This window comes from Rhodopseudomonas sp. WA056 (assembly GCF_010906995.1).
In the GTDB taxonomy this organism is placed as follows: domain Bacteria; phylum Pseudomonadota; class Alphaproteobacteria; order Rhizobiales; family Xanthobacteraceae; genus Rhodopseudomonas; species Rhodopseudomonas palustris_G.
The window spans coordinates 1-53,007 of sequence record NZ_QPFS01000017.1 but is presented as its reverse complement, the minus strand read 5'-3'; the positions used below and the strand labels follow the sequence as shown (position 1 = coordinate 53,007).

48 protein-coding genes are annotated in these 53,007 nt (G+C 65.3%); 25 read left to right on the top strand and 23 right to left on the bottom strand.

All coding sequences use genetic code 11. From position 1 onward, the window contains the following. Together DU475_RS05915 and DU475_RS05910 are read right to left on the bottom strand one after the other, a co-directional pair. A partial coding sequence (locus DU475_RS05915) for an efflux RND transporter permease subunit (protein WP_164631215.1) occupies nucleotides 1-2,735 on the bottom strand: 2,735 nt, incomplete at its 3' end. Between the two features lie 128 nt (nucleotides 2,736-2,863). Next, a complete protein-coding gene (locus tag DU475_RS05910) occupies nucleotides 2,864-4,060 on the bottom strand; it encodes an efflux RND transporter periplasmic adaptor subunit (protein ID WP_164631213.1) in 1,197 nt (398 codons plus the stop codon). 202 nt (nucleotides 4,061-4,262) lie between these two features. Between DU475_RS05910 and DU475_RS05905 the strand changes: the two genes are divergently transcribed. After that, a complete protein-coding gene (locus DU475_RS05905) occupies nucleotides 4,263-4,850 on the top strand; it encodes a TetR/AcrR family transcriptional regulator (RefSeq protein ID WP_164631211.1) in 588 nt (195 codons plus the stop codon). Between the two features lie 118 nt (nucleotides 4,851-4,968). After that, nucleotides 4,969-6,138: a GGDEF domain-containing protein gene (locus DU475_RS05900; RefSeq protein ID WP_164631209.1), complete on the top strand. Its 1,170-nt coding sequence runs from the start codon at nucleotides 4,969-4,971 to the stop codon at nucleotides 6,136-6,138. Between the two features lie 211 nt (nucleotides 6,139-6,349). On the opposite strand, the gene DU475_RS05895 is transcribed toward DU475_RS05900, so the two are convergent. Next, complete coding sequence (locus DU475_RS05895) at nucleotides 6,350-6,766, bottom strand: hypothetical protein (protein WP_142882866.1); 417 nt, start codon at nucleotides 6,764-6,766, stop codon at nucleotides 6,350-6,352. Between the two features lie 223 nt (nucleotides 6,767-6,989). Between DU475_RS05895 and DU475_RS05890 the strand changes: the two genes are divergently transcribed. After that, a complete protein-coding gene (locus tag DU475_RS05890) occupies nucleotides 6,990-7,226 on the top strand; it encodes a hypothetical protein (protein ID WP_164631201.1) in 237 nt (78 codons plus the stop codon). Nucleotides 7,227-7,271: 45 nt separating this feature from the next. Continuing rightward, complete coding sequence (locus DU475_RS05885) at nucleotides 7,272-7,922, top strand: CPBP family intramembrane glutamic endopeptidase (protein ID WP_047309481.1); 651 nt, start codon at nucleotides 7,272-7,274, stop codon at nucleotides 7,920-7,922. A gap of 9 nt (nucleotides 7,923-7,931) precedes the next feature. On the opposite strand, the gene DU475_RS05880 is transcribed toward DU475_RS05885, so the two are convergent. Together DU475_RS05880 and DU475_RS05875 are read right to left on the bottom strand one after the other, a co-directional pair. Next, nucleotides 7,932-9,794: a potassium transporter Kup gene (locus DU475_RS05880; RefSeq protein WP_013502119.1), complete on the bottom strand. Its 1,863-nt coding sequence runs from the start codon at nucleotides 9,792-9,794 to the stop codon at nucleotides 7,932-7,934. Nucleotides 9,795-10,045: 251 nt separating this feature from the next. Further along, on the bottom strand, nucleotides 10,046-10,882 hold the full coding sequence (locus DU475_RS05875; RefSeq protein ID WP_013502118.1) for a tetratricopeptide repeat protein: 837 nt from the start codon (nucleotides 10,880-10,882) through the stop codon (nucleotides 10,046-10,048). Between the two features lie 307 nt (nucleotides 10,883-11,189). Here DU475_RS05875 and DU475_RS05870 point away from each other — a divergent pair, with 307 nt between their 5' ends. After that, on the top strand, nucleotides 11,190-11,363 hold the full coding sequence (locus tag DU475_RS05870) for a DUF1328 domain-containing protein (RefSeq protein ID WP_013502117.1): 174 nt from the start codon (nucleotides 11,190-11,192) through the stop codon (nucleotides 11,361-11,363). Nucleotides 11,364-11,551: 188 nt separating this feature from the next. Next, on the top strand, nucleotides 11,552-11,866 hold the full coding sequence (locus DU475_RS05865) for a hypothetical protein (RefSeq protein ID WP_013502116.1): 315 nt from the start codon (nucleotides 11,552-11,554) through the stop codon (nucleotides 11,864-11,866). An 80-nt stretch (nucleotides 11,867-11,946) separates the two neighbouring features. On the opposite strand, the gene DU475_RS05860 is transcribed toward DU475_RS05865, so the two are convergent. The 3 genes from DU475_RS05860 to DU475_RS05850 all read right to left on the bottom strand — a co-directional run bounded on the left by DU475_RS05860 (nucleotide 11,947) and on the right by DU475_RS05850 (nucleotide 14,643). Then, complete coding sequence (locus tag DU475_RS05860) at nucleotides 11,947-12,570, bottom strand: GNAT family N-acetyltransferase (protein WP_013502115.1); 624 nt, start codon at nucleotides 12,568-12,570, stop codon at nucleotides 11,947-11,949. Between the two features lie 254 nt (nucleotides 12,571-12,824). After that, a complete protein-coding gene (locus DU475_RS05855; RefSeq protein ID WP_047309480.1) occupies nucleotides 12,825-13,223 on the bottom strand; it encodes a PaaI family thioesterase in 399 nt (132 codons plus the stop codon). 139 nt (nucleotides 13,224-13,362) lie between these two features. Then, nucleotides 13,363-14,643 carry an ArgE/DapE family deacylase gene (locus DU475_RS05850; protein ID WP_013502113.1) on the bottom strand — a complete coding sequence of 427 codons (1,281 nt, stop codon included), beginning with the start codon at nucleotides 14,641-14,643 and terminating at the stop codon, nucleotides 13,363-13,365. 133 nt (nucleotides 14,644-14,776) lie between these two features. On the opposite strand from DU475_RS05850, the gene DU475_RS05845 reads away from it, so the two are divergent. Next, nucleotides 14,777-15,037, top strand: a complete 261-nt coding sequence (locus DU475_RS05845; RefSeq protein ID WP_013502112.1) for a DUF6719 family protein — start codon at nucleotides 14,777-14,779, stop codon at nucleotides 15,035-15,037. A gap of 27 nt (nucleotides 15,038-15,064) precedes the next feature. Here DU475_RS05845 and DU475_RS05840 read toward each other — a convergent pair whose 3' ends face one another. After that, the gene (locus DU475_RS05840) at nucleotides 15,065-15,388 is read right to left on the bottom strand and encodes a hypothetical protein (protein WP_234713393.1); all 324 of its coding nucleotides are present in this window, start codon (nucleotides 15,386-15,388) and stop codon (nucleotides 15,065-15,067) included. A gap of 851 nt (nucleotides 15,389-16,239) precedes the next feature. Here DU475_RS05840 and DU475_RS05835 point away from each other — a divergent pair. Beyond that, nucleotides 16,240-16,491 (top strand): hypothetical protein, encoded by a 252-nt coding sequence (locus DU475_RS05835; RefSeq protein WP_150105256.1) that lies wholly within the window; start codon nucleotides 16,240-16,242, stop codon nucleotides 16,489-16,491. Between the two features lie 109 nt (nucleotides 16,492-16,600). Here the strand turns inward: DU475_RS05835 and DU475_RS05830 are convergent, their stop codons facing one another. Continuing rightward, complete coding sequence (locus tag DU475_RS05830) at nucleotides 16,601-17,146, bottom strand: CreA family protein (protein WP_013502109.1); 546 nt, start codon at nucleotides 17,144-17,146, stop codon at nucleotides 16,601-16,603. 210 nt (nucleotides 17,147-17,356) lie between these two features. Between DU475_RS05830 and DU475_RS05825 the strand changes: the two genes are divergently transcribed. The 3 genes from DU475_RS05825 (at nucleotide 17,357) to DU475_RS05815 (ending at nucleotide 20,582) form a co-directional block, all read left to right on the top strand. Further along, entirely contained in the window at nucleotides 17,357-18,865 is a 1,509-nt protein-coding gene (locus DU475_RS05825; protein WP_164631199.1) for a L,D-transpeptidase, read from the top strand. 156 nt (nucleotides 18,866-19,021) lie between these two features. Continuing rightward, the gene (locus DU475_RS05820; protein ID WP_164631197.1) at nucleotides 19,022-19,981 is read left to right on the top strand and encodes a polysaccharide deacetylase family protein; all 960 of its coding nucleotides are present in this window, start codon (nucleotides 19,022-19,024) and stop codon (nucleotides 19,979-19,981) included. 37 nt (nucleotides 19,982-20,018) lie between these two features. Beyond that, complete coding sequence (locus DU475_RS05815; RefSeq protein ID WP_164631195.1) at nucleotides 20,019-20,582, top strand: dihydrofolate reductase family protein; 564 nt, start codon at nucleotides 20,019-20,021, stop codon at nucleotides 20,580-20,582. Nucleotides 20,583-20,588: 6 nt separating this feature from the next. On the opposite strand, the gene DU475_RS05810 is transcribed toward DU475_RS05815, so the two are convergent. From DU475_RS05810 to aspS, 3 genes are all read right to left on the bottom strand, one after another. Beyond that, complete coding sequence (locus tag DU475_RS05810; RefSeq protein WP_164631193.1) at nucleotides 20,589-21,029, bottom strand: DoxX family protein; 441 nt, start codon at nucleotides 21,027-21,029, stop codon at nucleotides 20,589-20,591. A gap of 112 nt (nucleotides 21,030-21,141) precedes the next feature. Then, complete coding sequence (locus DU475_RS05805; protein WP_013502104.1) at nucleotides 21,142-23,451, bottom strand: NADP-dependent malic enzyme; 2,310 nt, start codon at nucleotides 23,449-23,451, stop codon at nucleotides 21,142-21,144. A gap of 45 nt (nucleotides 23,452-23,496) precedes the next feature. Next, the gene (aspS, locus tag DU475_RS05800) at nucleotides 23,497-25,272 is read right to left on the bottom strand and encodes an aspartate--tRNA ligase (protein WP_164631192.1); all 1,776 of its coding nucleotides are present in this window, start codon (nucleotides 25,270-25,272) and stop codon (nucleotides 23,497-23,499) included. A gap of 258 nt (nucleotides 25,273-25,530) precedes the next feature. Here aspS and DU475_RS05795 point away from each other — a divergent pair, with 258 nt between their 5' ends. The 3 genes from DU475_RS05795 (at nucleotide 25,531) to DU475_RS05785 (ending at nucleotide 29,210) form a co-directional block, all read left to right on the top strand. Then, entirely contained in the window at nucleotides 25,531-27,009 is a 1,479-nt protein-coding gene (locus tag DU475_RS05795) for a protein adenylyltransferase SelO (protein ID WP_164631190.1), read from the top strand. A gap of 102 nt (nucleotides 27,010-27,111) precedes the next feature. Continuing rightward, the gene (gene rnd / locus DU475_RS05790; RefSeq protein ID WP_047309473.1) at nucleotides 27,112-28,275 is read left to right on the top strand and encodes a ribonuclease D; all 1,164 of its coding nucleotides are present in this window, start codon (nucleotides 27,112-27,114) and stop codon (nucleotides 28,273-28,275) included. Nucleotides 28,276-28,286: 11 nt separating this feature from the next. Next, nucleotides 28,287-29,210 carry a bestrophin family protein gene (locus tag DU475_RS05785; RefSeq protein WP_164631188.1) on the top strand — a complete coding sequence of 308 codons (924 nt, stop codon included), beginning with the start codon at nucleotides 28,287-28,289 and terminating at the stop codon, nucleotides 29,208-29,210. A gap of 239 nt (nucleotides 29,211-29,449) precedes the next feature. On the opposite strand, the gene ppx is transcribed toward DU475_RS05785, so the two are convergent. From ppx to DU475_RS05765, 4 genes are all read right to left on the bottom strand, one after another. After that, nucleotides 29,450-30,955: an exopolyphosphatase gene (gene ppx, locus DU475_RS05780; RefSeq protein WP_164631186.1), complete on the bottom strand. Its 1,506-nt coding sequence runs from the start codon at nucleotides 30,953-30,955 to the stop codon at nucleotides 29,450-29,452. A gap of 12 nt (nucleotides 30,956-30,967) precedes the next feature. Next, nucleotides 30,968-33,178, bottom strand: coding sequence for an RNA degradosome polyphosphate kinase (locus DU475_RS05775; RefSeq protein WP_164631184.1), 2,211 nt, complete (start codon nucleotides 33,176-33,178; stop codon nucleotides 30,968-30,970). Nucleotides 33,179-33,325: 147 nt separating this feature from the next. Next, nucleotides 33,326-34,003 (bottom strand): P-loop NTPase family protein, encoded by a 678-nt coding sequence (locus tag DU475_RS05770; protein ID WP_013502097.1) that lies wholly within the window; start codon nucleotides 34,001-34,003, stop codon nucleotides 33,326-33,328. 43 nt (nucleotides 34,004-34,046) lie between these two features. After that, nucleotides 34,047-34,592 (bottom strand): CDP-alcohol phosphatidyltransferase family protein, encoded by a 546-nt coding sequence (locus tag DU475_RS05765; RefSeq protein WP_013502096.1) that lies wholly within the window; start codon nucleotides 34,590-34,592, stop codon nucleotides 34,047-34,049. A 263-nt stretch (nucleotides 34,593-34,855) separates the two neighbouring features. On the opposite strand from DU475_RS05765, the gene purM reads away from it, so the two are divergent. Both purM and purN read left to right on the top strand, forming a co-directional pair. After that, nucleotides 34,856-35,929, top strand: coding sequence for a phosphoribosylformylglycinamidine cyclo-ligase (gene purM, locus DU475_RS05760; protein ID WP_013502095.1), 1,074 nt, complete (start codon nucleotides 34,856-34,858; stop codon nucleotides 35,927-35,929). An 8-nt stretch (nucleotides 35,930-35,937) separates the two neighbouring features. Further along, nucleotides 35,938-36,591: a phosphoribosylglycinamide formyltransferase gene (gene purN, locus DU475_RS05755; RefSeq protein WP_164631182.1), complete on the top strand. Its 654-nt coding sequence runs from the start codon at nucleotides 35,938-35,940 to the stop codon at nucleotides 36,589-36,591. Between the two features lie 63 nt (nucleotides 36,592-36,654). Here the strand turns inward: purN and DU475_RS05750 are convergent, their stop codons facing one another. Continuing rightward, on the bottom strand, nucleotides 36,655-36,858 hold the full coding sequence (locus DU475_RS05750; protein ID WP_013502093.1) for a cold-shock protein: 204 nt from the start codon (nucleotides 36,856-36,858) through the stop codon (nucleotides 36,655-36,657). 481 nt (nucleotides 36,859-37,339) lie between these two features. On the opposite strand from DU475_RS05750, the gene DU475_RS05745 reads away from it, so the two are divergent. Next, complete coding sequence (locus tag DU475_RS05745) at nucleotides 37,340-38,113, top strand: Crp/Fnr family transcriptional regulator (RefSeq protein WP_013502092.1); 774 nt, start codon at nucleotides 37,340-37,342, stop codon at nucleotides 38,111-38,113. An 81-nt stretch (nucleotides 38,114-38,194) separates the two neighbouring features. Here DU475_RS05745 and DU475_RS05740 read toward each other — a convergent pair whose 3' ends face one another. Both DU475_RS05740 and ndk read right to left on the bottom strand, forming a co-directional pair. Then, entirely contained in the window at nucleotides 38,195-39,016 is an 822-nt protein-coding gene (locus DU475_RS05740) for a TerC family protein (protein WP_013502091.1), read from the bottom strand. A gap of 74 nt (nucleotides 39,017-39,090) precedes the next feature. Beyond that, nucleotides 39,091-39,513 (bottom strand): nucleoside-diphosphate kinase, encoded by a 423-nt coding sequence (ndk, locus tag DU475_RS05735; RefSeq protein WP_013502090.1) that lies wholly within the window; start codon nucleotides 39,511-39,513, stop codon nucleotides 39,091-39,093. 142 nt (nucleotides 39,514-39,655) lie between these two features. Between ndk and DU475_RS05730 the strand changes: the two genes are divergently transcribed. Continuing rightward, nucleotides 39,656-41,533, top strand: coding sequence for an ABC-F family ATP-binding cassette domain-containing protein (locus DU475_RS05730; RefSeq protein ID WP_164631180.1), 1,878 nt, complete (start codon nucleotides 39,656-39,658; stop codon nucleotides 41,531-41,533). A gap of 223 nt (nucleotides 41,534-41,756) precedes the next feature. On the opposite strand, the gene DU475_RS05725 is transcribed toward DU475_RS05730, so the two are convergent. The 3 genes from DU475_RS05725 to DU475_RS05715 form a co-directional block, all read right to left on the bottom strand. After that, nucleotides 41,757-42,293, bottom strand: a complete 537-nt coding sequence (locus DU475_RS05725) for a hypothetical protein (protein ID WP_041807242.1) — start codon at nucleotides 42,291-42,293, stop codon at nucleotides 41,757-41,759. 113 nt (nucleotides 42,294-42,406) lie between these two features. Continuing rightward, the gene (locus DU475_RS05720; protein WP_164631178.1) at nucleotides 42,407-42,859 is read right to left on the bottom strand and encodes a DNA polymerase III subunit chi; all 453 of its coding nucleotides are present in this window, start codon (nucleotides 42,857-42,859) and stop codon (nucleotides 42,407-42,409) included. Between the two features lie 9 nt (nucleotides 42,860-42,868). Then, nucleotides 42,869-44,371 (bottom strand): leucyl aminopeptidase, encoded by a 1,503-nt coding sequence (locus tag DU475_RS05715; protein ID WP_164631176.1) that lies wholly within the window; start codon nucleotides 44,369-44,371, stop codon nucleotides 42,869-42,871. 400 nt (nucleotides 44,372-44,771) lie between these two features. Here DU475_RS05715 and lptF point away from each other — a divergent pair, with 400 nt between their 5' ends. From lptF to DU475_RS05680, 7 genes are all read left to right on the top strand, one after another. Next, entirely contained in the window at nucleotides 44,772-45,938 is a 1,167-nt protein-coding gene (gene lptF / locus DU475_RS05710) for an LPS export ABC transporter permease LptF (protein ID WP_164631174.1), read from the top strand. 13 nt (nucleotides 45,939-45,951) lie between these two features. Next, a complete protein-coding gene (gene lptG, locus DU475_RS05705) occupies nucleotides 45,952-47,037 on the top strand; it encodes an LPS export ABC transporter permease LptG (RefSeq protein WP_047307120.1) in 1,086 nt (361 codons plus the stop codon). Continuing rightward, entirely contained in the window at nucleotides 47,037-49,544 is a 2,508-nt protein-coding gene (locus tag DU475_RS05700; protein WP_164631172.1) for an LPS-assembly protein LptD, read from the top strand. Before lptG ends, DU475_RS05700 begins: the two co-directional genes overlap by 1 nt. A 74-nt stretch (nucleotides 49,545-49,618) precedes the next feature. After that, nucleotides 49,619-50,545 (top strand): SurA N-terminal domain-containing protein, encoded by a 927-nt coding sequence (locus tag DU475_RS05695; protein ID WP_013502082.1) that lies wholly within the window; start codon nucleotides 49,619-49,621, stop codon nucleotides 50,543-50,545. 61 nt (nucleotides 50,546-50,606) lie between these two features. Further along, nucleotides 50,607-51,620 carry a 4-hydroxythreonine-4-phosphate dehydrogenase PdxA gene (gene pdxA, locus DU475_RS05690; RefSeq protein WP_164631169.1) on the top strand — a complete coding sequence of 338 codons (1,014 nt, stop codon included), beginning with the start codon at nucleotides 50,607-50,609 and terminating at the stop codon, nucleotides 51,618-51,620. Then, complete coding sequence (gene rsmA, locus DU475_RS05685) at nucleotides 51,617-52,480, top strand: 16S rRNA (adenine(1518)-N(6)/adenine(1519)-N(6))-dimethyltransferase RsmA (protein WP_164631167.1); 864 nt, start codon at nucleotides 51,617-51,619, stop codon at nucleotides 52,478-52,480. Before pdxA ends, rsmA begins: the two co-directional genes overlap by 4 nt. A 16-nt stretch (nucleotides 52,481-52,496) precedes the next feature. Further along, a partial coding sequence (locus DU475_RS05680; RefSeq protein WP_164631164.1) for an alcohol dehydrogenase catalytic domain-containing protein occupies nucleotides 52,497-53,007 on the top strand: 511 nt, incomplete at its 3' end.

The window sequence follows — 53,007 nt, the reverse complement described above, 5'->3', positions numbered from 1 at the left end:
ATCATGATGATCGACAGCGGCAGCGTCAGGCTCTCGTACTGCGCGGCCAGCACCAGGAACACCAGCAATAGCGCCACCGGAAACACGATCAGCGACGAATTGCCGGCGATGATCTCCTGATAGGTCAGCTCGGTCCACTCGTAGGACACGCCCTTCGGCAGCGTCTCCTTGGCGACACGCTCGATCGCGGCCTGCGCCTGCCCGGTCGAATAGCCCGGCGCCGCACCGCCGCTGATATCGGCGGTGAGGAAGCCGTTGTAGCGCATCGCCCGCTCCGGCCCGGCGCTCTCCTTGACTCGCAGCAGCGTCGACAACGGGATCATCTCGCCGGAGTCCGAACGCACCTTGAGCTGGCCGATATCGTCCGCTCGCGCCCTGAACTTGGCGTCGGCCTGCACCCGCACCGAATAGGTGCGGCCGAACTTGTTGAAGTCGTTGACGTAGAGCGAGCCGAGATAGATCTGCATGGTTTCGAAGATCGACGTCACCGGCACGTTGAGCTGCCGGGCCTTGGTGCGATCGACGTCGGCATAGAGCTGCGGCACGTTGATCTGGTAGCTGGTGAACAGCCCGGCCAGTTCCTTCTGCGCGCTCGCCTTGGCGACGAACGACTTGGTGGCGTCGTTGAGCGCCTCGTAGCCGAGGCCGGCGCGATCCTCGATCTGCAGCTTGAAGCCGCCGATGGTGCCGAGACCGGCGACCGGCGGCGGCGGGAACATCGCGATGAAGGCGTCCTGGATGCCGGCGAATTTCTTGTTCAGCGACATCGCGATGGCGTTGCCGCTGAGCGATTTGTCCTTGCGCTCGTCGAACGACTTCAGGCCGATGAAGACGATGCCGGAGTTCGACGAGTTGGTGAAGCCGTTGATCGACAGGCCGGGAAACTGGATCGAGTTCTCGACCCCCGGCTCCTGCTGGGCGATCTCTCCCATCCGGCGGATCACCTCCTCGGTGCGGTCCAGCGTGGCACCGTCCGGGAGCTGCGCGAAGCCGACCAGATACTGCTTGTCCTGCCCGGGCACGAACCCGCCCGGCACCGCATGGAACAGATAGAAGGTGGCACCGACCAGCACCAGATACAGCCCCATACCGACCGCGCGGCGAGACACCACACGCTTGACGCCGCCGCCATAGGCCTCCGAACTGCGTGTGAAGAAGCGGTTGAAACGGACGAAGAACCAACCGAGGGTCTTGTCCATCACCTTCGTCAGCGCATCCTTCGGCGCGTCGTGGCCCTTGAGCAGCAGCGCGGCCAGCGCCGGCGACAATGTCAGCGAGTTGAAGGCGGAGATCACCGTCGAGATCGCCACCGTCAGGGCGAACTGCTTGTAGAACTGCCCGGTGAGGCCGGTGATGAACGCCAGCGGCACGAACACCGCGACCAGCACCAGCGCGATCGCGATGATCGGCCCGGTCACCTCACGCATCGCCTGATAGGCCGCCTCCTTCGGGCCGAGGCCGCGTTCGATGTTGCGCTCGACGTTCTCGACCACGACGATGGCGTCGTCGACCACGATGCCGATCGCCAGCACCAGGCCGAACAAGGTCAGCGCGTTGATCGAAAAACCAAAGACGTGCATCACCGCGAAGGTGCCGACCACCGACACCGGCACCGCGATCAGCGGGATGATCGACGCGCGCCAGGTCTGCAGGAACAGGATCACCACCAGCACCACCAGCGCGATCGCCTCGAGCAGCGTGTGGATCACCGCTTCGATCGAGGCCCGGACGAACTGGGTCGGGTCATAGACGATGTCATAAGAGACACCGTCCGGCATGTTCTGTTGCAGCTCCTTCATCGTCGCGCGGACGTTGTCGGAGATCTGGATCGCATTCGAGCCCGGCGACTGGAAGATCGGCACTGCCACTGCGGACTTGTTGTTAAGCAGCGAGCGCAACGCGTAGTCTGCTGCGCCGAGCTCGATCCGCGCGACATCGCGCAGCCGCACCACGTCGCCGTGGTCGCCGTTCTTGACGATGATGTCGCCGAATTCCTCTTCGGTCTGCAGCCGGCCCTGCGCGTTGACCGAGAGCTGCAGGTCGAGCCCGGGTTCGCCCGGCGAGCTGCCGACCTGCCCGGCCGCGGCCTGAACGTTCTGGGCGCGGATTTCGCGCACCACGTCGGCCGGCGACAGGCCGCGCTCGGCGACCTTCTGCGGATCGAGCCAAACCCGCATCGAATAATCGCCCGAGCCGAACAACTGCACCTGACCGACACCCGGAATCCGCGCCAGCCGATCCTTGACGTTGAGCACCGCGTAGTTGCGCAAGTAAGTCATGTCGTAGCGGTCGTTCGGCGACATCAGATGCACTACCATGGTGAGGTCGGGCGCGCTCTTGATCGTGGTGATGCCGAGCGCGCGGACTTCCGCCGGCAGCCGCGGTTCGGCCTGCGAGACGCGGTTCTGCACCAGTTGCTGCGCCTTGTCCGGGTCGGTGCCGAGGCGGAAGGTGACGTTGAGCGTCATCTTGCCGTCGGTGGTCGCCTGACTGCTCATGTACAGCATGTTCTCGACGCCGTTGATCTGCTCCTCGATCGGGGTCGACACGGTTTCGGCGATCACCTTGGGATTGGCGCCGGGATATTGCGCCGACACCACGATGGTCGGCGGCGCGACTTCGGGATATTCGGAGATCGGCAGCACCGGCATCGACAACAGGCCGGCGAGGAAAATCACTGCCGACAGCACGCCGGCGAAGATCGGGCGATCGATGAAAAACTTGGAGAAATTCATGGCTGTGATCCGCCGGTTCGCCCGCGCACGAGCGCAATAATCCCTGCACGGCGGACGGGACGTCTGCCGCGTGATGTCTGACGAGAAGAAGGAGGTTCGGCTCCGCCTTGGCGGCGAAGCCGCAACGGTCAGTTCTGAGCCACCGTCTTGTTCGCGGCGGCATCCATCGCCACCGTCTCAGGCTTGATGGTGACGCCGGGACGGACCCGCTGCAGGCCGTTGACGACGATGCGCTCGCCGGCCTTCAGGCCGGACGCCACCACGCGCAGGCCATCGACCGAGGCCCCGAGCGTCACTTCGCGATATTCGGCGTGGTTCTGGCCATCGACCACCATGACGAACTTCTTGTTCTGGTCGGTGCCGACTGCGCGCTCGCTGACCAACAGCGCTGGCTCGGGCTTCGGCTGCCCCATCGATAGCCGCGCGAACTGTCCGGGCATCAGCCGGCCATCGGCATTGTCGAACATGGCGCGAACCCGCACTGTGCCGGAGCGCGGATCGACCTGGTTGTCGATGAACTGCATCTTGCCCTTCACCGGTGCCCCGCCCGCAATCGTCGTCATCTCGACCGGGATGCGTTCGATGGCGCCCGGCGTTCTTTCATCAGCGAGCGTCTTCAATGCCCGGGTCACGACCTGCTCATCGGCATTGAAGCTGGCATAGATCGGGTTGACCGAGACCAGCGTGGTCAGCAGCGGCGAACTCGGGCCGGCGGCAATCAGGTTGCCGACGGTGATCTCCACCTTGCCGACCCGGCCGGACACCGGAGCGCGGATCTCGGTGTAGCTGAGGTTCAGCTCGGCGGTCTTCAGCGCCGCTTCGGCGGATCTGAGGTTTGCCTCCGCCTCGCGATAGGCGTTGAGGCGGTTGTCGACTTCGCGCTGGGTGATGCTGGAGCTGGAGAGCTGCTGGCTGCGCTCGACGTCGGCCTTGGTGAAGACGACCCGCGCGCGGGCCGCCGACAACTGCGCCTGTGCGCGGTCGACCTCGGCGGCGTACAGCGACGGATCGATCCGAACCAAGAGGTCGCCCTTGGACACCAGGGCGCCTTCCCTGAACTGGATCTCCTGCACGGCACCGGCGACCCGCGAGCGGATCTCGACCCGTTCGATCGCCTCGAGGCGGCCGGAGAACGCGTCGGACGGCGTCGTCGCCTTGGCCTCGACCAGCGCCACCGAAACCGGCACAGCAGCCGGCGCCGCCGCTGTGGTTTCCGCCTGGGCGGCCCCGGTGCGCTCCATCAGCGCAGCCCCGCCGGCCAGTACGACCGAAACCGCAATCATTCCCGCGCCAAGCGCGGCTTTTCGAGCGAGTGGAGTGGCCATCGCGAATCCCATTGGTCAGGCGGGCTTGCAGAAAGCCCTGCAGATTCAGTAACTCGTCCGTTGCAGCACACGAGATGATGCGACCGCATCAGCACACCACGCTGCAGCGCACATATTCGTACCGTCCGGTATAGATGGACTATCGACATCCACTGTCAAGAGACTTATCTACCGTTTGGTAGAAATCTCTGGAGATGCAGCCATGGCCCTGGGACGCCCCCGCGAATTCGACGTCGATGCGGCGCTGGACCTCGCTTTGCATGTGTTCTGGCGCAAGGGGTACGAAGGCACCTCAATGGCCGACCTCACCGAGGCGATGGGCATCACCAAGCCGAGCCTGTATGCGGCGTTCGGCAACAAGGAAGATCTGTTCCGGAAAGCGCTGGACCGCTACGTCGACGGCCCCGGCGGTTACTATCAGGCCGCGCTGCAGAGGCCGACCGCGCGCGAGGTCGTCGAGCACATCCTGTACGGTGCGGTCGATACGATGACCGACCCGAGCAACCCGGGCTGCCTCGCGGTGCAAGGCGCGCTGTGCTGTGGCGAGGCCGCCGAGACCATCAAGCAGGAATTGGCTGCGCGCCGCGCCAAGGGCGAGCAGGATCTGCAGGACCGTCTGGCCCGTGCGGTCGCCGACGGCGATCTGCCGTGCGGCGCCGATGCCGGCGACCTCGCTCGCTACGTCTCGGCGATCCTGCAAGGCATGGCGGTGCAGGCGGCAGGCGGCGCTTCCCCCGATCAGTTGCGCAAGCTGGCCGACATGGCCCTGAGGAACTGGCCGCCGGCGTAACGCCGCGACGATCGCGGGCCGCCGGCCGCAAACATTTCGTTAAGGATACGGCGACCCGATTACCGACATTGCGCGCAGTTGCCATCGCTTATTAGGAACTGTCCGCGATGTTGTGCGCATGCACTTCCCGCTGTTGTCCCGCTCCCTGCATCCCGACCCGCGGATCCGCCGCGAGCTGGTCGAACTGCTCTACACCTCGCTGCCGCAGGTGATGGCGATCGGCGTGACTTCGGTGACCGGCGCAGCGACCCTGACGCTGCTCGGCGGCGATCCCGGCTACGCGGTGATCTCGGTGTTGATCGTGATCACCGCCAGCGCGCGGGTGTTTTCGCTGATGCGCTACAAGGCGCGCGCCGCACAGTTCACCGACGCCGACGTGGTGCGCTGGGAGCGGCTGTACGGCGCCGGCGCCACCGCCTTCAGCCTGGCGCTCGGTGCGCTGTCGTTCCGTGCGCTGCAGCTCGGCGACGCCCCCGGCGCCTGGATCGCATTCGGCCTGTCGATGTCGTACTGCGTCGGCATGGTGTCGCGGGCAGCGATCCGGCCGTGGATCATCCTCACCGCAGCGGCCGCACTCCTCACGCCGACCATCATCGCCGGGCTGATGCGCCCGGAGCTCGCCTACAACATCGGCGCGGGCATGCTGGTGCTGTTCTGGCTGACGCTGCGCGAAGCCTCCAAGCATCTCAGCGCGGCGTTCACCGAGCGGCTCGAAGCCAAGCACCGGCTGGCGCGTCAGGCGACCCACGATTTCCTCACCGGTCTGCCGAACCGCGCCGGCTTCCTGCAGGCGCTCGCGAGCTCCCGCGGCAGCTTCACCGTGATCGCCATCGACCTCGACGGCTTCAAGCCGATCAACGACCGGCACGGCCATCACGCCGGCGACGATCTGTTGCGCCAGGTCGCGGAGCGGCTGACCGCCTGCGCCGGCGCCGACGGCATCGCTGCCCGGTTCGGCGGCGATGAGTTCATGCTGCTGAAGCCGATCGCCGACGCGGAGCCCGGCCGCAATGAAGCGCTGGCGCTGGCGCGGCGGGCGGTGTTCGATCTGTCGATGCCGTTCCGGTTGTCCGACCTGCCGGTGTGCATCGGCGCCAGCGCCGGCATCACCGTGAGCAGCGGGGCGCTCAGCCACGGCTCGACCGCGCAATTCCTGGAGCGGGTCGACCGCGCGCTCTACGCCGCCAAACGTGCCGGCGGTGGCTGTGCCTGGGCGGACGACACCGACGACGAACGGCCGTGCTGCAACGGCACCGGCAGTGCGCTGCCCAGCCCGGCGGCGGCCTGACACCGCGACCTGCGGCACCCCGGTGACTCAGCAGGCCATCGGCGATTCCGACCCATCGATCAGAGAGCTCGCTCGCGAGGCGTTGCCGCCGTACGCAGCGGTCGGCGCGCGCTACCCGAGCGGCGCGACGGCCGGGATCAAGGGCTGACGGTCGCCCGCTCCGCCGCGATCAGGTCACTGCGATCAGGTCACTGCGATCAGGTCACTGCGATCAGGTCTTGGGCGCCGCCGCTTTGGGTGCTGCGGCCGGCTTGGGCGCTGCCGTCGGCTTGTCCGCAAAGCCGTTGTAGCAGGCGAGCCGCTCGTCCTCTTCCTTGACCAAGCGACAATCCGCCGCGGTCTTGGCAGGCTTCGCCTTGGCGCCGGCCTTTGCCCCGGCCGGCTTCGGTGCCGGCGGATAGATCGCATCGAAGCAGTCCAGCCGCTCCTTGGTGGCGTCCTCGATCTCCAGACACGCCTTCATGCGGTCCGCGATCGGCGGCTTGGCCGCAGCCTTGTCGCCCTTCGGCTTGATCTGCACCAGCGGCCGGTCCCCGACCATCGGCGTCCCGCCGGAGGCCGGTGCGTTGCTCTGCGCCAGCGCCGCGCTCGATGCCAGCAGCGCGGCAAGTACCACGATCGTTCTCATCGAAATCCCCGTCCCTCGCCCCGAGCCGCGCGGCGACGGCCGGCGCGGCGATGATCCGTCAAACCGGACCGCTCCGATGCCGTCAAGCTGGCGGGCTGCCGCAGTCCGTGTCTGTCCACGACCCAGCACGGCGTTGGGAATGCGGCGGGTTTGGGGCAGCGCCCGCCGGCTCCACAACTGCCGCTACTGGTCATGCGGCGCCCGGCGCGCTACAGCCAAATCTATGAAATGGTTACTGATCGCTTTCGCCGCCGCGCTGCCGATCACGGCCGGAGCCGAACCGCGCAACGCCGCGGCGCCGCCGCAGCGCGCCGACCAATATGTCCCGCTACCGCGCAATCCGGGCTCAGGGCGTAGTCCCTGCGCCGAATTCGGCGCCGGCTTCGTTCAGCTCGAAGGCAGCTCGACCTGCGTCAGGCTCGGCGGCAGCATCAGCGTCGGCGCCGGCACCCGCCGCTGAGCCTCGGAGCCGCCCGCACTGGAACCCGACGGCCGATGCCGGATTATGGGTCTCATGACGATTTTGCGACACCCCGAGACGCCGAGCTGCCCGCCGGCGCCACATCCCGCGTTGCGACTGGCTCCGCTTGCCGGCCTGACGCTGCTGCTTGCCGCGCCGGGGCTCGCAATCCAGGTCGGACTGTTGCCGTTCGAATATCGGATGGGCGCGCTGATCGTGGTGTCGGCGCTGTGCGTCGGGCTGTGCCTGTGGGCCGGCTTCTCGTTCAAGGAGCTCGGATTCGGCCGCCCGCACCAGTGGCGGCACTGGCTCGGCGCGGTCGCGGTCACCAGCCTGATCTCCGCGATCATGCTGCTGCAGACCCGGTTGTTCAGCTTCGAGGCCCAGCCGCCGTCCTGGCTCAGCTTCGCGCCGTTCTACGTCCTGGTCTCGAGCCCGTGCCAGGAGGTGGTGTGCCGCTCGATCCCGAAGCTGATCACCGACCGGATGCAGCACGGCGGCTGGGCCTATGTGCTGTATTCGGCGGCGCTGTTCTCGCTCATCCACCTCTGCTACGGCGACCCGGCGTTGCTGCTCAACACCTTCCTGCTCGGCGTGGTGTGGGGCTTCGTGTACTGGCGCACCCTGAACATCTGGCCGCTGATCGCCTCTCACGCCGCGGTCGGCACCCTCGCCTTCTCGCTCGGGCTGGCCTGACCGGCGGCGTCAGATCTCGAGCTGGGTGCCCAGTTCGACCACCCGATCGGTCGGGATTTTGAAGAACGTGGTCGCCCGTGTCGCATTCAGCGTCATGAAGGTGAACAGCCGCTCGCGCCACAGCGCCATTCCAGGGTTGAGGCTCGGCACATAGGTTTCGCGACTGAGGAAGAACGAGGTCGACATCATGTTGAACTCGTGGCCGAACTGTTTGCACAGCGCGAGCGCGGCCGGCACGTCCGGGGTCTGCATGAAGCCGTAGCGGATGATCAGGCGATGGAAGCCGTCGCCGATGTCGGTCATGTGCACGCGCTCGCTGTCCGGCACATAGGGCGTTTCCGCAGTGGTCACCGTGGTCAGGATGACGCGCTGATGGACGGTCTGATTGTGCTTGAGATTGTGCAGCAGCGCAGGCGGCACGCCGTCGGTGGCGGCGGTGAGAAACACCGCCGTGCCCCGCGCCCGAGACACGTTCGGCCCGAGCGCGCGCAGCACCACATCGAGCGGGACCGACTGCTTCTTCAGTTGCTTGCGCACCAGCGCGCGGCCGCGGCGCCAGGTCGTCAGCACGGTGAAGGAGATGAAGCCGATGAACAGCGGGAACCAGCCGCCCTGCGCGACCTTGATGATGTTGGCGGCGAAATAGGCAAAGTCGAGCAGCAGCAGCGTGCCGATCACCACCACGACCACGGCCGGATGCCAGCGCCACAGCAGAGCCGCGACGAACGCTACCAGAATGGTGTCGATCATCATCGTCCCGGTCACCGCGATCCCGTAAGCCGCCGCCAGATTGCTCGACGACTGGAATCCGATCACCAGCGCCATCACGGCGAAATACAGGGTCCAGTTGGTGAACGGCACGTAGATCTGGCCGGCCTCCTCGCCCGAGGTGTGGACGATGGTCATCCGCGGCAGCAGCCCGAGCTGGATCGCCTGCCGCGCCACCGAATACGCGCCCGAGATCACCGCCTGCGACGCAATCACGGTGGCCATGGTGGCGAGCGCGACCATCGGCACCACCATCCATTCCGGCCCGAGCCGGAAGAACGGGTTCTGAATCGCCGACGGATCGTGGATCAGCAGCGCGCCCTGGCCGAAATAGTTCAGCAGCAGCGCCGGCAGCACGAGGCCGAACCAGCCGAGCCGGATCGGGAAACGGCCGAAATGCCCCATGTCGGTATACAGCGCCTCGCCGCCGGTGACGGCCAGCACCACCGTGCCGAGCGCGTAGAAGCTCATCAGCGGATGGCGGATCACGAACTCGATCGCGAAGGTCGGGCTGATCGCCTCCAGCACATGGGGGGCGTTGACGATGTTGGCGATACCGAGGGCGGCGAGCGTCAGGAACCACACGCACATCACCGGCCCGAACAGCCGGCCGACCAGGCCGGTGCCGCGCGACTGGATCGCGAACAGAATGGTCAGCACCACCGCGGTGATCGGTACCACATAGGCTTTCAGATCCGGCGTGACGACCTCGAGCCCTTCCACGGCGCTGAGCACCGAGATCGCCGGAGTGATCATGCTGTCGCCGTAGAACAGCGCCGCCGCGATCACGCCGAGCATCATCAGCGGATAGTGCACGCGCCGTCCGCGTGTCAGTTCGGTGACCAATGCCAGCAGCGCCAGACTGCCGCCCTCGCCGTGGTTGTCGGCGCGCATGATGACGATCACGTACTTCACCGTGACCAGCATCATGACGGTCCAGAACACCAGCGACAGCACACCGAAGATGTTGTCGGGCGTCACCGGAATCGGGTGATGTCCGGCGAAGGTCTCCTTCATCGCGTACAGCGGACTGGTGCCGATGTCGCCGAACACCACGCCGATGGCGCTGACGAGGACGCCGAGCCCTTTCTTCTGCTGGCTCATTGTCTACCCCTGGGCCAGGACGAGCGCGACGCCGCGCATCACGCCCGGCTGCGGCCACAGAAGCCGCGGAGCGCGCTGCAAAGCCCGACCACAGCCGGCCAGCACTCGAATTCGGTCCCGCGTCTCTTCCATAACGGCTACGCCCTGTGCTTGGCCTGGATCAGAGCGCGCGCGGCGCCGACGTTCCAGGAACGTGGTCGAGTTTGGTGTGATTCGGTTGAAGCCAGATCAGGCGCGGCCGCGCCGATTGCCTAGAAGCATAGGTTTGTCACCATGTTTCCGCGCTTGTCCTTGAGCACATAGGGGCAATCGCTCCGCTTCAGCGCCGCCTTGGCCTCGGCGTTGCCGAGCGCCGCGGCCTTTTCGTAGTACGCCTTGGCCGCGTCGCTGTCCTTCGGACCGCCGCGGCCGGCCTGCGCAAACGCGCCCATCTGCATCAAAGCGCCGGGATGGCCCTGCCCCGCAGCCCTCTCAAACAGGGATCGCGCCGCGACCTCGTCCTTGGGGCCGCCGATACCATCGGCCAGCATCAGCCCGAGCTGATATTGCGCTTCGGCGTTACTCTCTGCGCCCTTGGCAAGCAAGGCTCGGGTTTTCACCGGGTCGGACGACGTTCCGCCGCCGAGCGCGGCAAGATTGCTGATGCCGCGCGGGTTGCCTGCCGCGGCCGCGCGTTCCAGCAACTGCCGAGCCCTGGCATCGTCCTTCGGCAGCCCGGCGCCAGTCGCATAGGCGACGCCGAGTTCGACCATCGCCGAGCTGCTGCCCTTGTCGGCGGCCTTGCGATAGGCAGCCATCGCTTCCGCCGTCTGACCACCGGCCGCATAGGCGCGGCCGAGCGCATACATCGCCCGGCGCGATCCGGCCGAAGCGACACGGCAATACTTGATGGCGGTGGCGACGTCGCCAGGCGCGATCTCCGCGACGCCCTTGACGTCGGCGGGCTTATCCGGATCGGCAGGGTCGGCGGCGATCCGATCGCACAACACCAGATCGGCCGACTGCGCATGCACGGGTGTAGTGGCGCTGCCAAGTAACAGCGCGAGCAGGACTGCCGATCCGCCGGCGGCCCACGATCTCGTCATCATCATACAATCCTCGGACGCGCCGCAGCTTCGCTGCATGACGGTCAAATCGCCGTCCCTGCCGCGGTTCGCGGCCCTCGATCGGCCCGGCAATCTAGCCAATCCGCGGGCAGGTTTAAACCGACCCGACACGACAAAGGACTGTGGAGGAGCCTGCCACGAGGCGAAAAACCGACTTGTCGCGCGCCACAGGATCGGCATTCGCGCAGGTCGCCGCTATCGCATCCCCCTCCGCGCCCCCCTGCGCGGGCTCGGAACCATTGTGGTCAGACATCGTTCAAGCCGCAGCTTGGACGCGAGGGTGATGGCGATGACGATTCTCAAATGGGCTCTGATCTTTCTGGTGATCTCGATCGTCGCAGGAATCTTCGGCTTCACCGGCATTTCGGCGGCCTCGGCCGACATCGCGCGGATCCTGTTCTACATTTTCGCAGTGATCTTCATCGTGCTGCTGATTGTCGGCCTGACGATCTTCAGAGCGTAAAGAAGCGTCCCGAATGCGCGACGCTCCCCCGAGTCCGCTGTGCAGGGCAGCCATGACTTGCGATCGATTTGATCTGACGCAAACGGTGGCCGGCCACCTTCGACCAAGGTCCGGTACGAGTGGCCGACATTGAATATTGCAATGCAACATCGGCTCCACTAGGTAACGCACTCAACCCGGGGCGGCCGATGAGCGAAGACTGGAATACCAAATACGGCGTGCGGCGCGTGCGACGCGACCCGCCGACTCTCGAAGAAGCGATCTTTGCGGCGGCCGGCATCACAGATGATGTCGACTCGCAGGCGGAAATTGCCGCGTCCCTGATGGGGATGCCGATCGACGCCGTGCTGAAGGAAGTTCGGAAGTCGGCCCGTGCCTCGGCGCGGACTTCGCGCGTGATCACCGGCGAACAGGGCTTCCAGCGCTCCGTGGTGGTCGAGCGCCGGGTGTCGCGCCGGATCGTGGGCGCCGAGCGCATCGTCGGAAACGACAAGCGGATCTGAACCGCCTCTCCATCCCGTCACCACAAAAAGAACGCCGCGGGCCCGAGCACGCGGCGTTGTTGTTTGGGGCGGTCGGACCGTCAGGCTGCGCGATTGAAGCCCGACATCCTGAGAAACAGATTCCAGCACGCCTGATTGAAGGCGATCAGTGCCGTCGCAGCGCCACCCGGAACGTCGATCGTGCGTTGCGCGATCGCGGTGTCCGCCTGCTGTTCGAGATCGATCGTGCCGGTGGATTCGCCCTGGCGGAACGTCAGGTGCGCGCCGAACTTGTTGGCGAGCGCACGCATCGCCTGATTCTGCGAGCCGGTGGTGATCCGCAGCCGCTCGTAGCCGAGCGAGCGGGCGACTTCCATCAACTGCTTGAACAGAATGCTGCCGATGCCCTTGCGGCGCAGGTGGCTTTCCACGCTGAAGGCGATCTCGGGAAGCGAGTCGATGTGCAGATCGGGCTGGTGCAGTTCGGCGGCTGCATGGACTGAGCCGTCTTCCGCAAAGAACGCGATGATGATGGTGCCGTCGCCGCCGCACTTCTTGGCGTAGCGATCGATGAAGCCCTCGTCGGCGAAGCCGTTGAAGCGATCACGCCGGCTCTCGGCGTCGAGGCGCATCAGATGATCCCGCAGCAGCGGCAGCTCTTGATTGATCAGGGATCGGATCGTCCCTTTTGAGCCGGTGAGATCGGCGATTAGAGCGTCGTGCATAAGTCGTCTCTCCTCTCGGGATGACCCTCAAGGAGGCGTTCGTCTTCCCTAGACAGAAGTCATATTGTGCATCGCACAATAATATTCAAGACCCATTCGCAGGCAACGCCTAGGAAAGAGCGGCCGGGAGCCTTCGCACTTTCGCTAAACCTATCTAAATTAAGGCGGTTATGGAAGCGCCGGGATGCCCGATGCGGGTCTGGATACCCGTTTTGCGCCGCACCCTCGTAATCTTACGGATAGCCAAAACCGTCCTATAATACCATTTGCGTCTGAGTGACGACGGCGACCAGTTTGCCGTCCTCGGTCTCGATTCGGGTCTGCCACACCTGAGTGCGACGGCCACGATGCACCGGCGTGGCGGTAGCGATTACGGTGGAGCCGGCCTTCGCCGCGCCGATGAAGTTGGTCTTGCTTTCCAGCGTCGTGGTGCCCTTGGCCTCGTCGGGCAGATTGATCACCGTGGCGGCTGCACCGACGCTGTCGGCCAGCGCCATCACGGCACCGCCATGGATGCTGGCTCCGATGGTGCACAGATCGTCGCGCACCAGTAGCGTGGCGACCACCCGGTCGGGCTCCGCTTCTTTGAAGCGCAGCCCCATCAACGCCGCGAACGGCAGCGGAAACGAATTGATCTTCTCCAGCGGAGTCATGGGTGCCCTCTCCTTGCCCGCTGAGGTGGCGACGGCCGCGCGGGCTGCGGCCGCCGCTTTGATCGGACGGATCGATGCCTGCCGATCCGCCTCGGAGCAATGACCTGTCAGGTCATCGACATCTTCTCGATCGCCTGCCTCAAGCGGGCTCGACGCCGCACCATTCGGCGATGAACAGTGCGGTCGCCTTAGTCGATTGGCGTAGCGAATCCAGATCGATGTACTCGTTGAAGCCGTGCATGGCTTCGCCCGACGCACCGAAGCATAGGCTCGGGATGTTGTAGTTGAGACCATAGAACCGGGTATCGGTCAGGGCGGTGAACACCAGATCCTGTACCTCGCCGCCGTACACAGCCTGATACGCCTTGCCGAACGCAGCTTCCGGCTCGGCGGCGTTCTTCAACTCGTAGCCTTCGGAGAGAAAGCCCGACCACTCGACCTGGGGCGGATTGTTCGACAGGAAGCGGTGGTCGCGCGCTGCCGCCGCGACGCAGGCCATAATCTCGGCCTGATGATCGGCGACCGACCAGCCTGGCAGGATCGCAATCCGGCAATCGACGTCGCACCACGCCGGAACGCTGGACGCCCAGTCGCCGCCTTTGATGATGCCGGGATTGAAGTTGATCGGATGCGCCAGCGTCTTGAAGTGCGGATCGCTGGCCGCACGGCGATTCCACTCCTCCTCGAGTTTTCCAAGCGCTTCGATCAGGTGATAGGCGGCCGTAATCGCATTCGAGCCCGAGCCGGCGGTGGCGACGTGCACCGGATAGCCGCGCACCTTCAATCGAAACCAGATCACTCCGACCTGCGATCGCACCATCTTGCCGCCGGTCGGCTCCGGGATGAAACAGGCATCGGCGCGATAGCCGCGCTGCAACGTGGAGAGCGCGCCGACACCGGTGCTCTCCTCTTCGATCACCGATTGGAAATGAATGCGGCCCGTCGGGCGCAAGCCGGCGGCCTTGATCGCATCCAGTGCATACAGCGCGCCGATGGTGCCGGACTTCATGTCGCAGGCGCCGCGGCCATACATCCGGCCGTCCTTGATCACGGGCGAAAATGGCGGGGTGTCCCACATCTCGAGCGGCCCCGCCGGCACCACGTCGCAATGGCCCTGCAGGATCAACGAACGGCCGGCATTGTTGGACGGACGATAGGTGCCCACCACCGTTCGCGCCTTCGAAAAATCGTGCTCGATCGGACCATAACCACGCAGGTCTTTCAGATCGTCGAGTTCGATATGCCAGTCGTCGACCTCGTAGCCGCGCTGCCGCAACAGATCAGCCATCATGTCCTGACACGGGCCTTCTGCGCCGCGGGTGCTTGGAATCGCGACGAAATCACGGGTGGTGGCGAGTTGGGTATCGAAACCGGCATCGACGGCGTCGAGAATGCGGCGGTTGAGATCGTCGTCGCTCATGCGGATGTGCGCTCCTTGTTGTTCGTTCTGACACCGGCGCGCGGATCAAACCACAGATCGCCCGATTTTCCATGCAGTTTGGCCCTGCACTCGAATCATGCCCTCATGCCGCACGCCCCGATCAGGAGATCTGATGTTCGCCTCTCACCATCCCCGAACGCCGCTCACCACGCTCGCACTCGGCGTTGCCGCCGTCCTGGCGGTCGCTGCCCCCGCCGCGGCACAGCAGCAGGTCTCGCGCGAGCAGGACATCACCAGCCTGCGGCTTGGTCAGAAGATCCTGGTCGACGATGGATCGTGCCCCAACGGTCAGATCAAGGAGATCACCGGAGCGACGCTATCGGCTTCGGGCGTCACCGCGACACGAAAGTGCATTCAGCGGGTCCGCCGCTGAGGCGCCGGACACTCTGCGGCAGCGCCGCTAGTCGAGCGGGTCGAACATGCACTGGAGCGCCGGCTTGGCGATCAACGTAAAGGTCGCGTTGATCTGAGACTGCTTGGTGCGCGGCACCCATTCGTTATCGATGGACGGAACGCCGCTTTCGCGGATGCCACGAAGCAAGGCGAGACGAAGATCGCTGTCGGGCACCATCGCGGCGGCGTGATCGTGCAGACAGCGACACACCGCATCCGGATGCGCCCACCGCCCTGTCATGTGTATCGTGCACTGCCGGATAAAATCGGTGCGCGCGTCCTGAACGACGAACAGCGACCGTGTCTGCGCTTGCGCCGCGCTACCGATCATCAGCCCGAGGCCGACCACCAGCGCCGACATCCGTAGCATGGTCACCAATTCACCCACTCCGTGCGGCGACGTCGCCACCTCGCCTGCCTGAACCCGAGCAGCCGGGCACGAGCCAGACAACCGACGGCAGCTTCGTACCAATCACCCGCCGTTTGCGGCGATGATCGCTGCTGCGTCCGTTGACGGGTTGATAACCAAGCTGTGTTTCCTGACTGCTGCGCCGCCGAGAGCATTTGGTTTCGTCCCACGTCCGAATTGTTTCGTGGGCGCGGCGGCGACGAAACATTCGAGGGAAAATCATCGGCTTTTCAGAGCGACCGGCTCCGGGTTCCGGAGCTGCGGCACACGACTAAAGTCGCCCATCCGGGGCTCCTGTGGTCGCCTGCGGTGACATCACCACGTCATCAATAGGCGCGTAGTTAGCCCACGCTAGGGGAGCCGACCTAGAGGAGCCGGCGACCGGCAAATACCGCCAATGGCCTCTGCTCTCCTCGATTACCAACACTAACCGGCTTGTTTCGAGGCTAGTAATTTCATTGGATCGGCATTACAAATGAGAAGTTGCGGAGCTTGGCGTGTTCGAGCTTTGAACCGCGCTGTGACGTCGGGTGCAGATCATCGCGGTTCGGCAATCGCGACCGCAGCGAAGACCTGCACGTTGAGGATCGGGACGATCGAGAGCTGGACGTCGAAAGCCTCGACGCCCGCGTTCGGGACGCTAACGGATCCCCCGTCGCACCGGCTCGCCGGACTGCGTCACGAAAAGCCCGCTCCGGTGTGGATCATGTCGCCTCGGCGAGGCGGCAACGATTCACACCGATCGACGTTAACAAACGATGGAGGAAATCATGATGGCCGGTAATGCCCTCGGCGACGGCGGCAGCAGCGATCGCACTGCAGAGCGGCGTCTTTCCCCGCGCACCGATCCTCACCACGAACGGCGCAGAGGTGTTGCGACGTCGGGTGAGATGGCCTTGCAAGGGCCGTTCGGCCATCCCGCCACCCAATGCATGCCGCAGCGGCTGGTCAGGCTGGTCGGCTATCGTGCCCCGGCGCACGGCACGACGTTGCAACCGATAGCGAACGACCGGGAGACCGCCTGAGGCGAGACGGCCTCCCTTTGCTACTTCGGCGCTTCGATAGCCTCGAAGCGCCGAATGGTGCGAACGATCAATTGAAGACGCTCAATTGAAGACAGTCGATTGAAGACGGCTATTTGAAGAAGTCCCCGCATTTCTCCACGGTGGTGTCTCCACCCCACGGCATAACCGGCACCGACGAGGTCGAGTTCTTCGGCGAGCCTTCGATCAGGCGGTCCGAGTACACCATATAGACCAGGACATTGCGCTTCGGGTCGCAGCCGCGGACGATCTGCATCTTCTTGAAGAACACGGACCGACGTTTGCTGAACATGTCGTCGCCCTGATCCAGCTTGCCCTTGAAGTGAATCGGACCGACCTGACGGCACGCCAGCGAGATGTCCGAGACTTCCTCGGCGAGGCCGAGCCAGCCTTTGAAGCCGCCGCGCTCCGGCACCGTGAAATGACAAGCGACGCCCTGCACCTCGGGATCGTCGACCGCATAGACCGCAAGCTTGTCGTTCGGGCTGAGCAGCTTGAACACCGTCGAGCGGCGGAAGATCAGGTCAGGATCGTCCGCTGCTGCGGCGGTGGATACGCCCACGGCCGCGAGTGCGAGCAGCGCAAGCGCGCCCGATTTGAAGCGTGAGACGCAAAAGAGAGAGGCACGCCGGTTCATCGAAGTCTCCATAGCAACGGTTCTGTGCATTTGGTGCGCAGATCGCCGGTTTGAAAGATGCAACTCTTGCCCGCCGCCGCGTTTAACCTCCGGTGAAGCTTTTTTGTTACGGTCAGTCAGGTCGTGAGGTCGTTCGCAGGGAGCGTGAACGTGCCTGATGCCAGAGAGACTCATCTAACATTCTGGCGGCAAGATTCGGGGAAGAGCCACGTGCGCGTATTTCACGGCGATGCCGATCGCACCGATCGACGTTACTCCTGCACCGGCAACTGCCGTGTCGGCCATTCGACGCTGTCTCGCACAACGCTGGGGGCCGGCGTTCTGGCAATTGCCATCGCGGCCGCACCTGCCGCAGAAGCGTCGCCCTATTGGTACTGGTCGGAGGAAGCGCCGATCTACGAGGCACCGCCACCTCCCGCGCCGAAGCGGCAGCCCCCTCGCAAGCGGCTTCAACTCGACCACCAGCTCGAAAGGCAGATCGAAAAACAGGCATCGAAACCGCAGGGTCCGGTGGTGATAGCGGTCTCGATCGAGCAGCAGAAGCTCCGTGTCTACGACGCCAACGGCCTGTTTGCCGAAACCCCGGTGTCGACCGGCATGCGTGGTCACGCGACGCCGCTGGGCGTGTTCAGCGTTATTCAGAAGAACAAATACCACCGCTCCAACATCTACAGCGGCGCCCCGATGCCCTACATGCAGCGCATCACCTGGTCGGGCATCGCCCTCCACGCCGGTGCGCTTCCCGGCTATCCGGCGTCGCACGGCTGCATCCGGATGCCGATGCCGTTCGCGATCAAGATGTGGGGCTGGACCCGGATGGGCGCCCGCGTGATCGTCTCGGCGGGCGACGTCACCCCGGCCAGCTTCGCGCACCCGCTGCTGGCGACGAAGAAGCTGGCGCCAGATCCCGAACCGATGGTCGCAGACTCGCCCGAGGCGGCGATCACCGCCAAGCCGGACCAGAAAGCTGCGGTCGACAGATCGGCCGATCAGATCATCGCCCCTGAAGGGCTGCGGCGCGGCATCGCGCTCGACAGCGACAAACCTACGGCGGCGGCGCCGGTGCGAACGGCGGACGCGGCCGCTGCAGCCGTCACCCTCACCGACGCCTCGTCCGGCAAAGCCGGCTCCGACAAGGCGACGGAAACGGGCGATGCCGGCGCCCCGGCCAAGCCGCAGGACAAGATCGCTGCCGTCCAGGCCGACCAACAGCCCGCCCAAGGCCAGTCGAATGCAGCGGCCGCGGAAGCCTCGACCGCGACCGCCCTCCCGGCTCCGAATCCGAGGCAGCAGATCGCCGCGTTCGTCAGTGGCAAAGACAGCCGGCTGTATGTGCGGCAGAACCAGACGCCGCTGTTCGACGTTCCGGTGACGATCGCGGCAGGCGACCGGCCGCTCGGCACCCATGTTTTCACCGCCGAACTCGGCAACGACCAGAGCGTCCGCTGGACAGTGATGTCGCCGGCCGCGGTCGCTCATGCGGAACCTGAAGTGCGGAGCAAATCCCGCCGTTCCGGCAATACTCTGGCGAGCGAAGCCAAGGCGCCGCGTGAAGCCAACAGCCCGGCTGAAGCCCTCGACCGGCTGACGATTCCGCCGGAAGCCCTGAAGCGGATCGCCGAAGCGCTGACCAACGGTGGCTCACTGATCGTGTCCGATCACAGCATCTCGGCCGGCGAAACCGGCAGAGGCACCGATTTCATCGTCCCGCTCAACTAGCCGTTTCCGGGCTGTCGAATCTGCGGGCAACTCCCGGACCGCGTCAAAAACCGTTGGCGCCACTGCTGGCGAGCCTCTACCTTGTGCGGCGCGTGCGCCGGCCCGACTCGGCCGGCCCCGCGGCTTCGGACGAGCATACGGCGGAAGGACTTCGGCATGCGGATCACGGCAGCTTTGATCGTTGCAGGTGTGGTTTCCCTCGGGACCACCGCGGCCATGGCGCAGGCTCCGAAGGCGACCGCCGCTACTGCCCCGCAGCCGGCCGCCGCCCCGTTGGCCGCCGCGCCCGCTCCGGCGCCCGCCCCGCAACCGGCGGCCGCGGCCAAACCGGTCTGCGCCAATCCGGACGCGCTCGGCGTCGGCCGCATCGTCGAGATCGACACCACCGGCGGTCCCGGCTTCGGCTTCGAGCATTTCAAGCAGCTCGACTTCCTGCGCGACAAGGAAGTGGTGCTGACCTTCGACGACGGTCCGTGGCAGGCGACCACGCCGGCGGTGCTGAAGGCGCTGGCCGACCAGTGCACCCGCGCGATCTTCTTCCCGATCGGCAAACACGCCACCTACTATCCGGAATTGCTGAAGCAGGTCGCCGCCTCCGGCCATACGGTCGGCGCGCACACCTGGTCGCACGCCAATCTGGCCAACAAGAAGCTCACCGAGCAGCAGGCCAAGGACGAGATCGAGAAGGGTTTCGCTGCGGTGAAGTGGGCGATCGGCGGCGCGCCGGCGCCGTTCTTCCGCTTCCCGGCGCTGCAGCACCCGCCGGCGCTGGTGACCTATCTCGGCACCCGCAACGTCGCGATGTTCTCCTGCGACCTCGACTCGTTCGACTTCAAGGCGCGCAAGTCGCAGCAGGTGGTCGACACCGTGATGAACAAGCTCGACAAGCGCGGCAAGGGCATCATCCTGATGCACGATTTCCAGAAGAGCACCGCCGAGGCGCTGCCGGAACTGCTGCGGCGGCTGAAAGCCGGCGGCTACAAGGTGGTGCACATGCGTGCCAAGGCGCCGGTGCAGACGCTGCCGCAATACGACGAGGAACTCGTCAAGAGCTCGGCGCTGCCGACGGTAAGCACCCGGCCGGTCAACGCCGTGGTTCAGACCGTCTCCGAATAGCCGGCCGCAGTTCCCTGATGCGGATCGCAACGCGCCGATGACGGCGACGACGGGATTGACGATCGAAGGCTGCGTGATCGTGTCGGCGGAGGGCAACCTCGCCGACGCTGATCGGCTGATGCCCGATGCGCTGAAATTCCCCGGCGATCAGGCGTTCTTCGCCGCCGCGCTCGACCGCGCCGACCTGATCGTGCACGGCCGCAATTCGTTCGAGGACCAGCCGAACTCGCCGCTGCGCCGCCGCCTGATCGTGACCCGGCAGGTCGCGCGCCTCGCACCCGACCCGTCGAACCCGAAAGCGGTGCTGTGGAATCCGGCCGGCGCCTCGTTCGAAGACGCCTGCATCCGCGCCGGCGTGAGCAGCGGCACGGTAGCGATCATCGGCGGGCCCGACGTGTTCGCGCTGTTCTTCGATCGCTACGACACGTTCTTTCTGTCGCAGGCGCCGCACGCGCGGCTGCCGGGCGGCGAGCCGTGCTTTCCGGGCGTGCCCGAGCGGACGCCCGAGCAGATCCTGTCGGCACACGGCCTATGCCCGGCCGACCGGCAGATCCTCGACGCCGACCACGACGTCAGCGTCACCGCCTGGCGCCGCGGCTGAGCGCGATCAGGCGTGGCCACCGGACGCGGCGCCACCCCTGCCGATCCCGGCGATGATCAGCAGTCCGCCGACCAACGACAGGTTCTTCAGCGCGACCGTCAGATTGGTCTGAGCCTCCGGGCCGGTCTGATTCCAGAAGTCGTGGAAGTAGTAGGTTCCGACCGCGACGAATACGATCAGCACCAGCGCACAGAACCGCGCGCCAAAGTTCAGCGCGATCAGCAGACCGCACAACAGCTCGATGCCGCCCGCCGCCAGCGCCAGCATCTGAGCGAACGGCATGCCGGCCGCCTGCTCGAGCTGCGCCGTGTAGCCGACCAGCATCTCTGGCACCACGAACTTGCCGGCCGCCTGAGTGGTCGCAGGCAGGTCGAGCAGCTTGGATGCGCCGGAGAAGATGAACAGGACGGAGAACAGAAAGCGCCCGAGTGCGATCAAGACCGGCATTGGCATCCCCGCTTGCCGGCGGCAAGCGCGCCGCCGGGCGCCGTCAGTATGAGCACGGCGCAGCGGGTTTTCCAACGTACAAAACGCAGCAGCCCGACAGGCTGCGGCGCGGTCAGGCGAACAGCGTGCCCTGGTGCCGCCCCGCCCGCTCCTGCGCCTCGACCACCGCCACCGCGGTCATGTTGAGGATGCCGCGCGGCGTCGCCGACGGCGTCAGGATGTGCGCCGGCAGTGCCGGGCCGATCAGGATCGGGCCGACCGGCAGCGCCTCGCCCACCACCTTGATCATCTGATAGGCGACGTTGGCGGTGTCGAGATTGGGCATGATCAGCACGTTGGCGACGCCGGTCAGCCGCGAATGCGGCAGGATCATCTGCCGCGAGGTTTCCGACAGCGCGCTGTCGCCCTGCATCTCGCCGTCGGCTTCGATCTCCGGATGCTTCTCGGCGAGGATCGCGGTGGCGCGGCGCATCTTCAACGACGAGTCGGTCGGGAAGCTGCCGAAATCCGAATGCGACAGGAAGGCGATCTTCGGCTTGATGTTGAAGCGCTGGACGTGGACCGCAGCGAGCGCCGCAAGCTCGGCCAGCTCTTCGGCGGTCGGATTCGGCCGCACCTGGGTGTCGGCGATGAAGATCGGGCCCTTTTTGGTGATCAGCAGCGCCAGCGCCGCGTAGTCCGACACCCCGGGGCGCCGGCCGATCACGTCGCGGACGTGGCGCAGGTGATTCATGTAGCGGCCGTCGAGGCCGCAGATCATCGCGTCTGCCTCGCCGCGTGCCACCGCGAGCGCCGCGATCACCGTCGAGTTGGTCCGCACCACCGTGCGCGCCGCCGCCGGCGTGACGCCGGCGCGGCCGGCGATGTCGATATAGGACTGCACGTAGGAGCGATAGCGCGGGTCGTCCTGAGGGTTGACGAGGTCGAAGTCCTCGCCGGGGCGGATCGACAGGCCCGAGCGCTTGATCCGCGCCTCGACCACCGCCGGTCGCCCGACCAGGATCGGCCGCGCCAGCTTCTCTTCGAGGATGGTCTGCACCGCGTGCAGCACCTTCTCGTCCTCGCCTTCGGCGTAGATCACGCGGACCGGCTGCCCCTTCGCCTTGGCGAACACCGGCTTCATCACCAGACCGGAGCGGAACGCGAACCGCTCGAGCTGCGCGTAGTAATCGTCGAACGAGGTGATCGGCCGGGTCGCGACACCGGAATCCATCGCGGCCATCGCCACCGCGGGCGCGATCCGCAAAATCAGGCGCGGGTCGAACGGGCTCGGGATCAGCGATCCCGGACCGAAGCCGAACGCCTCGTCATTGTCGAGACCGACCGACACCGGATCAGACGGCGCCTCGCGCGCGAGCTGAGCGATGGCGTCGACCGCCGCGTGCTTCATCGCTTCGTTGATCGCGGTGGCGCCGACGTCGAGCGCGCCGCGGAAGATGTAGGGGAAGCACAGGACGTTGTTGACCTGGTTCGGGAAGTCCGAACGGCCGGTGCAGATCATCGCATCGGGGCGCGCCTTGCGCACCTCGTCCGGCATGATTTCCGGCGTCGGATTGGCGAGCGCCATCACCAGCGGTCGCTCGGCCATTTCCTTGACCATGTCCTGCGACAAAACGTTAGGACCGGAGAGGCCGAGGAAGATGTCGGCGCCCGGGATGACTTCGGCCAGCGTCCGCTTGTCGGTTTTCTGCGCATAGACCTCTTTCCAGCGGTCCATCAGAACATTGCGGCCTTCGTACACCAGGCCTTCGAGGTCACAGACCCAGATGTTCTTGCGCTGCGCGCCGAGCGACACCAGCAAATTTAGACAGGCCAGCGCAGCCGCGCCGGCGCCTGCGGTCACGATCTTGACCTCGGCGATGTTCTTGCCGGTCAGCGCCATCGCGTTCTTCACCGCAGCGCCGACGATGATCGCGGTGCCGTGCTGATCGTCGTGAAACACCGGGATCTTCATCCGGTCCTTCAGCATCGCCTCGATCTCGAAGCACTCCGGCCCCTTGATGTCTTCGAGGTTGATGCCGCCGAAGGTCGGCTCCAGCGCCGCCACGGTGTCGACCACGCGATCGACGGTGTCGGCCGCGATCTCGATGTCGAACACGTCGATGCCGGCGAACTTCTTGAACAGAACCGCCTTGCCTTCCATCACCGGCTTGGCGGCGAGCGGCCCGATATTGCCGAGGCCGAGCACCGCCGTGCCGTTGGTGACGACGGCGACCAGATTGGATCGCACGGTGAGTTCGGCGGCCTGCGCCGGATCGGCGGCGATCGCGTTACAGGCTGCGGCGACCCCGGGGGAATAGGCCAGCGCGAGGTCGCGCTGGTTGGCGAGCGGCTTCGATGCCTGAATCTCCAGCTTTCCGGGCTTCGGCCGGCGATGATAGCCGAGCGCTGCCGCCTGAAGATCTTCGGAATACGACGCCATACGTTCCCCCGCCATTGTGGTTGGTTTCGACTCGTTGCCCGACGCTTACTTGGCGTCGGGCAGATTGAGCCGGATGTGCAGTTCGCGAAGTTGCTTGGGCGACACCTCCGACGGCGCCCCCATCAGCAGATCTTCGGCACGCTGGTTCATCGGGAACAGCGAGATTTCGCGCAGGTTGGTGGTGCCGCACAGCAGCATCACGATGCGGTCGACGCCCGCCGCCATGCCGCCATGCGGCGGCGCGCCGTACTGGAAGGCGCGATACATGCCGCCGAACCGGTCGATCACTTCCTGCTCGCCATAGCCGGCGATCTCGAACGCCTTCACCATCGCCTCGGGACGATGGTTGCGGATGCCGCCCGAGGCGATCTCGTAGCCATTGCAGGTGATGTCGTACTGGAACGCCTTGATGGTCAGCGGATCCTGCGACGTCAGCGCCTCCATGCCGCCCTGCGGCATCGAGAACGGATTGTGCGAGAAGTCGACCTTCTTGTCGTCCTCGTTGTACTCGTACATCGGGAAGTCCACCACCCAGGCGAGCGAGAACTGATCCTTGTCGATCAGGTTCAATTCCTCGCCGACCCGGGTGCGCGCGAGCCCGGCGAACTTGACGAACTTGGACGGATCGCCGGCCACGAAGAACGCGGCATCGCCGGCCTTGAGGCCGAGCGCGGCGCGGATCGCTTCGGTGCGCTCCGGCCCGATGTTGTTCGCAAGCGGACCGGCACCCTCGCCGCCTTCGCGCCACATGATGTAGCCGAGGCCCGGCTGGCCTTCGCCCTGCGCCCACGAGTTCATGCGGTCGCAGAATGCTCGGGAGCCGCCGCCCGGACCGGGGATCGCCCAGACCTGATTGCGCTCTTCTTCGAGCATCCGCGCGAACACCTTGAAGCCGGAGCCGCGGAAATGCTCGGAGACATCCTGCATCTCGATCGGATTGCGCAGGTCCGGCTTGTCGGTGCCGTATTTGCGCATCGAGTCCGCGAATGCGATGCGCGGCCAGCCCTTGGTGACGCGCTTGCCCTTGGCGAATTCCTCGAACACGCCGGTGATCACCGGCTCCATCGCGGCGAATACGTCCTCCTGAGTGATGAAGCTCATCTCGACGTCGAGCTGATAGAACTCGCCCGGCAGACGATCGGCGCGCGGGTCTTCGTCGCGGAAACACGGCGCGATCTGGAAGTAACGATCGAAGCCCGACATCATCAGCAGTTGCTTGTACTGCTGCGGCGCCTGCGGCAGCGCGTAGAACTTGCCGGGATGGATGCGGCTCGGCACCAGGAAGTCGCGCGCGCCTTCCGGCGACGACGCCGTCAGGATCGGGGTCTGGAATTCGAAGAAGCCCTGCTCCTTCATGCGCCGGCGCATCGAGTCGACGATGGCGCCACGCGTCATGATGTTCTGGTGCAGCTTTTCGCGGCGCAGGTCGAGGAAGCGATAGCGCAGCCGCACGTCTTCCGGGTATTCCTGCTCGCCGAACACCGGCAGCGGCAGCTCGCCCGCCGGGCCGAGCACTTCGATCTCGGTGACGAACACTTCGACCGCGCCGGTCGGCAGGTCGGGATTTTCGGTGCCTTCGGGACGGCGGCGGACCCGGCCGTCCATCCGCACCACCCATTCGGCGCGCAGCTTCTCGGCGTCCTTGAATGCCGGCGAATCCGGATCGGCGACGCACTGGGTGATGCCGTAATGGTCGCGCAGATCGATGAACAGCACGCCGCCATGGTCGCGAATGCGGTGGCACCAGCCCGACAGGCGGACGGTCTGGTCGATATGGCTGTCGCGGAGCGCGCCGCAGGTGTGGGTTCGATAACGGTGCATGGAAATCCCGGGAAAGCCGTCTTCAGGCAGAATCGCGTGTCCGCAAGCCGTTGCGGAGAGCGTCAGGGTTTACCCGAGCGAACCCACCGCGGCAACCAGATGCGGAACGAGCACTCACCACTATCGGCTCTCCCGTCCGGCACCGCGGCAGCCTTCCCCGCCAGCCTTTCCGGATTGCAGCTTTTCCGCCGAAACAGTTGAAACCGGCCGGTTTCGGGCGGATTGTCGAAGCAGCGAACCGTTCTTAACTGGTGATCGATGACAGCGCATTTTCCGTTCGACAACAGCTACGTGGCGCTCCCGCAGAACTTCTTCGCGCGAGTTGCGCCCACGCCGGTCGCCGCCCCCCGGTTGATCAAGCTGAACCGCCCCCTCGCGCGACAGCTCGGGCTTGATCCGGACCTGCTCGAGACGCCCGAAGGCGCGGAGATCCTTTCCGGTAACCGAATGCCGGAAACCGCTGCTTCGATCGCGATGGCCTATGCCGGCCACCAGTTCGGCAACTTCGTGCCGCAGCTCGGCGACGGCCGGGCGATCCTGCTCGGTGAGGTGATCGACCGCCACGGCGTTCGTCGCGATATCCAGCTCAAGGGCGCCGGCCGCACCCCGTTTTCCCGAAGGGGCGACGGCCGCGCCGCGCTCGGCCCGGTGCTGCGCGAGTACATCGTCAGCGAGGCAATGGCAGCTCTTGGCATCCCGACCACCCGCTCGCTCGCGGCTGTGCTGACTGGCGAGACGGTGCTGCGCGATCCGATCCAGCCGGGCGCTGTGCTGACGCGGGTGGCATCCAGCCACATCCGGGTCGGCACCTTCCAGTATTTCGCCGCCCGGGGCGATCTCGACAGCGTGCGGGCGCTCGCCGACCATGCCATCGCCCGCCACTACCCGGAGGCAGCGGAGGCCCCCTCGCCCTATCTGGCCCTGCTCGAAGGCGTGATCGGCCGGCAGGCGGAACTGGTGGCGAGCTGGATGATGATCGGTTTCATCCACGGGGTGATGAACACCGACAACTGCTCGATCGCCGGCGAGACCATCGATTATGGTCCCTGTGCCTTCATGGACAGCTTCGATCCGAAGACCGTCTACTCCTCGATCGACCAGTTCGGCCGCTACGCCTACGGCAACCAGCCGCCGATCGCATTGTGGAACCTGACCCGGCTGGCCGAGTGCCTGGTCAGGCTGCTGGCCGATGACGACGACAAGGGCGTCGGCATCGCCCAAGACGCGCTCGGCGGCTACGCAGAGCGGTTCAACGCCGCCTATCTTGCCAAGCTGGCGGCCAAGCTCGGCCTGTTCACCAGCCAGCCGGACGATCAACAGCTCTCGCAGGAATTTCTGGCGGCCCTGGCCAAGGGCGAAGCCGACTTCACCCTCGCCTTCCGCCGCCTGAGCGACGCCGCTGCCGATCCGTCGGATCTCAGCGAGGTCCGCACCCTGTTCGCGGATCCTTCGGCCTTCGACGAATGGGCGCCGCGGTGGCGGGCGCGGATCGCGGCCGAGCCGCAGGACGGTTCCACCCGCCGGGACGCGATGCGCCGGGTCAACCCGGCCTACATCCCCCGTAACCATCAGGTCGAAGCGGTGATCCGGGCGGCCGTCGACCGGGATGATTTCGGTGCTTTCGAAGAGTTCCTGGCGGTGCTCGCCAACCCCTTCGAGGAAAAGGCGGAATTCGCCCGCTATGCGGAGCCGCCGCAGCCCCATGAACGGGTGCTGGAAACCTTCTGCGGAACTTGATCGACGCCGGGCGAGCGTGTCTAGTGGACGGGATTCGACGGCTTTGGCCAGCCGGCGCGGCCGATTGTCGCCCACTGCCGTCCCCGAACGCGACAGAGTTTGATGGACCTGATTTCAACTTCCGAGCAGCTTGCCGACGCCTGCGCCCGTCTCGCCCGCCACCCCGTCATCACGGTCGACACCGAGTTTCTCCGGGAGACGACGTTCTATCCATTGCTGTGCGTCGTGCAGATGGCGAGCGCCGAGGACGCGCTGGTGATCGACGCGCTGGCCGATGGCATCGACCTGAAGCCGTTCTTCGACCTGATGGCGAACGAGCAGGTGCTGAAGGTCTTCCACGCCGCCCGTCAGGACATTGAAATCGTCTGGCATCGCGCCGGCATCGTGCCGCATCCGATTTTCGACACCCAGGTCGCCGCGATGGTCCTCGGCTATGGCGACAGCATCGCTTACGACCAGCTCGTCGAGCGCATCACCGGTCACCGCCCGGACAAGACCCACCGCTTCACCGACTGGTCGCGCCGGCCTCTCACCGAGGAGCAGGTTCACTACGCGGTCTCCGACGTCACCCATCTGCGCGACGTGTTCGCCGCGCTCGATGCCGACCTGAAGAAACGCGGCCGCAGCGATTGGGTCAGCGAGGAGATGGAAGTCCTCACCTCGCCGAGCACCTACGACGTGCACCCGGAGCGTGCCTGGGAGCGGCTGAAGACCCGGGTGCGCAAGCCGAAAGAGCTGGCGGTGCTGATGGAGATCGCGGCCTGGCGCGAGCAGGAAGCGCAGAGCCGCGACGTGCCGCGCTCGCGCGTTCTCAAGGACGACGCGCTCGGCGACATCGCCACCCATGCGCCGACCTCGCTGGAGAAGCTGGCCAATCTGCGCTCGCTGCCGAAGGGGTTCGATCGCTCGAAATGGGGCACCGAGATCGTCGCAGCAGTGCAACGTGGGCTGGCGCGTGATCCGTCGACGCTGCCGAAGATCGACAAGCCGCGCAACAACTCCAACGGCACCGCGATCGTCGAACTGCTCAAGGTGCTGCTGCGGATGACCTCCGAGCGTCATGCGGTCGCCGCCAAGGTGATCGCCACCGTCGACGACCTCGAACAGATCGCAGCCGACGACAACGCCGATGTCGGCGCGCTGCGCGGCTGGCGGCGCGAGCTGTTCGGCGAGGCTGCACTCGCCCTCAAGCACGGCCGGCTGTCGCTGGCGATCGAACGCGGCAAGGTGATCCAGGTCGAACGCAGCGCCGCTACTCGGAGCTAAAGCGCCGATCAATGATCGTTCGACCGCAGCCCAATCTGCTTCAGCTCTTCTTTCTGGTCCAAGGCTCGGTGGTGCAGCGGATTTTTCCGCAGGCCCTGCTCATCGCCGGCCTGTCGGTCGCGGTGGTGTGGGCGCACCACGCCTATCCGGGCCTCGTCTCGGATTTCAACAGCGCGCCGTTCACGGTGCTCGGCATCGCGCTGTCGATCTTCATGGGTTTCCGCAACAACGCCTGTTACGACCGTTGGTGGGAAGCGCGCCGCCACTGGGGCGAACTGATCTGTCTGAGCCGCAATCTGGCGCGGCAGACGCAGATCCTGCCCTGCTCCGGCGCCGATCCGGAGCGCAGCCGCCAGAAGCTGCTGACGCTGGCGATGGCGTTCGCCCAGGCGCTGGTGCTGCACCTTCGCCCGGGAAGCGACACCACCAAGGTGACGCGCCACCTTAGCGCCGAGACCCGCGCGCGCTATGAGGCCAGCCGCAACGCGCCCGAAGTCATCCTCTCGGCGATGCAGGCCGAACTCGCTGCCCTGCATCGCAGCGGCGAATTGCGCGACATCCCGTTCCAGATCATCGATCGCACCATCGGCCAGATGGCGATGGTGCAGGCCGCATGCGAACGCATCCGTTCGACGCCGGTGCCGTTCGGCTATTCGCTGCTGCTGCACCGAACCGCCTACGTATTCTGCCTGCTGCTGCCGTTCGGCTTCGCCAACACCCTCGGCTGGCTGACGCCGTTCGCCACCGCGCTGGCGGCCTACACCTTCTTCGGCCTCGACGCGCTCGGCTCCGAGCTGGAAGAGCCGTTCGGCCAATTGCCCAACGATCTGCCGATCGCTGCGCTGGCCGACACCATCGAGATCAATCTGCGCGAAGCTCTCGGCGAAACCGACCTGCCGCCGTTGCCGAAGCCGGTCAACCACATCCTGGTGTGAGCCGTCGCAAGCCAGAGCGGTTCATCGTTTGATTGAAACGATCCGACCTTTCCGAAGGCACTGAGTCCTCATCCTGTGGAGCCCGGCGAAGCCGGGCGTCTCGAAGGATGGGGCAACGCATTCCCCGCATCACATGGTTCGAGACGGCGCTACGCGCCTCCTCACCATGAGGTTGTGCGTGTGGCACGCGGTGCGGATCAGCTCTGATTCTATAAAAAGCAGAACTGCTCTAAGCGGCTTCAGCGCAGCACGATCGTCCCTGAACGGCCGACCATCTTGGCGAGCTGCTTGAACCGGCTGCCGACGCGGTCGGCGACCAGATCGACCAGGCTATGCTCGAACACCAGCATCAGCTTGCGGCCCTCGGTGCGGAAATGCGTCGCCGGCAGCACACCCGGCCGCGCCGCGCTGATCAGATGCGCGACCCGGAACGCCGCCCCGAGCAGCCGCGCGCGCTCGTCGAGCGCTTCGGTCACCAGTTCGCGCGCCGACATCGGCGGCTCGTTCTGCTCGCTGAAGCCGGCGTAGCGGTAGTACACCGACAACCCCATGAAGGCGCGGTCGCGATGGGTGACGTCGCCGAAATTGGCGTTCGCGATCAGCGACAAAGTCTGTTCGCCGCGATGATCGGGATGCACCCGCCAGCCGACATCCGACATCAGGCAGGCCGCGCGCCGCAGCCGGCGATCCTCTTCGGTTTCCTTGACCTTGGCGACGCGGAACAGCCGGTCGGTCCACTCGATCAGCTCCTCGGCGTGACGCGCCGATCGCGACAGCAGCAGATTCAGATTCTGCGCAGCGCACAGCAGCCCGTCCTTGGCGCGCTCCTCCGGCGGCAATTGCTCGTAAAGCAACCCTTCGCGCACGCCGTAGGTCGAGAACACGATCGTCTTCGGCTTGGCGATCCGGATGACGTATTCGAGCACGACCGCCGCATAGGCCAGCAGCGGCCGTCGCGCATCGGCGATGACCTCGATATCGGCGAGCTGATTGGCCGCCACCAGCACCCGCAGCCGCTGCGCGAAGCGCAGCGCTTCCGCCGCCGAGATCGAATAGCCGTGCATCACTTTGAGCGAATGGCCGCTCTGGATGATGTGGATGCGGGCGAGCGCGCGCCAGGTTCCGCCGACCGCGTAGAACGTGCGGCCGCGGGCGGTCTTCAGCGGCCCCGCCTCCGACAGCAATTGCTGAGCGATCCGCTCGGCACGCTTGAGTGATTTCTGCGAGGCGTCCTGCAGGGCAAGGCTGCCGAGCGGCAGCGTCACGCCCTTGCGCACCGCATTGCCGCGGACGTCGATCAGTTCGAGCGAGCCGCCGCCCAGATCCCCAACGACGCCGTTCGGCTTGTGCACCCCTGAGATCACCCCCAGCGCCGACAGCTTGGCTTCGCGCGGTCCCGACAGGATCTCGATGGTAACGCCGCAGATCCGTTCGGCCTCGGCGATGAAGTCCGGCCCGTTCTTGGCGTCGCGGCAGGCGGCGGTGGCGATCGCGAACACCTTGCCGACCTTCATGACCCGGATCAGCGCGCGAAACCGCCTCAGCGCAACCAGCGCCTTGCTGACCGCGTCTTCGGTCAGCAGCCCGGTGGTCTGCACCTCGCGCCCGAGCCCGCACAGCGCCTTTTCGTTGAACACCGTGACCAGGCTGCGGGCCAGCGCCTCGTACACCACGAGGCGCACCGAATTCGAGCCGATGTCGATGACGGCGACGCTGGGGTCGCGCCTGCGCGGCTGCTTGCTCAACGTCGGAGTCCCTCAGGAGGATTGCTGGGACTGCTGGCGCTCGGCACGCCGGGTGAGCCGGCGGGGCGAAGATTCCTGGAGCGACTTGCCACGGCCGGACAGACTCGGATTGGTCATGAAGTAGTTGTGGACGTTGAAGGGCTCCTCGCCCTTGCCGGCCTTCATACGCGTGGACGAACCGTCCGGCAACAACCGCCAGCTCTGCTCGGTATCCTTCAGGTTGGCGACCATGATCTGTTCCAGCACCTGCTGATGCACGGTCGGGTTCAGCATCGGGCACAGCACCTCGACCCGGCGGTCGAGATTGCGCGGCATCATGTCGGCCGAAGAGATGTACACCGCCGCCTTGGCGCTCGGCAGTCCGTGACCGTTGCCGAAGCAGTAGATGCGGCCGTGCTCGAGGAACCGGCCGATGATCGATTTCACCCGGATGTTGTCGGACAGGCCCGGCACCCCCGGCCGCAGGCAGCAGATGCCGCGCACCACGAGTTCGACCGTCACCCCGGCGCGCGAAGCCTCGTACAGCGCGTCGATGATCTCCGGATCGACCAGCGAGTTCATCTTCAGCCAGATCGCCGCCGGCTTGCCATTGCGGGCGAAGTCGGTCTCGCCGCGAATGTGCGCCAGCATAGTCTTGCGCAGCGTGATCGGCGACACCGCCATCTTCTCGATGTCGCTCGGCTCGGCATAGCCGGTGATGTAGTTGAACACCCGCGCGGCGTCGCGGCCGAGGATCGGATCGGACGTGAAGTACGACAGGTCCGTATAGATACGGGCCGTCACCGGATGGTAGTTGCCGGTGCCGGTGTGGATGTAGGTGGTGAGACTGCCGCCCTCGCGCCGCACCACCAGCGACAGCTTGGCGTGGGTCTTGAGCTGCAGGAAGCCGTAAACCACCTGCACGCCGGCGCGCTCCAGGTCGCGCGCCCAGCGGATGTTGGCTTCCTCGTCGAACCGCGCCTTCAGCTCGACCAGTGCGGTGACCGACTTGCCGGCCTCGGCGGCCTCGGCCAGCGCGCGGACGATCGGCGAGTTGTTCGAGGTCCGATACAGCGTCTGCTTGATCGCGACGACGTCGGGATCGCGCGCCGCCTGCTGCAGGAACTGGACGACGACGTCGAACGATTCATACGGATGGTGGACGATCAGGTCTTTCTGCCGGATCGCCGCGAAGATGTCGCCGCCATGGTCGCGCACCCGCTCCGGATGCCGCGGCACGTAGGGCACGAATTCGAGGTCGGGGCGATCGACCCGGGTGAGCTGCGACAGCTCGTTCATCGCCAGCACACCGTCGACCAGGAACGCCTCGTCGTCGGCGGCGCCGAGCGCGCGCTGCACGAACACCCGCAGCTCTTCGGGCATCGCCGAATCCACTTCGAGCCGGATCACCGACCCGCGGCGGCGCCGTTTCAGCGCGGTCTCGAACAGCCGGACCAGATCCTCGGCCTCTTCCTCGATCTCCAGTTCGCTGTCGCGGATGATCCGGAACGAGCCCTGCCCCTTGACGTGGTAGCCGGGGAACAGCCGTCCGATGAACAGCGAGGTCGCCTGCTCCAGCGCCATCACCCGGACGGTCTGGTCGCGCCCATTCCCGGGCAGACGGATGAAACGGTCGATCCGCGCCGGCATCCGTATCAACGCATTCATCGGCTTGCCGTCGGATACCCGCGCCAGTTGCAGGCCGATTGTGAAGCCGAGGCTCGGAATGAACGGGAACGGGTGCGCCGGGTCGATCGCCAGCGGCGTCAACAGCGGGAAAATGTTGTGGAGGAAATGATCCTCCACCCAAGCGCGCTCCGATTTCGTGACGTCCTTTCCGTCCAGCAACAGAATACCGTGATCGCCCAGCACCCCGCGCAACTCGCGCCAGATCGACTGCTGATCGCTCGCGAGCTTCGAAACAGCCTCGTTGATCAGCCCAAGCTGTTCGGACGGCGTCAGCCCGTCCGGGCTGCGTTCAGTGATGCCCTCGCGGATCTGCGCTTTGATACCGGCGACGCGGACCATGAAGAACTCATCGAGGTTGTTGGCCGAAATCGACAAAAACCGGACCCGCTCCAGCACCGGATGGTGCGGATTGACCGATTCTTCGAGCACCCGACGGTTAAAGTGCAGCCATGACAGCTCGCGATTGATGAATCGCTCGGGGCCCGCTGCAACCATCGAGGCCGGCTCGGCCTCGCCTTTTTTCTCTTCGATCGCAATCACTTGCTCGGAGTCCATGAGGAATCGATCCAGACCAGGATGTAACGCGCCGCGGCTGCGGCGCCGCGAGACAATGCGGACGTGGCATGACGTTTCCATGACATTGAGAAACGAGGCACAGAAGCCGTCAAGCGGCGCGCTGGCGGCATCATTGCCGCAGGCCGCTCAATCGTCGCGCAGAATCTCGGACGCCAGTGCCCGTGTCACAGGCCGGCCGAGCCGCAGCGCCATGGTGTCGAGTTTCTCGACCACGCGCCGTGCCGCGACGAACGAACGGTCGATCCGGTTGGCCAGATAGCCGACCAGACCGGCGTCGATGCACATCTGCCGGTCGGCGCAGAACTTGACGATCAGGGCACGAAACAGCGCATCGTCGGGCGGCAGTAGCGAGACCACAGGCACCGCACGCAACCGCGACTTCAGGTCGCGCAACTCCACCGGAAAGGCCGAAGGCGCGAGGCGGCCGGTGAACAGCACATAGGCTTCGTCTTCGCGGGCCATGTTGATCAGGTGGAACAGCGCTCGTTCGTCGAAGCTGCCCGGCGCAAGGTCTTCGACGACCACCGCGCCGGTCGCCAGCGCGCCGGGCACCGCCGCCGCATTCAACGCCTGCGCCGCGGTCGACCGCGCCCCGGCGAGTTCGGCCCAGATCGCGGCCAGATGGCTCTTGCCGCTCCCCTCGGGGCCCACCAGCATCATGATACGGTTGGGCCAGTCCGGCCAACTCTCGATCAAAGAGAGCGCCGCGGTGTTGGCCGAGCCTTCCAGAAAATCCTCGCGCGACAGGCTTTCGGCGTGCGGCAGATCGAGAGCTAGTTGTCGAGGTTCAACGCGAACTGCCACAGGGCGCTCCATGCCGGCCCGAAAACGCGGCCGGCCGCCGCGGTCAACGGCCTGGCTCGATCGTGCTCATGTGCCGCATCCATTCGACGAGATAGAGGGAGACGGAAAGCAAGGTCAAGACGGTCACCGCCGCCATCAGCAGCAGGTCGTACGGCGCCGGCTCGAAGGCGAAGGCCAGCGCCCCAAGCACCAGTGCGGCGAACGACACCTGGGCGACAGTGTTCAGCTTGGAAACCATCAGCGGCTTCATCGGGATCGGACGGCCGAACACCCAGGAGATCATCACCGCACCGACGATCATGATGTCGCGCGACACCACCAGAATGACCAGCCAGCGCGGGATCGCGCCCCAGATCCCGAGCGAGACGTAGATCGAGACCAGCAGGGCCTTGTCGGCGAGCGGATCGAGCAGCGCGCCCAGCTCGCTGGCCATGTTGAACCGCTTGGCCAGGAATCCGTCGACCGCGTCGCTGACGCCGGCCACCACGAACACCGCGAAAGCGATCTCCATTTCATTCGACGCGATCGCCCAGACCACGACCGGCACCAGCAGAATGCGGCAGAGCGTAATGATGTTCGGAATGCTCACACAACGCTCCCGACTTCCGGCCCAAATCCGCCGAAGAATCTCGACTTTCGTCGATGGAGCGGGCTGGTTTTCTACATAGACCATGCTGGGCCCCCTTGCGAGCCATTGCACGCTGGCGGAATCCGACGTAACCACCCCAAAACATCGGCCGGGCGCGGACAAGCGGGACTTAGGTCTAGCGTCCTCGCGTTTGGTGGAACGACGGCGGCTTCGCCCTGGCGATGTCGCCCGGGTGCCGCACAGCTTGAATTGGGAAACCGGGCATGACCGAGCGGAAGCACGGCCTCACCTACGCCGACTCCGGCGTCGACATCGATGCGGGCAACCGGCTGGTCGATCTGATCAAGCCGATGGTGCGCGCGACCGCACGCGCCGGAGCGGACTCCGAAATCGGCGGATTCGGCGGACTGTTCGATCTGAAGGCGGCCGGCTTCAAGGATCCGGTGCTGGTCGCGGCGACCGACGGCGTCGGCACCAAGATCAAGGTGGCGATCGACGCCGGCCTGCACACCGGCATCGGCATCGACCTGGTGGCGATGTCGGTCAACGACCTCGTCGTGCAGGGCGCCGAGCCGCTGTTCTTTCTCGATTACTTCGCCTGCGGCAAGCTCGATCCGGTCGCGGCCGCTGAGATCGTCGCCGGCGTGGCGGAAGCCTGCCGGGAATCCGGTTGTGCGCTGATCGGCGGCGAGACCGCCGAAATGCCGGGCCTCTACAAGGACGGCGACTACGATCTCGCCGGCTTTGCGGTCGGAGCCGCCGAGCGCGGCACGCTGCTGCCCGCCAAGGATATCGCCGAGGGCGACGTGGTGATCGGACTGGCGTCTTCCGGCGTCCATTCCAACGGCTTCTCGCTGGTCCGCAAGATCGTCGAGAAATCCGGCCTGCCCTACGATGCGCCGGCGCCGTTCTCGCCGGTGATGACGCTCGGCGGTGCGCTTCTGGCGCCGACCAAGCTCTATGTGAAGTCGTGCCTGCAGGCGATCCGCGACACCGGCGCGATCAAGGGCCTCGCCCACATCACCGGCGGCGGCTTCACCGAGAACATCCCGCGGGTGCTGCCGAAGCATCTCGGCGTCGGCATCGACCTGCCGCGGATTCCGGTTCTGCCGGTGTTCAAATGGCTCGCCGAGCAAGGCGGGATCGCCGAGCTCGAGCTGCTGCGCACCTTCAATTGCGGCATCGGCATGATCGCGATCGTCAAGGCGGACGCGACCGACGAGGTCATCGAACGCCTGACCGCAAGCGGCGAGAGCGTGCATCTGCTCGGCCAGGTGATTGCCGCCAAGGGCGAGCAGCGGGTGGTCTATGACGGCCACCTCGATCTCGCCCTGTGAGTTCCGCGATGAAGCCCCGCGTTGCCATCCTGATTTCCGGACGCGGCTCCAACATGGCCGCGCTGATCGACGCCGCCGCTGAGGACGGGTTTCCAGCCGAAATCGCTGTGGTGATCTCCAACGTGGCCACCGCTGGCGGTCTTGCGATCGCCGAACGAAGCGGCATCGCCACCGTGGTGATCGAAAGCAAGCCGTTCGGCAAGGACCGAGCCGGCTTCGAAGCGGTGCTGCAGGCTGAACTCGACGCACGGGGAATCGAGCTGATCTGCCTCGGCGGCTTCATGCGGCTGTTCACCGCCGAATTCGCGCAGCGTTGGTACGGCCGGATGCTGAACATCCATCCGTCCTTGCTGCCGTCGTTCCCCGGTCTCGATCCGCACGGACAGGCGCTGCGCGCTGGCGTGAAGATCTCCGGCGCCACCGTGCACTTCGTCACGCCCGACACCGACGCCGGCCCGATCATCGTGCAGGGCGCGGTACCGGTGCAGGACGACGACACGCCGGACACGCTGGCTGCGCGTGTGCTGTCGGTCGAGCATCGCATCTACCCGGAAGCGCTGCGGCTGCTGGCTGAGGGCCTGCTGCGGTTCGACGGCGATCTGTGCCGGACGTCGGCCCCCAACGCTCCGGCGCGAAGGCTGATCTCGCCCGCGGCAGAGTGATCGGATACACGAAGTTCCCCCGGCTTTCGACCGGGGGCAGTCCGACAACAGCGGCGTTTCAGATTAGGAGATCTTCAGGTTCTCCGCCGACGTGCGCCCACGGTTCTCGACCAGATCGTACTCGATCGCCTGGTTCTCGTTGAGCGTGCTCAGCCCAGCACGCTCGACCGCTGAAATATGGACGAAGACGTCCTTGTCGCCCGTGGTCGGACGGATGAAGCCATACCCCTTAGTGGGGTTGAACCATTTGACGGTGCCCTTTTGCATCGCCTGCCTCCCGATCTAGATACAAAAAAGACGCGGCACGCTGCCCGCGTGCCACGCCACAAACGGCGAACCCAATGCGTTATCGATTTCCCAGTCGCGAAACATAAAGCCGAGGGGGCCAGATCCGATTGCGCATCAATTGCAACACGAAATTTGTGGTATAGCAAGCCTCGCACGATGCAACTGACAGAGATCGCGTAGTACGCAGCGAGACTGATCAGTTCCGAAGCAATCCGCGCTGCAATCTATAGCAAAGCGTAGTTCGGTCGGCAGACGGCTGCCTGTTTCGACTACAGATGCTCTGCGTCTCTGCTGACAAGATTTGCTGCACCGCCGAACTGTGCCGTTATCGCGGCAAGGATGCGACAATTTAGGACACTTTCGAACGTGGCCACCCCCGCCTCTGTCCGGTAAGCTCCCTTCGGGCCGAGAGGACTCGGTTCCAAAGCAGAAACAACACCACCAAGGAGCCGTTCAGATCTTGGCGAACGATCTTCAAGCAAGCTCTCCTGTAGTGAGAAATCGAGTTCTGGCACAACTTGCACCGGACGATTTCGAAGCGCTCAAGCCTTTGCTCCGGCCCGTCGAGTTTCGTGGGCGTGCCGTGCTGCAGGAAGCCAACCGCCGCGTCGAATGCGTGCACTTCATCGAAGACGGCCTCGTGTCGCACCTTTCTGGAACCCGCACCGATTTCGTCGAGACGGCCATGGTCGGCTACTTCGGCTATGTCGGCGTGCCGCTGGTTCTGGGCGCAGAGGTCTCGTCGCAGCGGTCGGTGGTGTGCATGCCGGGGACTGCGCTCAGGATCGAAGCCGATGATCTGGCCCGGGTGATCGCTGACCGGCCGCAGATCCGCGAAGAGATGCTTCGCTATGTGCCGGCGCTGATCGCCCAGAATACGCAGAGCGTGCTGTGCGCGGCGAAGCACGAGATCAATCAGCGCCTGGCGCGTTGGCTGCTGTTGGCGAACGATCGCATTCAGAGCGACGTGCTGTACATCACGCACGAGCTGCTCGCCGCCAGTATGGGCGTTCGGCGCGCCAGCATCACCAATGCGCTGCTTCAGCTCGAGGCGGAAGGCGTGGTCGAGAAGCGGCGCGGAGCGGTGCGGATCGTCGATCGCCAAGCGCTGGAGAACCGGACCTGCGACTGCTACCACATCGTCCGTGAAGCCTACGATCGCACCCGCACCGTGGAGTGCGGCGGCCACAATGGAGCTGATCACAGCCACGGCGTGATTGCCGGGACGGCCTGACGGCACCCCTCGTCTCACGTTCCAAGGATGAAGCGAGCCAGCCCGGCTCGCTTTTTTTTATCCGGCAACCGCAGACCGCGGTCAGGCGCTCTGCGCAGCCGACTGCCGACTTCGCCAGATCGATCCCGCAATCAGAACGACAACGGCGCCGGACACCGCGAACAAATGTTCGCCGACGGTGCCGTTGCCGGCGAGATGCGTGTACATTCCCATCATGCCGAACAGCGCATCGAGCTGAGTGCCGATCGGTGCATCGAGCTTGTGCACGAACGGAAGTGCGGCGGCATCGGTGGCGATCACCTGCCCGGCGATCCAGCCGAGCAGCGCCGCCCCCGCCCACACCAGGACCGGCAGTTTCTCCAGCACCATCAGGATCAGCGCTGCCCCTGCCACGATCAGCGGGACGCTGATCGCGAGTCCGAGGATCAGCAGGACCACATTGCCGTCAGCAGCCGCAGCAACGGCGATGACGTTGTCGAGGCTCATGACGATGTCGGCCACGACCACGATCTGGACCGCGTGCAGCAGATGCGAAGCGGCTCGAACGCTGTCTTCGTCTTCGTTGTCAGGAACCACCAGCTTGGCGGCGATCACCAGCAGCGCCAATCCGCCGACCAGCTTGAGGTACGGCCACTCCATCAGGGTGGCGACGATGCCGGTGAAAATGATGCGCAGCATGACGGCGGCGCCGGCACCGAGCACCATGCCCCACAGCCGATGATGCGGCTTGAGCCCGCGGCAGGCGAGCGCGATCACCAGCGCGTTGTCGCCCGACAACAGCACGTTGATCCAGATGATCTTGCCGACGGAAATCCAGAATTCGGGCTGCTGAACGTCGCTCTTGAATTGCGCGACGATCGACCAGAAGGTCGCGGGGTCGAAGACGTGCAGCACCCAGTCCACGGTCTTTCCCCGATGTCGCCGGGGTCCCGCGGCCGCCGATGATCAGCGGCCGGGAACGTCCGACGTGGTAATGCTTAGCCGACGATTTCGTTGCCGGAGAAGAACTGGGCGATCTCGATCTTGGCGGTTTCCGCCGCGTCCGAACCGTGCACCGAGTTCTCGCCGATCGACTTGGCGTGCGCCTTGCGGATGGTGCCGTCAGCCGCCTTCGACGGATCGGTCGCGCCCATCACGTCGCGGTACTTGGCGATCGCGCCCTCGCCTTCGAGCACCTGAACCACGACCGGGCCGGAGATCATGAAGTCGACCAGCTCACCAAAGAACGGGCGTTCCTTGTGCACCGCATAGAAGGTCTCAGCCTGCTCGCGGGTCATGCGGATCCGCTTCTGGGCGACGATCCGCAGACCGGCCTGTTCGATCAGCGCGTTGATCGCGCCGGTGATGTTGCGCTCGGTCGCATCGGGCTTGAGAATCGAGAAAGTCCGTTCGATCGCCATGGAATGTCCTTGAATAAGGGTGGGAGGAGTTGCCGGGCTTATATCCACGCCGCCGCGCTCCGGCAAGCTGCGGGTCGCGATTCATCGCCCCCCGCCCACTCGATCCGGTTGCCTTTGCGGCCCGACCCGGCCAAAACGCGCCATGCTCACGCTTACCGACATTTCGATCCGGCTCGCCGGACGGCTGTTGATCGACCAGAGTTCGGTCCAGATCGCCCCCGGCGCGCGCGTCGGCTTCATCGGCCGTAACGGCGCCGGCAAATCGACCCTGTTCCGCGCCATCCGCGGCGAACTGGCCACCGAGACCGGCCGCATCACCCTGCCGCCGCGCTGGCGGATCGGCAGCCTCGCCCAGGAGGCCCCGAACGGCCCCGAGACGCTTCTGGAGGTGGTGCTGGCCGCCGACGTCGAGCGGGCGGCGCTGCTGCACGAGGCCGAGACCGCTCAGGACCCGCACCGCATCGCCGACATTCAAACCCGGCTGGTCGACATCGACGCGCACTCGGCCCCGGCGCGCGCAAGTGCCATTCTCAGCGGCCTCGGCTTCTCAGCGACGGACCAGGCTCGCTCCTGTTCGGAGTTCTCCGGCGGCTGGCGGATGCGGGTGGCGCTGGCCGCGACGCTGTTCGCCGCGCCAGACCTGTTGCTGCTCGACGAGCCGACCAACTATCTCGACCTCGAAGGCACGATGTGGCTCGAGGACCATCTCGCCAACTATCCGCGCACGGTGATCGTGATCAGCCACGATCGCGACCTGCTCGATACGTCGGTCAACGAGATCCTGCATCTCGACCGCGGCCGGCTGGTCCACTTCCGCGGCAGCTACTCGACCTACGCGGATTTCCGCGCCAACAAGCTGGCGCTCGACGCCAAGAATGCCAAGCGTGACGAAGCGCGGCGCAAGCATCTGCAAGACTTCGTCGACCGCTTCAAGGCCAAGGCCACCAAGGCGCGGCAGGCGCAATCGCGCGTCAAGATGCTGGAGAAGATGAAGCCGATCGCGCCGCTGGTCGCGGACGACACTCCGGAGATCAACTTCCCGGCCCCTGAGAAAACGTTGTCGCCGCCGATCATCGCGGTCGACAACGTCGCGGTCGGCTACGACCCGAAACATCCGGTGCTGCGCCACGTCACGCTGCGGATCGATCCGGACGACCGGATCGCGCTGCTCGGCGCCAACGGCAACGGCAAGTCGACGCTGGTCAAGCTGCTGGCGAACCGGCTGGCGCCGTTCTCGGGATCGGTGACGCGCGCGGACAAACTATCGATCGCGTATTTCGCGCAGCACCAGCTCGACGAATTGAACGAGGACGGCTCGACCTACGATCACGTCCGCAAGCTGATGCCGGACGCGCCCGAGAGCAAGATCCGGGCGCGCGCCGGCGCCATGGGATTCTCCGGCAAGGCGGCCGACACCCTGGTCAAGAGCCTGTCGGGCGGCGAGAAGGCGCGGCTGCTGCTCGGGCTCGCGACCTTCTACGGCCCGAACATGATCATCCTCGACGAGCCGACCAACCACCTCGACATCGACAGCCGCGCAGCGCTGGCGGAGGCGATCAACGACTTCCCCGGCGCGGTGATCATGGTGTCGCACGACCGCTATCTGATCGACGCCTGTGCGGACCGGTTGTGGGTAGTGGCCGATCACAAGGTGAAGCAGTTCGACGGCGACCTCGACGAATATCGTCGCGCCGTGCTGTCGTCCCGCGGGGCGCGAAACGCCTCTTCCGATACCAAGGACCGCAGGGTTGACGACGGCAGCGCCAAGGCTTCGGAGCCGAAACCGAAGAAGACGGCACCGCTGAAACAGCAGATCGCCGAAGCCGAAGCCGAAATCGACCGGATCACCGCGATCATCGAGAAGATCGATGCGGCGCTGGCGATTCCCGACCTCTTTACCCGCGATCCGAAACAAGCGGCGCAGCTCGGCACAGCGCGCGCCAATGCGCAGGCCGCACTGCAGGCCGCAGAAGAGAAATGGCTGGAAGCAAGCGCGGCGCAGGACGCCGCGCAAAGCTGAACGCCGCTACAGCAGTTCTATTCTGAATAGAATCGGCACCGCGCTTCGGAGTGCTCACAACAGGCACAACCTCATGGTGAGGAGGTGCGAAGCGTCGTCTCGAACCATGCGCCGCAAGCCGTGCGGCTCCTCATCCTTCGAGACGCCCGGCTTTGCCGGGCTCCCCAGGATGAGGACACCCTTGGCAAAGGCCAAGTCCGCTTCAATCAATCGATGAAGCGCTCTAACCCGATTGAGCGCTGCGGCGCTTGCCTCGCGCCGGCCTGCGCTCCGGCGCAGCCTCCTGAACGCGCTCGATCGAGGTCAACCGGCCTGCGGTGAAGGCGTAGATGCCGGGACGAGGGCCGCGGTTGTAGGTCAGAACAGTCGAACGGTCGCCGCGCTCGTTGGTCGAAAGGCTCACGTGATCCGGCGCCCCAAGGCCTCGCGCGACGTCGCATTCGGTGTGGCCGAGGGCGACCGTTCCGCCTTGGGAAAGAGGCGTAACCTGACCGTCCTGCGGTGCATTGGGGTCACCCGGCGCGGGCGCCATACCGGGGCAGCGGCCATCGGCGCTGACAAGATCGTCCGGGGTGATCGGCTTGTCCGGCGTGAGAGGCGGCGTCTCGATCGAGATGTTCTTGATGAACACTCGGCCCGGCTTCGAGAACCACTCCGCATCGCGCGACAAAAATTCCGGCGTGCCGGAACAGCCTGCGAGCAAGGGCCCCGCGACCGCGAGCGTGACGAACAACGGCCGAAAGGAAAACTTCTGATACACGGTCGAACGCGCCCCAATAGACATCTTAAGCACTTGTCCAATCATCGATTTACGGCACCACCGTGACGACCTCGCCGCAACCTCGGGCGGCGGCGTCGGCATCCCGCCCTCGCCTAGTCCCGCCGCTGCCAGCGGCCGGCCTCGTCCGCCTGCCAATAGGTGACGTCGAACGCCCTCGCTTTACACTGCTTCCAGGCGTCGCGGGCCATCGCCACCGCCTCGTCGTCGTCGCCGTTGAACAGCAGAACCATCCGCTCATAGCTGTCCGAATCTTCGGGCAGCGCCGCGTTGTCGACCAGAAACCTGACCTTGGCACCGTTCGGATTGCCGTCACCTGCGGTCAGCAGGATCGGTTGCTGGGCCGCATCCGCCACCCGCCAAGTGGCGTGCGGCAGAAACGAATCCTCGCGATAGGTCCACAGATGGCTGTCGAGGGCATCGGCCCGCTCTTCCGATGCCGACTGCACCACCACCCGCCAGCCACGCGCGAGTGATTTCTCGAGCAGCGGCGGCAGCACCTGTTCGATGGTCCTGCCTTGGAGATGATAGAACAGCACTTCGGTCATCGCGAGCGCTTACTTCTTGGCTTCGTAGTACTCCGCCACGAGCTGGTTGAGCAGGCGGACACCGTAACCCGAACCCCAGCTCTGATTGATGTCGTTCTTCGGCGCGCCCATGGCGGTGCCGGCGATATCGAGATGCGCCCACGGCGTGCCGTCGACGAAGCGCTGCAGGAACTGCGCCGCGGTGATCGAACCGCCGTTGCGCGACCCGGTGTTCTTCATGTCGGCGAACTGGGAATCGATCTGCTTGTCGTATTCCGGGCCGAGCGGCATCCGCCACACCTTCTCGCCGGTGGACTGACCGACGGCTGTCAGCCGCTCCGCGAGCTGATCGTTGTTGGAGAACAGGCCGGCATATTCGGTGCCGAGCGCCACCATGATGGCGCCGGTCAGCGTCGCCAGGTCGACCATGAATTTCGGCTTGTGCTTCTGCGCCACGTACCAGAGCACGTCGGCCAGCACCAAACGGCCCTCGGCGTCGGTGTTGATGATCTCGATGGTCTGGCCCGACATCGAGGTGACGATGTCGCCCGGCCGCTGCGCGTTGCCGTCCGGCATGTTCTCGACCAGGCCGATCGCGCCGACCGCGTTGACCTTGGCCTTGCGGGCCGCGAGCGCGTGCATCAGGCCGACGACGCAGGCCGCGCCGCCCATGTCGCCCTTCATGTCTTCCATGCTGGCCGACGGCTTGATCGAGATGCCGCCGGTGTCGAAGCAGACGCCCTTGCCCACGAAGGCGATCGGCTGCTCACCCTTCTTGCCGCCGTTCCAGCGCATGATCACGGTGCGGCCCGGGTGCGCCGAGCCCTGCGATACGCCGAGCAGCGCGCCCATTTTGAGCTGGGCCATCGCCTTGACGTCGAGGATCTGCACTTCCACGCCGAGCTTCTTGAGCTGCGCCGCGCGCTTGGCGAACTCTTCCGGATACAGCACGTTCGGCGGCTCGTTGACGAGCTCGCGGGCGATAATGACACCGTCAACGACATGGCTGTCGGGCGTGAACGCCTTCTTGGCCGCCGCCGGATCCGCCATCGCGATCGAGACGCTGGCGTTCACCGAGCCGGCGTCGTCGTCCTTCTTCTTGGTCTTGTAACGGTCGAACTTGTAGGCGCGCAGCCGGATGCCCGATGCGAGCACAGCCGCCTGCTCCGGCTTCATCGCACCGCCGGGAAGTTCACCGATGACGGTAACGGCCTGATCGCCGGCGCCGATCTTGCTCGCGACCGTGCCGCCGAGTTTCAGCAGATCGTGGTCCTTGATCGACGCGACCTTGCCGGCGCCGATCACGATCAGCCGGCCGACCTTCACCCCCTCCGGCGCCAGCAGGTCCAGCACCGAGCCCGACTTGCCCTTGAACTGGCTGGTGGCAGCCGCCCGCTTGACGGTGGCGATCGCCGCGCCCAAAGCCTTGGTCGCCGCCGCGCCGAACTTCAGAGCGTCGTCGCAGAACACGATCAGCGTGCCGCGCGCGGGCGCAGAAAACGGGACGAAACCGACCTTGACGGCGTCGGGCATGGGCATTCCTCCTCAGGCAGGCTGTCGGCTGCAAAGACGATCCGGCAGGCGCGGGTCCAAAGCCGTTGTTTTGGAGGGTTGAGGCGTCGAGTCAAGACAACATCTGAAGCCTCGCTCCTTTCACAGGAAAGTGGATTGCGTGTCACCGGACGAACCGGCGGATACCGGCGGCCCCGGCCCGGTTGCCGGAGCGTTGCGTGCGAGCGCGAACTGTGGTCTTCCGGAGACAGTCGCTTACCTTTAACCATATCTCCAGCACGCCGCGGCCCGGCCATTTTGTTGACAGATCAGACAGATGGTAGTGGCAACCTGGGACAAGGCCGGGCTTTCCGCCCAGGGGAGGATTCATCATGAATCCGGGCGGCCGCAGAATCCGGATTCAAGGGGATCGTACTGAGCGATGGGCTCCATCGACCGCTATATCTTCCGCACGACCCTGGTGTCGTTCGCGGTGGTGATGGGTAGCCTGACGGGCGTGATCTGGATCACCCAGGCGCTCCGCGGCATCGACCTGATGACCAGCCAGGGCCAGACCATCATCACCTTTCTGGGCCTGACCGGCCTCGCCGTCCCGGTGCTGGTGCTGGTGATCGCGCCGATCGCGCTGATGATCGCGGTGGCGCACACCTTGAACCGGCTCGCCGTCGATTCCGAAATCATCGTGATGAATGCCGCCGGGCTGTCACCGATTCGGCTGTTCCGGCCGTTCTTCTACGCCACCATGGTGGTAGCCGCGCTGGTGACGGTGATCGGCGCCTATATTGCGCCGGACGGGCTGCGCCGGATTGCCCGGTGGGACAGCGAAATTACCGCCGACGTGCTCGCCAACGTGCTGCAGCCCGGACGCTTCGCCCAGCTCGAGCCAGGATTGACGATTCGGGTCCGTGAACGCCAGCCCGGCGGCATTCTGGTCGGCGTGTTCATCGACGACGCCCGCGATCCCAACGAGCGCATCAGCATCATCGCCGATCACGGCACCGTCCTGAAGAACGAGAAAGGCTCGTTCCTGGTGCTGGAAGACGGTCATCTCGAGCGTTTCCAGGCCGGCAAGCAGGAACCGACGCTGGTGGCGTTCAGCCGCTACGCCTTCGACATGTCCAAATTCTCGCGCGCCCGGGACGTCTCCTACGGCATCCGCGAGCGCTATCTGTGGGAGCTGCTGTTCCCGCCGGCCGACGATCCGCTGCTGGCGAGGTTGCCGACGGAATTCCGGTCCGAAATGCACGACCGCCTGCTGGCGCCGATCTATCCGTTCTTCTTTGCCACGGTGGCGTTCGCGTTCCTCGGGCTCCCGCGGACGACGCGGCAGAGCCGCAATTTTTCGATGATCGGCGCGGTGCTGGTGGCGTTTGTGGTGCGGCTGGCCGGATTCGCCCTGTCGGTGATCGCCAACAAGACGCCTTACGTCGCGGGCCTGCAATATCTGCTGCTGGCGGTGGCGATCGCGATCTGCCTCTGGCTGATCAAACGCAACATAGCGCTCGAGCCACCGGCTCGGCTGACCGAGGCGCTGCGCGCCGTCAACACCTCGGTGCTCCGGTTGATCCGGCGCCCGGCGACGGCCTGATGCGAGGCGCATGATGGTGGTCAACACGCTTGGGCGCTATTTCGCCCGCCGCTTCGTGGTCGCCTCGCTCGGGGTGTTCTTCGGGCTGTTCGTGCTGCTGGTGTTTGTCGATTACGTCGATCTGCTGCGCAGGGCGGGCGGGCTGGCCGTCTCGGCGTTCTACGTCGCCCAGGCGTCGTTCTGCCGGGTGCCGCAACTGCTCGAACGGTTGCTGCCATTCTGCATCCTGATCGGCGGTATGACCTGCTATCTGGCGCTGTCGCGCAGCCTCGAACTGGTGGTGGCGCGCGCCGCCGGGCTGTCCGCCTGGGAGTTCATCTCCCCCGCCCTCTGGAGCGCGATCGCGATCGGCATCGTCGCGACCACGGTATTCAACCCATTGTCGGCGCACATGCAGGAACGCGCCAAGCAGATGGAAGCCGAAATGTTCGGCGAAAATACCGGCGGTCTGCAGGATGCCAACGGATTCTGGATGAATCAGGTCAATCCCGACGGCCAGGCGATCATCAACGCGGCCCGCAGCCAGCAGCAGGGAGCCGTGCTGACCGGAATCACGATTTTCCGGTTCGACCCGAATTTCCAGTTCAGGGACCGAATCGAAGCCCGCGAAGCGGTGCTGGAACCAGGCCACTGGCTGCTCAAAAGCGTACGGCGCTATACGCTGGACAGCGCTCCGACAGATCAGGATACCATGGAACTGCCGACCTCGCTCACCCTGGCCCAGGTCCGGAACAGCTTTGCCACCCCCGAAAGTGTGTCATTTTGGCAACTTCCGGCTTACATCAAGTCGTCGGAAAACTCCGGATTTGCGACGGCCGGCTACCGGCTGCAGTACCACAAGCTGTTGGCAAAGCCGTTTTTGTTGGCTGCGATGGTCATGCTAGCTGCTTCTGTCAGCTTGCGATTCTTCCGTTTCGGTGGCGTGCAAAAGATGGTTTTGAGTGGCGTGGCGGCAGGCTTTCTGCTCTATATCCTGTCGAAAGTGACCGAGGATTTGAGTAAGGCTGAACTGATGCATCCGCTTGCTGCGGCATGGTTGCCCGTGTGCGTGGGCGGCCTCGCCGGATTTTTGGCCTTGCTCTATCAGGAGGACGGATAGTGGCTGCGATGGCCGCCCTCCGAGGAAAGCTGTCGACCCGGCGTCGGCGCATGAAGATGCGCCGGGAACGCGCGGTCGCGGCTGCCCTGCTCACGCCGTTCGCGGTGATCGCGCTCGCGGGCGCGATGCAGACGGTCGCGATCGAGTCCGCCTCGGCCCAGGGCTACAATTACAATCCGCGCCCTGCCCGGCCGAAGCCGCCGCCGGCGGCCAACAACGGCCAGATGCTGGTCCAGGCCACCGAGGTCAATTACGACTACAATAACAAGCGCGTCGCCGCGGTCGGCAACGTGCAGATGTATTACAACGGCACCACGGTCGAGGCCGATCGGCTGGTCTATGACCAGGATACCAAGCGGCTGCGCGCCGAGGGCAACGTCCGCATGACCGATGCGGACGGCAAGATCACCTACGCCAATTTCCTCGATCTGTCGGACGACTATCGCGACGGCTTCGTCGACTCGCTGCGCGTCGACACTGCGCAGGACACCCGGATCGCCGCCTCGCGCGCGGACCGCACCGACGGCAACTACAACGTGTTTCAGAACGGCGTCTACACCGCCTGCGCGCCGTGCAAGGACGATCCGAAAAAGCCGCCGCTGTGGCAGGTCAAGGGCGCGCGGATCATCCACGACCAGACCGACAAGATGCTGTATTTCGAGGATGCCAGGATCGAGTTCTTCGGCGTCCCGCTGGCGTATCTGCCGTTCCTGTCGACGCCCGATCCGACGGTAACGCGCAAGACCGGCTTCCTGATGCCGTTCTACACCAGCAACACCACGTTCGGCTCCGGATTCGAGATCCCGTTCTATTGGGCGCTGGCGCCGGATTACGACCTGACGCTGACCCCGCGCATCACCACCAAGCAGGGTGTGCTGATGCAGGGCGAGTTCCGGCAGCGCCTGCTCGACGGCTCGTACCAGATCCGCGCTTACGGCATCAACCAGTCCGATCCCGCCGCGTTCGGCACCGCCCCCGGCAACCGCGACCTCCGCGGCGCCGTCGATACCCAGGGCCAGTTCGCACTCAACGACAAATGGGTGTGGGGCTGGGAAGGCGTGCTGATGTCGGATCGCGCGTTCTTCCTCGATTATCGTCTGGCGCAGTATCGCGACAGTTGGGGCACCTTCCTCAACCAAAGCACCGAGGCGACGTCGCAGATCTATCTGACCGGCGTCGGCAACCGGTCGTATTTCGACATCCGGGCGATCCACTATCTCGGCTGGGCGGCGGCGGACATTCAGGGCCAGATCCCGGTGATCCACCCGGTGCTCGACTATTCGAAGACGCTCGATCAGAACATCTTCGGCGGCGAGTTCAGCTACAAGTTCAACCTGACCAGCCTGAGCCGGCAGACCGCGCAGTTCGATCCGGTTACGACGATCGCGAACACCACCGGACTGTGCCTCAACACCTCTGCCGATCCGGCGGCCCGACTGCCGTCGAGCTGCCTGCTGCGCGGCGTTCCCGGCACATATACCCGGCTGACCGCGCAGGCCGACTGGCGGCGCTCGTTCACCGATTCCTATGGTCAGATCTGGACGCCGTTCGCGTCGCTGCGCGCCGACGCGATCGACGCCTCGATCTCCAATCAGCCGGGCGTGTCGAACTATCTGACCCCTGGCGATACCCAGACGATGCGGCTGATGCCGACCGTCGGTCTGGAATATCGCTACCCGTTCATCAACGTGCAGCCCTGGGGCACCACCACGATCGAGCCGATCGCGCAAGTGATCATCCGCCCCAACGAGTCCTACGCCGGCAAGCTGCCGAACGAAGACGCTCAGACCATGGTGTTCGACACCAGCAACCTGTTCAGCGTCGACAAATTCTCCGGTTACGATCGGGTCGAAGGCGGCGGCCGCGCCAATGTCGGCGTCCAGGCGACGACGCAGTTCGATCAGGGCGGCTCGGTCAACGTGCTGTTCGGCCAGTCCTATCAATTGTTCGGCCTGAATTCGTTCGCGGTCGCGGACATCACCAATACCGGCCTCGACTCAGGTCTGGCCAAGCCGAAATCCGACTATGTCGGCCGGGTGTCCTACTCGCCGAACTCGACCTACAAGTTCACCACCCGCGCCCGCTTCAATGAAGCGACCTTCAACGTCGAGCGCTTCGAAGCCGAAGCGAGCGCCAGCTTCAATCGCTGGTCGGTGAGCATGATCTACGGCAACTACGCCGCCCAGCCCGATCTCGGCTTCCTGACGCGCCGGCAGGGCATTCTTGGAACCGGCACGTTCAAGCTCGCGTCGAACTGGGTGGTCTCCGGCGGCGCGCGCTGGGATCTTGAAGCCAACAAGATCAACCAATATATCGTCGGCGCCGGTTACGTGGACGATTGCTTCGTGTTGGCGGTGAACTACGTCACCGGCTATTCGTACACCAACTACGGTACGACGCCGACGCTCAATCACTCGGTCATGCTCCAGCTTGGACTGAGGACGATCGGCATGACGTCGATGCAGCAGAGCGTGTCTGCAGCGTCGAGCGGCGGGTTCGGCCGATAGCGCGCCGCGCAGGGTCGAACCGATCTCCGGATCGCGCCCCCTTAACCCGAACGGCTGAGAGGCAAACGCGACTCATGATGAGCAAGCTTTCCCTTCGCATCATCGGCTTGGTGCTGTGCTGCGCGGCGGCGACGCTGGGTCTTGGAACCGGGCCCTCGCAGGCTCAATCGATCGTGGTGATGGTCAATGGAGAACCCATTACCAACTTCGATATCGAGCAGCGTTCCAAGCTGAACCGGATGTCTCACAAGAACGAGAGCCGGCAGCAGGTGCTCGACGACCTGATCGACGAGAAGGTCAAGATCAAGGAAGGCAAGAAGTACGGCGTCAATCCGTCCGATTCGGACATCGACTCGTCGTTCGCCACGATGGCCTCGCGGATGCGGATGAGCACCGCGCAGATGACCAATATGCTGGCCGCTCAAGGCATTCGCCCGGATACGCTGAAGTCGCGCATCAAGGCGGAGATGGTCTGGGGCAGCCTGGTGCGTGGCCGCTTCAAGGACAGCCTGCAGGTCAGCGAGCGCGAAATTCAAGCGCAGCTCAAGGGCAACGACGACTCCAAGGCCGTCGAAAGCTACGAGTACCAGCTCCGTCCGATCGTGATGATCGTATCGCGCGGCTCCGGCTCGAGCTCGCTCGATACCCGCCGCAAGGAGGCGGAGCAGATCCGCGGCCGCATCACGAGCTGTGCAGAGGCCGACCGGATTTTCAAGGCGATGCCGAATGCCGCGATCCGCGGAACGGTGGTCAAGACCTCCGCCGATCTTCCGCCGGCATTGCGCGACGTCCTCGACAAGACGCCTGTCGGTCACCTCACCGCTCCGGAAGTCACCAAACAGGGCGTCGAGATGGTGGCGCTGTGCGGACGCAAGCAGTCGACCGCGGACACCCCGCGAAAGCGCGAAATCCGCGAGAAGCTGTTCGGTGAGAAATTCCTGGCGAAGTCCAAGGACTATTTGCAGGAAGTGCGCAAAGCCGCGATGATCGAGTATCGCTGATCCTGTTCGGGCGGCGTGGTCGCAGCATGGAGAGCCGGCGTCCCGCGCCGTGGAGTCGACTTTGACCGGATTGCCGAAACCACTGGCGCTGACGCTCGGCGAGCCCGCGGGGATCGGTCCAGACATCGCCTTGGCGGCGTGGCTGCAACGGGAACGACACGACCTTCCTCCGTTCTATCTGATCGGTGATCCCGGCTGCGTTTCCAGGCGCGCGAGCGTGCTTGGCCTCGACGTCGCTGTGGCCGAAGTCACCGCGGAAGATGCCACCGTCGGATTTGCGAACGCCCTCCCCGTGGTCGCGACCGGACAGCGCGCGACCGCGGCTCCCGGCAGGCCGGACGAGTCGAGCGCAGCCGCCGCGATCGCATCGATCGAGCACGCGGTCTCCGATGTCCGGGACGGCCGCGCGGCAGCCGTCGTCACCAATCCGATCGCCAAGAGCGTGTTGTACAAGGCCGGCTTCCGCCATCCGGGTCATACGGAATTTCTCGCCGAACTGGCGAAGCGCGACGGCGTCGTGCCGCAGCCGGTGATGATGCTGTGGTGCCCGTCGCTCGCCGTGGTGCCGGTCACGATCCACCTGTCGCTGCGCGACGCGATCGCCCAGCTCACCACCGAACTGATCGTGTCGACCGCGCGGATCGTCGCCCGAGACATCCGCGACCGGCTCGGCATCGCGCGGCCCCGGCTGGCGCTCGCCGGGCTCAATCCGCACGCCGGCGAGGACGGGGCGTTGGGCCACGAGGATCAATCTGTCGTCGCGCCGGCCGTCGACATTCTGCGTCGCGAGGGCATCGACGCCCGCGGTCCACTCCCCGCCGACACCATGTTTCACGCCGCCGCGCGCAAGACCTACGACTGCGCGATCTGCATGTATCACGACCAAGCGCTGATCCCGATCAAGACCATCGCGTTCGACGAAGGCGTCAACGTCACGCTCGGCCTTCCCTTCATCCGCACCTCGCCGGATCACGGGACGGCGTTCGACATCGCCGGCAGCGGCCGCGCCGATCCGTCGAGCCTGATCGCGGCGCTGAAGCTCGCCGCCCGCATGGCATCGGCCAAAGCAGCATGAGCGCGATCGACGATCTGCCGCCGCTGCGCGAAGTGATCCGGCGACACGATCTGGCCGCGCGTAAATCGCTCGGCCAGAACTTCCTGCTCGATCTCAATCTCACCGCCCGCATCGCGCGGGCCGCCGGACCGCTGGACGGTGTCACCGTGGTCGAGATCGGCCCGGGCCCCGGCGGATTGACTCGCGCACTGCTGGCGACCGGCGCCAAGCGCGTTATCGCGATCGAACGCGACGAGCGTGCGCTCGGCGCTCTGGAAGAGATTGCCGCCCACTACCCAGGCCGGCTGGACATCGTCAGCGGCGACGCCATGGAATTCGATCCGCGCCCGATGCTGAACGGCGAGCGCGCCAGGATCGTCGCCAACCTGCCCTACAACATCGCGACCCCGCTGCTGATCGGCTGGCTTTGCGCCGAGCCGTGGCCGCCATGGTACGAGATGATGGTGCTGATGTTTCAGCGCGAGGTCGCGCAGCGCATCGTCGCCCATCAGGACGACGATGCCTATGGACGGCTGGCGGTGCTGGCGAACTGGCGCGCAGAAACGCAAATGCTGTTCGACATTTCGCCATCCGCCTTCGTGCCGCCACCCAAGGTGACTTCCTCGGTGGTGCGGCTGGTGCCGCGCGCGCAGCCGGAGCCGTGCGATCGCGCAGCGCTCGAACAAGTCGCGGCCGCTGCGTTCGGCCAGCGCCGCAAGATGCTGCGTCAGAGCCTCAAGTCGCTCGGCGTCGATCCGGCCCAGCTCACGGCCGCTGCCGGGATCGATCCGGCACGCCGCGCCGAGACCGTGCCGGTCTCCGGGTTTGTTGCCATGGCGAACGAATTGTCCAATAGTCGCGCCACAAAAACACAAGCCTGAAAGGGAGAACCCCGACATGACGCAGATGCGTCGCCAATCTCTGGTGAAATTCGACGCGCCGCTGTGCGAGACCATCATCGACGCGCCGAAGCCGCAGGGCCGCGAAGTCCTGGTGAAGATCGAACGCTGCGGCCTGTGCCATTCCGACCTGCACATTCAGGACGGATATGCCGATCTCGGCGGTGGCAAGAAGCTTGATACCACCCGCGGCATGACGCTGCCGTTCACCCTCGGCCACGAGATCGCCGGCGTCGTCGCCGAAGTCGGTCCCGACGCGCCCCAGGATCTGATCGGCACCAGGAAGGCGGTGTTTCCCTGGATCGGCTGCGGCAAATGCCGCGACTGCCTCGCCGGCGACGAGAACCTGTGCGCCAAGAACCGCTTCCTCGGGGTTTCGATCGACGGCGGCTTCGCAACCCACGTGCTGGTACCGGATGCCAAGTATCTGCTCGACTACGATCCGCTGCCGACCAACGTCGCCGCGACGCTGATGTGCTCGGGCATCACCGCTTACGGCGCGCTGAAGC

Excerpts from the sequence above, each read along its gene's own strand:
- DU475_RS05895 (WP_142882866.1), bottom strand. The coding sequence starts at position 6,766 with ATGAGAACGATCGTGGTACTTGCCGCGCTGCTGGCATCGAGCGCGGCG.
- DU475_RS05870 (WP_013502117.1), top strand. The coding sequence starts at position 11,190 with ATGACGATTCTCAAATGGGCTCTGATCTTTCTGGTGATCTCGATCGTC.
- rsmA (WP_164631167.1), top strand. The coding sequence starts at position 51,617 with ATGAGCGCGATCGACGATCTGCCGCCGCTGCGCGAAGTGATCCGGCGA.
- DU475_RS05860 (WP_013502115.1), bottom strand. The coding sequence starts at position 12,570 with ATGCACGACGCTCTAATCGCCGATCTCACCGGCTCAAAAGGGACGATC.
- DU475_RS05820 (WP_164631197.1), top strand. The coding sequence starts at position 19,022 with ATGCGGATCACGGCAGCTTTGATCGTTGCAGGTGTGGTTTCCCTCGGG.
- DU475_RS05855 (WP_047309480.1), bottom strand. The coding sequence starts at position 13,223 with ATGACTCCGCTGGAGAAGATCAATTCGTTTCCGCTGCCGTTCGCGGCG.
- DU475_RS05875 (WP_013502118.1), bottom strand. The coding sequence starts at position 10,882 with ATGATGACGAGATCGTGGGCCGCCGGCGGATCGGCAGTCCTGCTCGCG.
- DU475_RS05810 (WP_164631193.1), bottom strand. The coding sequence starts at position 21,029 with ATGCCGGTCTTGATCGCACTCGGGCGCTTTCTGTTCTCCGTCCTGTTC.
- DU475_RS05695 (WP_013502082.1), top strand. The coding sequence starts at position 49,619 with ATGATGAGCAAGCTTTCCCTTCGCATCATCGGCTTGGTGCTGTGCTGC.
- purM (WP_013502095.1), top strand. The coding sequence starts at position 34,856 with ATGACCGAGCGGAAGCACGGCCTCACCTACGCCGACTCCGGCGTCGAC.
- DU475_RS05910 (WP_164631213.1), bottom strand. The coding sequence starts at position 4,060 with ATGGCCACTCCACTCGCTCGAAAAGCCGCGCTTGGCGCGGGAATGATT.
- DU475_RS05885 (WP_047309481.1), top strand. The coding sequence starts at position 7,272 with ATGGGTCTCATGACGATTTTGCGACACCCCGAGACGCCGAGCTGCCCG.
- DU475_RS05880 (WP_013502119.1), bottom strand. The coding sequence starts at position 9,794 with ATGAGCCAGCAGAAGAAAGGGCTCGGCGTCCTCGTCAGCGCCATCGGC.
- DU475_RS05840 (WP_234713393.1), bottom strand. The coding sequence starts at position 15,388 with ATGATCGGTAGCGCGGCGCAAGCGCAGACACGGTCGCTGTTCGTCGTT.
- DU475_RS05865 (WP_013502116.1), top strand. The coding sequence starts at position 11,552 with ATGAGCGAAGACTGGAATACCAAATACGGCGTGCGGCGCGTGCGACGC.
- purN (WP_164631182.1), top strand. The coding sequence starts at position 35,938 with ATGAAGCCCCGCGTTGCCATCCTGATTTCCGGACGCGGCTCCAACATG.
- DU475_RS05890 (WP_164631201.1), top strand. The coding sequence starts at position 6,990 with ATGAAATGGTTACTGATCGCTTTCGCCGCCGCGCTGCCGATCACGGCC.
- rnd (WP_047309473.1), top strand. The coding sequence starts at position 27,112 with ATGGACCTGATTTCAACTTCCGAGCAGCTTGCCGACGCCTGCGCCCGT.
- DU475_RS05815 (WP_164631195.1), top strand. The coding sequence starts at position 20,019 with ATGACGGCGACGACGGGATTGACGATCGAAGGCTGCGTGATCGTGTCG.
- lptG (WP_047307120.1), top strand. The coding sequence starts at position 45,952 with ATGGTGGTCAACACGCTTGGGCGCTATTTCGCCCGCCGCTTCGTGGTC.
- DU475_RS05850 (WP_013502113.1), bottom strand. The coding sequence starts at position 14,643 with ATGAGCGACGACGATCTCAACCGCCGCATTCTCGACGCCGTCGATGCC.
- DU475_RS05835 (WP_150105256.1), top strand. The coding sequence starts at position 16,240 with ATGGCCGGTAATGCCCTCGGCGACGGCGGCAGCAGCGATCGCACTGCA.
- DU475_RS05900 (WP_164631209.1), top strand. The coding sequence starts at position 4,969 with ATGCACTTCCCGCTGTTGTCCCGCTCCCTGCATCCCGACCCGCGGATC.
- DU475_RS05795 (WP_164631190.1), top strand. The coding sequence starts at position 25,531 with ATGACAGCGCATTTTCCGTTCGACAACAGCTACGTGGCGCTCCCGCAG.
- DU475_RS05730 (WP_164631180.1), top strand. The coding sequence starts at position 39,656 with ATGCTCACGCTTACCGACATTTCGATCCGGCTCGCCGGACGGCTGTTG.
- ndk (WP_013502090.1), bottom strand. The coding sequence starts at position 39,513 with ATGGCGATCGAACGGACTTTCTCGATTCTCAAGCCCGATGCGACCGAG.
- DU475_RS05830 (WP_013502109.1), bottom strand. The coding sequence starts at position 17,146 with ATGAACCGGCGTGCCTCTCTCTTTTGCGTCTCACGCTTCAAATCGGGC.
- DU475_RS05785 (WP_164631188.1), top strand. The coding sequence starts at position 28,287 with ATGATCGTTCGACCGCAGCCCAATCTGCTTCAGCTCTTCTTTCTGGTC.
- DU475_RS05775 (WP_164631184.1), bottom strand. The coding sequence starts at position 33,178 with ATGGACTCCGAGCAAGTGATTGCGATCGAAGAGAAAAAAGGCGAGGCC.
- DU475_RS05845 (WP_013502112.1), top strand. The coding sequence starts at position 14,777 with ATGTTCGCCTCTCACCATCCCCGAACGCCGCTCACCACGCTCGCACTC.
- DU475_RS05905 (WP_164631211.1), top strand. The coding sequence starts at position 4,263 with ATGGCCCTGGGACGCCCCCGCGAATTCGACGTCGATGCGGCGCTGGAC.
- DU475_RS05750 (WP_013502093.1), bottom strand. The coding sequence starts at position 36,858 with ATGCAAAAGGGCACCGTCAAATGGTTCAACCCCACTAAGGGGTATGGC.
- DU475_RS05715 (WP_164631176.1), bottom strand. The coding sequence starts at position 44,371 with ATGCCCGACGCCGTCAAGGTCGGTTTCGTCCCGTTTTCTGCGCCCGCG.
- lptF (WP_164631174.1), top strand. The coding sequence starts at position 44,772 with ATGGGCTCCATCGACCGCTATATCTTCCGCACGACCCTGGTGTCGTTC.
- DU475_RS05720 (WP_164631178.1), bottom strand. The coding sequence starts at position 42,859 with ATGACCGAAGTGCTGTTCTATCATCTCCAAGGCAGGACCATCGAACAG.
- aspS (WP_164631192.1), bottom strand. The coding sequence starts at position 25,272 with ATGCACCGTTATCGAACCCACACCTGCGGCGCGCTCCGCGACAGCCAT.
- DU475_RS05805 (WP_013502104.1), bottom strand. The coding sequence starts at position 23,451 with ATGGCGTCGTATTCCGAAGATCTTCAGGCGGCAGCGCTCGGCTATCAT.